Source organism: Brevirhabdus pacifica, assembly GCF_002797755.1.
In the GTDB taxonomy this organism is placed as follows: Bacteria; Pseudomonadota; Alphaproteobacteria; order Rhodobacterales; family Rhodobacteraceae; genus Brevirhabdus; species Brevirhabdus pacifica.
Genome location: NZ_PGFI01000015.1, coordinates 1 through 57671 on the forward strand (window position 1 = coordinate 1; position 57671 = coordinate 57671).

A 57671-nucleotide genomic window follows, 5' to 3' on the forward strand; every position below is an offset into this window, starting at 1 on the left:
AAGGGCGTATTCGCTGCGCTCGAACAGCACGATCCGCGCGGGGCGGCAGTTGAGCAGCTGGCGGCAAAGCTCGGAGCCGATCGAGCCGCCGGCGCCGGTCACCATCACCACCCGCCCGGCATAGGCCTTGGCGACGTCGGGGATGTCCAGATCGACCATGTCGCGGTTCAGAAGCTCGTCGGGCGCGACGGTCTGCAGCGCGCCCGCCAGCTCGCGTCCCGAGATCAGATCGACATAGGAGGGCAGGATCTGCATGTCGCAGCCCAGGGCCGAAAGCTTCTCGAGCAGGGCGTTGAGCCGGCTGCGCGGGGTCGAGGGCATGGCCAGCAGCACCCGCTGGATCCGCCCCGACCGGGCCATCGCCGCCAGCTTCTCGGGGCGCTGCACCATCAGCCCCGAGACGATCAGCCCCCAGAGCGCGGGGTTGTCGTCGACGAAGACCACCGGGCGCACCTCGCGCGATTGGCGCAAGGCCGAGACCAGCTGGATGCCGGCCGAGCCCGCGCCATAGACCGCCACCGGCACCGCCTGCGCGCCCCCCGTCGCCAGATACCCCAGCAGCGCCAGCGCCCCCAGCCGCGCCATCAGCGCGCTGAGAAAGAAGACCGTGCCGAAGATCACCGGCACCGAGCGCGGCGCGCCCAGGCGCAGCAGGTAGCTGACCGCCATCGCCGTCACCGTCAGCAGGAAGGCCGCCGCCGCCAGACGCAGGATGGCGCGCCCCTCGAAGGCATGCAGCTTGATGCGGTGCAGCCGCAGCAGCATGATCATCCCCGCCCCCAGCACCCCCAGCACCGGCCACAGGATCCAGGATCCGTGGATCAGCGGGAAGGGGGCCAGGGTGCCGAAACGCAGGGCGAAGGCCACGTAGAGGCTGAACAGGACCAGGAAAGTGTCCAGCGAAAGAAAGAGCATCCGTTTCTGGAAACGGCTCAGATTGCTCAGGACGGAATACAGCATGAAAAGATCTCGGCTCTGATAAATGCGGCCTTTGGTAAATATCTGAGCATGTTAGCAAACCGAATGCCAGCGGACAATGAGCCCGCTGGGCGGCGCGGCGGGCTCTCGCCGGGATCGTGGTGAAAACGTGGTGACGGGGGAGCCCGGCGTGGAGGGGGAGGCCTCCGGCGGGGATATTTTCGCGACAATGAGGGGTGGGGGAACAGGCCTAGCCCTGTTTTTTCAGCCAGCCCAGGAAGGCCGCGTCGGGGGCGCGCAGGCGGGGGCGGCCGCTGCGGACCCAGACGCCGCGCCAGCGGGCTTCCAGCGCGTGCACGTCCTCGCCGGGGCGCAGGGCGCGGGCGGCCTCATGGGTTTCGGCGCGCAGGCTGGGGGGCAGGATGCGCGGATCCTCGACCACGCCGCCGCGGGGGGCGAAGCGGATCAGGTCGCCCGGCTCTTCGTGCATCTCGTAATCGGGCAGCTGGTCGGCGGCGATCATGTCGCGCAGCATCCGCCGGAAGACCCGCCGCGGCGAGGCGCTGCCGGATTTCTTCAGCAGCGTGTCGACCGAGACGCGCCAGCTTTCCTGCCGGCCGCAATGCTTGCGCGCCAACTCGTAGATCCGCCGCTCCAGCGGTTTGCGCAGGCGGAAGTAATCGCGGTTCAACGTCAGCACCGATTTCGACAGCACCGCCTGAAACAGCCATTCCGACAGGGTGACGCTGACCGAGATCATGCGCCCGCCCCGGCTGTGACGCTCGATCTCCCAGCTTTCGATCAGGCCGAAGCCGCGGGTGATCTCGCGCCCGCCCGTGGTCAGGTTGGTGGTGATGCGGGTGCCGGCCAGCCGCTCGAAGGCGTCGCGCAGCCGGCGGTAGCCATCGCCCGAGGTCTCGCGGTTGGTGGCGACCAGCAGATCATGGGCCGTCAGCACCACCCGGCGCGACAGGGCGCGCCCGGCATTGAGCGCGCCCATCAGCTGGCTGATGCAATAGATCAGGATGTCCTTGTCGTGGATCGTGGCCAGACCCTTGACGCTGGGCACCACCTCGATGCGGGTGTCGTTGTGGACATAGCTCAGCACCCGCCGGTCGGGGCGGGTCGCCAGCGAGAACATGGGATGCTCCATGCTGGCCAGATCGTCCTTGGGGATGGCGTCGAAGATATCGCAGACGAAGAAATCGCCCGTCGGGTGGCGGTCGGGCAGAAGCCCACCAAGACCGGGTCCTGCGCCCGTGAGTGCCGTCATTGCCTGTCCCTCTTGCCCGGGAACGATCTGTCGCCGCCCTCCGGGTGTCCTGCTGCCTCTGGGCCCCCGTCTCGGGGGGGCGCGATCCCTTTTTTCCGAGCCCGAAACCGGGCCTGGGGGATTCGTGGTTTCAATGACGGGCAGGGTAAAGTTATCCACAGAGACCGTCCAGCGCCCTGATCCCGCAGGCCCGGAAAAATCGTGGCTTCGGAATCGCCGACGCGTGGTTTCAGAGTCGCCCTATCGTGGGATCGGAATCGCCCCGATTGGATTTGGCGCCGATTCCGTCTTTTGTTTCAGCAGCTTCCTGAAAGCGCCCTGTCCCCTTAACTATCCTATAACTTGAAAATAACTCGGCAAATGCCAGGGCAATGCGTTGACAGCCCTGCCCCCCATAGGTCTGATCTGCATCAGAACCGTCAGGATTTGCTTAGAAAAACGGGTTCTGTCCTCATAATGCTTCCATGTGCGGTGTTTTCCGGTATATTGCCCTAAACGGCGCACATGACTTGGCATTCCCCAGCAGATGACGCCGTCAAACAGATCCACCAGAGATCTGGCAAAGGCCCCGAGGATGGCAGAGGATGGCACCCCCCATGAGCGTTCACGACACCCCGCCCCCCTATTTCAACATCGACCCCGACCGGGCGCTGGCCGAGCTGGACGGGCCGGTCACCACCGAAGGTTTTGCCGCCATCGCCGGCGCCTGCAGCCGCGGCCGCGAGGATCTGGCCAGCCGGGGTCTGAACGAGGAGGGGCGCAAGCAGCTGCGGCTGTTCTCGACCTGGGAGATCACCAAATACCTGATCCCCGTCGCCACCGCCCATTTCCGCCGGGTGCTCAAGGCCAACCCCAACCTGCCCCAGGGTCGGTCCGAGACCGAGGGCGGCGCCAAGTGGTTCACCCTGGACGAGGTGCTGCGCCTGCGCGCCCATTTCGCCACCGAAGGGTCCAAGGCCAAGGAATACGCCCCCTACCGGCCCAAGGGCCTGCCGGCCAAGATGGTGGCGGTGGCGAACTTCAAGGGCGGGGTCGGCAAGACCTCGACGGCGGCGCATCTGGCCATGTCGGCGGCGCTGGATGGCTACCGGGTGCTGGTGATCGATCTGGACAGCCAAGGCTCCATGACCTCGATCTTCGGCGGGCAGGTGGCCGATGAATGGCAGACGGTCTTTCCGCTGCTGGCCCGCCACTACGCCACCCTGCTGCAACGCGACAACCGCGCCCGCATGGACCGGGGCGAGGCGCCCGTGCCCATCGACGACACATTGGCCGAGGCCCTCAAGGTCCGCGCCCCCGACGTCGTGCAGAAGACCCACTGGCCCAACATCGACCTGATCGGCGCCCAGCTGAACCTCTATTGGGCCGAGTTCCAGATCCCGGTCTGGCGGATGCAGGCGCGGGGCTGGAAGCTGTGGGACGCGCTGACCGACAGTCTGGAACAGGACGGGCTGCTGGATGCCTATGATCTGATCTTCATCGATACGCCCCCCGCGCTGGGGTATCTGACGATCAACGGGCTGGCGGCGGCGGACATCCTGCTGGTGCCGATGGGCGCCTCGTTCCTGGAGTTCGATTCCACGGGGCGGTTCTTTGACATGCTGCATTCGACCTTCCAGTCGATCGAGGCCGGCGAGAACATGGCCGCCCGCGCCTTGGGCCGCGAGGGGCTGGCGTTCGAATGGGATGCGGTGCGCACCGTGATCACACGCTACGACGGGGCCCAGCAGGCCGAGTTGGCCGCCCTGATGCAGGCCTATCTGGGCCGCACCCTGTCGCCCCACCGGCAGGATTTCACCGCCCTGATCGGTCAGGCCGGCGAGCAGGTGTCGGGCATCTACGAGGCCGATTACCGGGATTTCAACCGCGAGACCTATGTGCGCGGCCGCTCGACCTTCGACGAGACCTATGCCGCCTTCAAGCGGCTGCTGCTGGGCATCTGGCGGCGCGAGGAGAAAGAGGCCGCGGCGACCAGGGCCCCTGCCGCGACTGCGGAGGCGGGGGCATGAGAAAAGCGGCCCTTGCAAAGGGGGGTTCGCGGCGCGCGCCCGGTCAGGGATTTCTGAATGCCGCCGGGGGATCCTCCCCCTCGCCCGCAATTGCCTGCCACGAGGTGACCGATGGCCAAGCGTAAACGACTGACCCCCGCCCTTTACACCGATGGCGCGCCCGGCACGCCCGGTGCGCCCGCCGCTCCCGAAGTGAAATCCGCCGGGCCCTTCGGCGAGGGCGCCCCCTCCCCTGCCCCTGCCCCCGCCTCCCCGACCGGCACCCAGCCCCACGCCCGGCCCTTGGCCGGCGCGGGGCTCAGCTCTCCGCCCATTGCCCAGGTCGCCGGCGAGGCCGCCACGGCGGCGGCGCTGATGGAGGTGACCGAGATGCTCGAGTCGGCCCGCGCCGAGGGGCGGATGATCCAGCGGCTCGATCTCGACAGCATCGACCAGGATCATCTGGTCCGGGACCGCATGGAAAGCGACGCCGAGGAGATGGCGGTGCTGGTCGAAAGCCTGCGCGCCCGGGGCCAGCAGACCCCGATCGAGGTGGTCGCCATCGGCGATCGCTTCGGCCTGATCTCGGGTTGGCGGCGACTGACCGCCCTGCGCCGGCTTCATGCCGAGACCGGCGAGGCGCGGTTCGCCACCGCCCTGGCCATCCTGCGCCGGCCCGACAGCGCCTCGGACGCCTATGTCGCCATGGTCGAGGAGAACGAGATCCGCGTCGGCCTGTCCTATTTCGAACGCGCGCGCATCGTCGACCGCTCGGTCGCCCAGGGGGTGTTCGACAGCGACAGCGCGGCGCTCAGGACCCTGTTCGCCAGCGCCTCGCGCGCCAAGCGTTCGAAGATCGGATCCTTCCTCCCGGTGGTGCGCCGGCTGGAGCCGCATCTGCGCTTTCCCGTCAGCCTCAACGAGCGGGTGGGCCTGCGCCTGTCGCGGGCGCTGGAGGATCCGGGCTTCGCCCATGCCCTGCCCAAGGCCCTGGCCCAGGGCGAGCGCCCGGATGCGGAGGCCGAGCGGGCCCTGCTGACCCGCCTTCTGGATGCGCGGGAGACCCCGCGCCCCGGCAAGACGGACGGCAAGACGGACGGCAAAAGCCCCGGGAAAGAGCCTGTTTCTGGGCCGGCGGGGGATGCCCGGGTGGTGTCGCCCCGTCCGGGCCTGACCCTGCGCCTGCGGGGACAGGGGGCCGCGCGGCGCTGCGAATTGAGCGGTCCCGCGCTGGACGATGATCTGCTGCGGGATCTGGAGGCCTGGCTGAAAGGCCGCTGAAGCCCCGCTGAGGGGGGGGTGTTTCGCATGCGAAACATTCCCCGCCTTTCCTTCTTTCCCTCCTGCCCCTGCCCGGCCCCATGGGCCCCGGATGCCCCCCGTGATGTTTCGCATGCGAAACATCCCTCCAGTGGCGGACCTCAGCGGCCAGCCTCAGTAGCCGGCGTGCCCCATGGCCCGCATGCGCCGGCGGTCCACCCCGGTCAGGACCAGCCCCCCGCCCATCGCTGCCAAAGCCCCGTCCCGATCGTGCAGCCGCCAGAGGCGCCTCAGGGCCCGGCGCAGCACCGGTACGGGCGTATGCTCCCAGGCGACGGCGTGGATCACGGCATCGGCCAGGGGCGCCAGAAGCGGCGCGAGGGGCGCGGTCAGCACGGGCGGGGCCACCAGGATCACCAGGTCATTCTCGCGCCGCGCGGCCTCCAATAGGGCCCGCCAGGCGGGCAGACCGGCCGAGGCCTTTCGGCGCCCGGGCCTGCCGCCCAGGATCCGCAGGCCCCCTTCGGCGGGCGTGACAAGGCCGTCCAGCAGCGAGGGGGCGGCACTCGACGGCCCCTCCCCCTGCCCTTCCCGCAGCCCGTTCTGGTGCCCGGAAAGGGCCGCCGTGGCCCGCTCCAGCGCGGTGCAAAGCCGCCCTCCCCGCCCCGCCTCGATCAGCAGTACCCGGGGGGCAGCCCTCAACGCGCCCCTCAGCTCGGGCCTCAACTGGGCCAGCAGCTCGGGCACCAGCGCCCGGGCCAGCGCCCCGTGCCCCTCCCCGGGCAGGGAGGCGGTGAACATCAAGAGCCGCCCTGCCCCTTCCTCCGCGCCCCGGCTCTCCGCCCCGGTCCGGACGCCTTGTGCCGGCAGGGGCAGCAGCCCCGCCGCGATGGCCGAAAGCTCGGCCCCGGCCTCCGGCCCGGCTGTCCGGCGAAAGCGGCGGCGCGCCAGGGTCTGGCCCAGCACCGGCAGGCCCATCGCCTCCAGCTCGTCGAGGCTGCGCAGGCCCTGGCGGCCGGATTCGGCCAGCATGACCCGCGCCGCCATGGCCAAAAGCCCCAGGGTCGCCGCCAGCACCATCGCCAGCAGCGGCCGGGGCTGGGCCGGCAGCAGCGGGGTTTCGGCCGCGGCCAGCAGACGGCTTTCGGCCCGCCCTGCCCCGGCCCGCGCCGCGGTCTCCTTCAGCCGGCCCAGGAAATGGGCGTGGATCAGGCGGCTGGCGGCGACCTCACGCTCCAGCCGGGTCAGATGCGCAAGATCGCCGGCCTGGCCCGCGTGGCGGGCGGCCAGCCGCGCCTCCAGCCCGCGAAGCTGACGCAGGCGGGGGCTTTCAGCCTCGCCGTTAGCCGCGCCCTTACCCGCGCCTTCAGCCCCGCCGTTCAGGGCCTTTCCCTCGGCCTCCTCCTGCTGGGCGATGCGCTGGCGCAGCTCCTTCAGCCGGGCCGAGAGGGTGGCCAGGCTCTCGGCGCTGACCAGGTTCATCCGGCCGGTGAACTCGGCCAGCCGCCCCTCGGCCCGGGCCAGGTCGCGATCCAGCCCCTCGACCCGGTCGGCCAGCCAGGCGGCGGCCTCGGTGGCGCTGTCGCTGCGGCTGCGGGCCTGGTCGGCCAGGTAGACCTCCACCAGCGTGTCGGCGATGCGCCGCGCCAGATCGGGCGCGGCGCTTTCGGCCGTCACCTCAAGGATCAGGCTGTCGGGAATGTTGCGCACCGAAACCGCCGCCATCAGCCGGTCGATCGCGGCGGCCCGCCGGGAGGCCGGGGTGGAGGGGGCAGGGATCAGCACCGCCCGCGCCCGCGCCGCCAAGGCGGGCGGAAGATGCGGGAAAAGCCCCTCGGAAAGGGCCTTGGTAAGGGTCTGGGACAGGGGGGAAGGCGGCAGCAGATCCGGGTTGAACTCGGCCTCCTCCACAAGGTTCAGCCGGTCGGCCACCCGCCCCGCCAGTCGGCGTGAACGCAGGATCTCCACCTCGGTGTTGAGGGCGGTGGAGGAGCCGCCGAAGGCGCTGAGCCCCGGCAGGGCGGCGGTGTCGATGCCCGCCGGCGCCTCTTCGGTCGAGGAGAGCAGCACTGCCGTCGCAAGGTAGCGGGGCACCGCCAGCCCGAAGGCCCATCCCGCCGCCAGCCCCGCCGCCAGAAGCGCCGCCGCCACCAGCCGCCAGCGCCGGGCCCAGAGGGCCGACAGCCCGCCCGCCCCCTCGATCCGGTGATCGGGCAGGGGATCGGCCACCTCCGCGATCGCGGGGCGAGGGGCGGGGGCGGCCCGCCCGAGGGCGGTCCCGGGCGCGGCGCTGGCGCGCCGGCCCAGCAGGTCCAGCAATGGCGCGCGCAAGCCGGTCACCGGCGCATTCATGGCGATCCCTTTCCGGATGGGCCCCGAGGCGGGGCGGGAAATTGGCGAGGAAAATACCAGGCATTGTTCCTATCCCCAGACTAGGGCCCATCCATGGAGGGTTTCTTAAGCCCCGCCTGTTTCCCTGTGCCCCGGGTGAGACAACAAGCGGGAGCGGGTTCATGAGGCATGTTCTGCCTGAAATTCCGGGTGCGGATATTGCCGGCACCAACGGGGCGGTGCGGGATGTCGCCGGACGACAAGGCCGGCGACAGAGGGCGCGGGACAGGCCCGCGACGAAAAACGGCCCTGTGAAGGGGCTATTCGGAAGGATTGCGCGCGACGGCTCCCCAAGGGGGGCGGGCCGCGCGGCCCGGGCCCTGCGCTATCGCGACGGGCTGAAACGGGGGATGGACGTGGCGGGCAGCCTGGCTCTGGCGCCGCTCTGGCTGCCGCTGGTGGCGCTTTGCTGGGCGCTGGTGCGGCTGGACGGGGGGCCGGGCTTTTACGGTCATGCCCGGGTGGGCCGGGACGGGCGGATCTTCCGCTGCTGGAAACTGCGCAGCATGTGCCCCGATGCCACCGCGCGCCTGCGCCGGCACCTGCGGGCCGACCCGGCGGCGGCGCGGGAATGGGCCCAGGGCTACAAGCTCAGCCGCGATCCCCGGGTCACGCCCCTGGGCCGGCTGTTGCGCCGTTACCGGGTGGATGAGCTGCCGCAGTTCTGGAACGTGCTGCGGGGGGAGATGAGCCTTGTCGGCCCGCGCCCCGTCACCGCCGCCGAGCTGGCCGAGTATCGCGGCCGCGACTGGGCCTATACCACCTTCCGCCCGGGGCTGACCGGGATCTGGCAGGTCTCGGGCCAGCCGCGGGCCTACGAGGCGCGGATCCGCATGGATTGCGCCTATCTGATGCGGGCGGGGCCGGGGACGGACCTGGCGATCCTGGGGCGCACCCTGGGCGTCATCCTGCGCGGCAGCGGGGTCTGAGGCGGGCAGGGGCTATATACAGGCCCTTCCAAAGGGGATTTCGCGGCGAAAGCTCATGGCGCGGGATGGCCGGGCCAGAGCGGCGGGCGGGTCGCGGGGCCGGGGGCGCGCATGCCTTGGCCTGCGCCGGGAAGGCCCCTTGGATTTACCCCCCGTCCGATGCTCACATCAACCCCCAGACCGGCCGTCAGCCCCAGCCAGATCCATGTGGTGTAGATGCCGCGATAGCCCACCACCAGCAGGGCCGCCAGCAGGCTGCCCCAGGCCAGCATCCACAGCGCCCCCGCGACCGGGTCCGGCCCCCCTGTCCGCCGATGCCGACGCCAGCCCCGCAAGAGCAGCGCCGCCGCGAGGGTCAGGTGCAGCAGCGCGGGCCAGCCCTCCTCGAAAAGGCGGCCGACAAGCTGGGAATTGACCCCCTCGGGCAGGGTGCCGAAGCGCAGGCCGAGGGCGCGGGCGGCCTCGTGGGCGCGCAGGCGCACGGCGGCGTTCTCGCCGATGCCGACGCCGAAAAGCTCGCCCTGGTGGAGGGGGGAGAGCCCGCCCAGCACCGAGGCCAGGCGCATCGCGGCCGAGCGTTCGGCCGAGGCGCTGGCCAGCCGCTCGGCAAAGAAAAGCTGCACGAAGCCGGCGAGAACCAGGGCCAGGAGGGTTGTGATCACAAGCGCCGGCAGCAGCCGGCTGCGCCCCCCTTGCGGGCCCCGCGGCAAGCCGGCCACGCCCGGCGCTGGGGCCACACCCGGGGCCAGGGACAGGCTGACCAGAAGCGGCATCAGCACCAGCATGCTGGAAGAGCGGGTGAAAAGCAGCGCCACCAGCAGCATTGTCCCCAGCCCCGCCAGCAGCCGGGGCGAGAGGGGCGGGCAGGCGCCCTGTTTCGCGTGGCGCCACAGCACCAGCACCACCCCCAGGGCGATCAGCCCGTGCACGGCGAAGGTCGACACCTCGGGCATCAGGGCAAAGCCGCGCCCGTACTGGGGCGGCAGGCGGAAGGCCGGGTTGTTGCGGAAATCCAGCGTCTCGGCCCCGCGCAGGATCTGGGCCAGGAAAAGCAGGGCCGAGCCTGCGGCCCCCAGCAGGAACCCCGTCAGCAGCCAGCGCCGCGCCCCGGCGGAGGCCGCCACCAGCGCCACCAGCAGCACGAAGGGCAGGGCGAAGCCCAGGCTCCAGCCCAGGACCAGGGGGCTGCCGCCGTTCATGGCCCAGCTGAGGGCGATCGACAGCAGGCCCGGGCCCAGCACCGGCACCAGCCCCGAGGCCATTCCCGGCGGCAGGCGGCCCAGCGAGAGGATCAGCAGCGGCCAGCCCGCCAGCACCAGCCCGTCCATGGGCTGAAGCGGCAGCGCCAGCCCCGGCAGGGTCACCGCCGGCGCCCAGAGGGCCAGCCCCGCCAGCCCCGCCCAGAGGGGCAGGAGGGGGCCGGTGCCGCTCATGCCCCGGGGCCGGGCAGCCGGGCCAGGAAGGGGCCGGTGACGCGGTCAAGCTCTGCCTCGAAATCAAGGGCCTTTTTCAGGGCTTTTCCCTGGCCGAGGCAATGGGCCATGCGTGCCCGTTCGGTCAGGGGAAGGGCGAGAAGGCGGGCCAGGCGGCGGGTGGCCCCGGCCGGGTCGGCGAAGCGCAGGGCAGGGTCGGGCACCAGCTCGGCCACGCCGCCGCCGTCATGGACCACGGGCAGGATGCCGGCGGTGATCATCTCGGCCACGGCGATGCCGAAATGCTCCTGCCGGTAGCAATGCAGCCCCAGGCTGGCCCGGGCCAGCAGGGTGGCGAGGCGGGACGGGGACGCGTCGGGATGAAGCTCCAGCCCCGGATGGGGGGCGAGGCGGGCCAGCAGGCGGCGGGCATAGGCCCCCTCGGCCCGGCCGACGATGGCCAGCCGGGCCGGGTGCCCCTGGCGGCGCAGGGCGGTGAGGATGGCGACGGCCTCCTCCAGGCGCTTGCCGGGGACGATGCGGCCCAGGGCGAGGATGAGATGGGGATCGCGGGCGAGCTGAACGGGGGCGGTCGCGGGCGGGATGGCCCGCACCGGCGGGTAAAGCACCGCCGGGGGACGCCGGGTCAGCCCGTGTTCCACCACCCGCGCGGCGGTCCAGGCGGAATTGGCCAGCACCAGGTCGCCGGGGTGGTCTTGGTGGCCCGGGGAGCCGGAGGCGGGGCCACTGTCGGGCCGGGGCGCGGTGGGCAGCCCCGCGATGCGGCGGCAGAGGCGCGTATAAGGCCCTCTCAAAGGGGATTTGCGACCCAGGACCGCCAGCAGGGCGGGGCGGGTGGAGAAGAGGGCCGGCGCGTGGCGCAGGGTCAGGACCGGGCAGGGCAGGGCCGGCCCCTCGCCATAGCTCAGGATCACCGCGTCATAGCCGGGGGCGAACCGGGGCAGGGCGCGGCAGACCAGGGCGTGGCGCAGCAGGTGCCGGCGGCGCAGCACCGGCAGGCGCCCGAGGGCCAGCAGGGTTCGCAGGGTGAGGGGCAGGGGGGCCGGATCGTCAGCATCGGCGGTGCGGATCCCGTGGATGTCGAGCGTGTCGACAAGGTGGCCCTGGCCGCGCAGCCGGTCGCGGATGGCGCGGGCGTAAAGCTCGGCCCCGCCGCCGGCGTCCAGATCCGAATGGGCCAGCAGCAGGCGCCGGCGGATGCCTCCGGCGGGGATATTTTCGCGACAATGAACAGGCGCGCTCATAACAGGCGTTCCAGGGCGGCGCGGTCGGCCGGGTCGATGGCGGCGGCGTGGCGGGTGAAAACCAGCCGTTTCAGCGCCGGTTTCAGGGCCGGCGGCAGGGCCCGGCGCAGAGGTGTGCGCAGGCCGGTCCGGTGGAGCAGGTGGTTGAGCCCGGCAAAGCGCGGCGCCACACCGGCGTTGCGCGCGCGCACGTCCAGGTCGAACCCGGCGGGGTCGATGTCGAGAAAGGCCGCGATGCGGTCGAGCTGGGGCCGGGGATCGGCGATCAGCTCCTCGAAGCGGAGGGCGAGGTGGCGGCCGGGAAAGGCGGTGGCGACCCGGGCCAGCCCCGCCGCCTGGTCCGAGGGCCGCAGCAGGAAGCGGGCGGCCAGGGGCGTACGGCCCGCCAGTTCGTCGGCCAGCTCCTCGGTCAGGGGGCGGCGGGTGCGGCCGGTGCGCAGGGCGAGGCGGTAGTGGGACAGGGCGCGTTCGACCGGATCGCGGGTCAGGCAGAGGGCGCGGGCCCGGGGGAGGCTGGCGGCGATGCGGTTTGGGGCCTCGGGGCAGGCGAGGTAGCTGGTCGAGGCGTCGAGCCGCCAGCGCATGTGCAGGCCGCGGTAGAGGCGGGCGTAATCCTGGGCCCGGCGGAAGACGGCGAACTGGGCCGGGTGGCGGGGGGGCAGGGCCCCCTCGGGGTCGATGTCGTTCAGCCCCTCGCGGGCGACGAGGCGGGGGCAGAATTCATGGGAGGAGAAGAAATTCGGCTCTTTCACAGGGGGAATTCCGATATCGGGGTGGCTGGCCAGCCAATGGGCCAGCTGGGTCGAGCCCGCCCTGGGGGCGGCCAGCAGGAAGAGGTTGGGCCTCATGCCAAGGCCTCGGCGGCAGAAGGCACGCGGGGAGGCGTCAGCAGGCCGACAGCCAGACCGGCGCCGAAGGCCAGGTGCGACAGGGCCGCCAGCACGGCCGCCCGCCAGGGGCTCTCCATGCCCCGGGTGGCGGCCAGCAGGAGCGCGCCATAAGCCCCCAGGGGCAGCCCCGCCACGGGTCCGGCCCAAAGCAGCACCCCCGGCGTGGCCAGCGCCGTCAGGGCCAGCCCGAGGGGGAGCAGTTGGCGCGGGGCGGGGCGGGCCCGGTGCAGCCGCAGGCAGCGCCCCCGCCAGATCCCGTTGCGCCACATCTGCCGGGCCAGGGCGGCGGGGTCCCGGCGGGGCAGGTAGGCCACGGGCCGGGCGGGATCGAAGAGGATCCGCCCGCCGGCGCGGGCCAGGCGCAGGTCATACTCGGCATCCTCGTTGGCCCGGAACCGGGGGTCGTAGCCGCCAAGCGCGGCAAAGCGCGCAAGGCGGAAGGCGGCGTGGTGGCCGTGATCGACCCTTTGCAGGGGCAGGTCGGGGGCGGGGGACAGGCGATGGCGCGCGCCGCCATGGCCCAGCCAGTGGCGTTGCAGGGCGGCCAGCGCCCGCTGCCAGGGGGGCGCGCCGGGCGGGGCGGTGGCGACAAGCGGCACGACCACGCTGTCGGCCCGCCCCCGGTGCAGGCCCCGGACCAGGCCTTTAACGAAGCCCGCCGGGTAGCGGGCGTGGGCATCGATGCGGATGAGGCAGGCGGCCTCCTGCGCGCTCGCTTTCTCGGTGGCCCGCTTGATGGCCCAGCTGGCGGCGCGGTTCAGGGCGGCGGCCTGATGGCGGGCCGGGTTGTCGCGCAGGTGCAGCCAGGGGTGGGGCGCCGCCAGGCGCCGGGCCAGGGCCCGGCTGCCGTCGCGGCTGCCGCCGTCGAGGATCAGCGCCTCGAAGGCGCAGGCGCGCCGCTCCTCCGCCAAGAAGTCTACGAGTGCGGTCAGGTGCGCGGCTTCGTCCAGCACGGGGATGGCGACAAAAACAGGCCCTTCACAAGGGGATTCATGGTCATCCATCGCCCCATTCCCCGGGGTAGAAGCGCGCCAGCTCCCAGCGGTAGCGGCGGGCGACCAGGTGGCGCAGGGGCGGGTCGTACCACGCCTGCCAGGGGGCCGGGGGGCGGCTGTTGAGCCAGGGCAGGGGATCGGGCGGCGGCGGCAGCCCGAGCTGCTGCCAGAGGGCGGGCAGCTCCTGCGCCAGGTGTTCCAGCCGCAGCACATGGGTGACGAGTGGGGACGCGGCTGCTTCCCCCGTTGCTTCCACAGTTGCTTCCGCCGTGGATTCTGCCGCCTCCCCCTCGATCCAGGCGCGGGCCGACCAGGTGCCGTGGCGGCGCCAGCGCTGATGCGCCCGCCCGCCGCCGCCCCGGCCCCGGGGCGGGCTGGCGCGCAGCCAGGCGGCAAAGCCCGGCACCCCCAGCCCGGCCCGCGCCCGCAGGCGCCAGACCCCGTCCACCGCCCGGATCATCCGGTAGAGCGAGACCAGCCGGGGGTAGGGGTTGCGCAGGCAGGTGACGCGCCGGTAGGCGGCGAAATCCCAGCCCCGGCGCGCGAAGGCCGCCCGCGCCTCGGCGGGGGACATGTGGGGGTGGAAATCCCGCCCCCGCCCGGCCGCGCGCCAGGGGCGCACGCCGACCTCGTTCAGCGGCGCCAGCAGCGCGCGCAGGGATTCCGAGCCCGTCTTGGGGAAGGCGAAGAAGATCAGCCGGTGTCGGTGCGAAACGATCATGCCCCCTTCTGGCCCGGTCCGGCCCAACAGCGGGTTAACCGCGGCTATCCGGCGAAGAGGAAATCCTCGGCGCTCAGGTCGGCGATCTGGATCCCCCCCTCGAGGCGGATGCGGTCGTCGCCGATCTCGATCAGCACGCCGTAATCCTTCTGCACCAGGCTCAGCTGGTCCATGCTGTAGAGAAGGGCGAAATCCGACAGGTCCAGCCGGTCCTCGCCGGGGGTGAAATCGGTGACCGTGTCCATCCGCCCGTCATCGACGAAGACGAAGGTGTCGGCGCCCGCGCCGCCGGTCATGACATCGGCGCCGGTGCCGTCGATCAGCCAGTCGTCGCCCGCCCCGCCCAGCAGCGTGTCGTTGCCGCCGCGCCCGGCCAGCAGGTCGTCGGCATCGGTGCCGCTCAGCGTCTCGGCCCATTTCTCGCCGTTCACCGAGATGCCCAGGTTGCCGGGATCGAGGGTGAACTGGGTGATGCCGGCCTCGTCCGAGCTGGCGACATAGACCTGGATCTCGCCGTCCAGCACCACCACCTCGATGTCCGAGATGTCGCTCAGGGTGGTCTCGGCGCTGTCGGCCAGCACCTCGATCAGCAGCAGCTGCCCGTCGGGGGCCAGCTCGAACAGGGTCAGCCCGTCGTCGCTGCCGCCCGCCAGCACGAAAGCCCGGTCGCCGATGGTGAAGGTCTCGACCGCGGTGACGCCGGCAAAGCGGGTGGAAAGACTGTCGAGCACGTGATCCTCCTCGAAGAGCCCCCCCCAGCGGCCGACCCGCAGCACCGTCAGCGTGTTCGAGCCCGCCGAACCCACCACCAGAAAGGCGGTGCCCCCCACCACGACCGTGTCCAGCGCCGACGGGTCCGCGATGCCCAGCCCCTCGGACGCGCCGCTGGTGTCGCGCTGCTTGATGTTGCCCCATTGGCCGATCCACCAGGCGGTGACGGCATCCTCCTCGGCCGAGGCGGTGAAGAAGAAGGTGCGCCCGTCGATCTCGACCGAGGCCATGGCGGTGATGTCGCCGGTGGCGGCCCGGGCCGAGCCTTCGAAATGGTTCTTGTATTCGACCGAGTAGTCGTCGCGCAGCCGGTAGCTGCGGAAGCCCGCGTCGCCCCACTGGGTGGTGACGAGGAAGGTCTTGCCCGCGATCGAGAACGACAGGCTTTCCGAGATGTTGCCGATCAGGCTGCTGTCGGCCCCCAGCACCCGCACCCCGCCCAGCCCGCCGTCGGCATCGAGGTAGTGAAAGGCCATCCGGTCGTCCAGCCGCCCCGAGGGCAGCAGCGCGACCTGCCCGCCGATCTCCACCAGCTCGATCCCCGCCAGCCCGTCGGTGCCCCGGTTGGCCGCGGCGCCCCGCTGCTCGAGATAGCTGGCAACCTGCCCGACCCCCAGCGAGAAGACGCTGAGCCCGTCATCGGCGCCCGAGGCGCTGTAGAGCCAGGCGCCGGTCTCGTCCTGGCGGATCTCCAGATCGGTGATCCCCTCCATGTGGGGCAGATCCCCCCCGGTTCCGAATGTCGCGATATGTGTCAGCCACCCCATGATGCACCCCTGCTGCGGCGCCCCCACGCCGTCGACCAGCCTGGGGGGCGGGGGCTAACAGGGGCTTGGGGTTTCGTGGCAGGCGCGGGGCGATACCGGGGCGGGGCGGGCGAAAGCAAGGCCAGGGGCGGCAAAAGCGAGGCTTTTACAGGCAATTTACATCAAATTGCGCCTGTCCCCCGTGCCCCGCCCCTTCTTCACGGTCGTGAAAATATCCCCGCCGGAGGCATCCCGCCCCCTCCGGCCTTCCCTGTCCCCGGCCTCTCTGGCCCCGCTTCTCTGGCCCGGCCTCAGCGGCCCACCGCCACATAGGCCTCGAAGCCGGCGCGCTTGGCGTCCTTGGGGGAATAGATGTTGCGCAGGTCGGCCATGCGGGGGCTTTGCATGGTTTCGGCCAGGCGCTTGAGGTCGAGGGCGCGGAACTCGTTCCACTCGGTCAGCAGCACCACCGCCTCGGCGTCCCGGGCCGCGGCATAGGGATCCTCGCACCATTCCACCCCGGGCAGCAGGGCCTCGCCCTCGCGGCGGCCCTGGGGGTCGGTGACCCGCACCTTGGCGCCGCCGCCCACAAGGGCGGGCACGATGGTCAGGGCCGGGGCGTCGCGCATGTCGTCGGTGTTGGGCTTGAAGGTGACGCCCAGCACCGCCACGGTCTTGCCGTTGAAACTGCCGTCGCAAAGATCCAGCAGCTTGTCGATCATGCGGCGCTTGATCTCCTCGTTGACCTTGATGACCGTCTCGACGATCTGCATCGGGCGGGCGTGGTCCTGACCGATCCGCGCCAGCGCCTGGGTGTCCTTGGGAAAGCACGAGCCGCCATAGCCGGGGCCCGCGTGCAGGAACTTGTTGCCGATGCGCCCGTCCAGACCCATCCCCTTGGAGACCTGTTTGACGTCGGCGCCGACCTTTTCGCACAGCGCCGCGATCTCGTTGATGAAGGTGATCTTGGTCGCCAGAAACGCGTTGGCGGCGTATTTGATCATCTCGGCGGATTCCAGATCCGTGGTGACGATGGGAAAGTCGCGCAGGAACAGCGGGCGGTAGATCTCGGCCATGACATCGCCGGCGCGCGCGCTCTGCACCCCCACGATGACCCGGTCGGGGCGCATGAAATCGTCGATCGCCGCCCCTTCGCGCAGGAACTCGGGGTTCGAGGCCACGTCGAATTCGGCCTGCGGGTTGGCCTTGCGGATCACCTTGCGGACCTTGCGGTTGGTGCCGACGGGCACGGTCGACTTGGTCACGACCACCGTGTAGCCGTCCATCGCGGCGGCGATCTCCTCGGCGGCGGCCATCACATAGGTCAGGTCCGCATGGCCGTCGCCGCGCCGGGTGGGGGTGCCGACGGCGATGAAGACCGCGTCGGCCTGCGCCACGGCGCCGGGCAGATCGCCGGTGAACGACAGCCGCCCGGCCTCGACGTTGCGGGCCATCAGCTCGTCCAGCCCCGGCTCGTAGATCGGCACCTCGCCGCGGTTCAGCTTTTCAAGCTTGGCGGGGTCCTTGTCGACGCAGATCACCTCGTGGCCGAAATCCGAGAAACACACACCCGAGACCAGGCCCACGTAGCCCGTTCCAATCATCGCAATCCGCATGCCGTGCCTCTTTTCCTGCCGGGTTTCATCCCCGCAAGGGGATGGGCGCGGCGGGGGGCCAAGTCAAGCCGTGGGGTGGGCCGCAGGGGGCGGATGCCTCCGGCGGGGATATTTTCGCGACAGTGAACGGGGGGGCGGGGGCTCAGACCCGATAGTAGTCGCGATACCAGTCGACGAAATTCTGCACGCCCTCTTGCAGCTCCATGCGCGGGCGGTAGCCGGTCAGCGCCTCCAGAAGCGCGGTATCGGCCCAGGTCGCCTGCATGTCACCGGGTTGCATGGGCAGCATGGTCTTTTCGGCGGCGCGGCCGGTGGCCGACTCGATGGCCTCGATGAAGGCCAGCAGGCGGACCGGCGCGCCGTTGCCGATGTTGACCACCCGGAAGGGGGCCACGGGCGACAGCGGGTCGATCGCGGCGGGGGCGGGCAGGGGGTCGCGGTCATCGGGGCGGGGGGGCAGGGCGTCCGCGAGCAGGCGGATGCCTTCGACCAGATCGTCCACATAGGTGAAGTCGCGCTGCATGTCGCCGTGGTTGAAGACCTCGATCGCGCGTCCCTCAAGCACCGCCTTGGTGAACTTGAACAGCGCCATGTCGGGCCGCCCCCAAGGCCCGTAGACCGTGAAGAAGCGGAACATGGTGCAGGGCAGGTCGTAGAGATGGGCGTAGGAATGGGCCATCGCCTCGGTCGCCTTCTTGGTGGCGGCGTAGAACGAGACCTGGGCGTCGGCCTTGTGCGTCTCGCGGTAGGGCATCTCGGCATTGGCGCCGTAAGCCGAGGAGGTCGAGGCCAGCAGCATGTGCACCGGCGGATGGGCGCGGGCGGCCTCCAGAAGCTCGAAGGTGCCCAGCAGGTTCGCCTCGACATAGGAGCGGGGGTTGTCGATGGAATAGCGCACCCCGGCCTGGGCCGCCAGATGCACCACCAGCGAGGGTTCATGGTCTGAAAACAGGCTCTGCAACAGGCCCGGCGTCTCGATCCGGGCGATATGGGCGGTAAAGCCGGGGGTCTGGTTCAGCATGGCGTGGCGGCGTTCCTTCAGCGCCACGTCGTAATAATCCGACAGCGCATCGACGCCGATCACCTGCCAGCCCTCGGCCAGCAGCCGGGCGCAGACGTGATAGCCGATGAACCCCGCCGAGCCGGTGACCAGCGCCACCTTGGGCCGGTCGGCGAAGGGATCGCCCCGCCCCGCGCCCGTGGCGGCGGCGGAGGGGTGTGCGTCGGGGCGGGAAGCCGTGTCGGAAGACATGTCGGAAGCCATGGGAAATCCACCTGGAGGGGCAAGGAAAGGTCCCCGCGCTGGTAGCAAGATTGCGCCGCGCGGGCCAGCCACCTCTGGATTCGGAGCTTCGACCTGTGTACACAGACAGGATATTCAGAACGACTTTTTACAGACTGTCCTTGCATTTCCTGGGGGGGAAAGATGTCCCGCAAGTATTTCGGCACCGACGGGGTGCGCGGACGGGCGAATGCCTTTCCGATGACGGCGGGCTTTGCCCTGTCGCTGGGCGCGGCGGTGGGCCGCTATTTCGGCACCGACGAGACCGGCCGGCCACGCAGCGTGGTGATCGGCAAGGATACCCGCCTGTCGGGCTACATGCTCGAGACGGCGCTGACCGCGGGCTTCACCTCGACCGGAATGGACGTGATCCTGCTGGGCCCGGTGCCGACACCCGCCGTGGGGCTTCTGACCCATTCCATGCGCGCCGATGTGGGGGTGATGATCTCGGCCAGCCACAACCCGGCCCATGACAACGGCCTCAAGTTCTTCGGCCCCGACGGGTTCAAGCTGTCGGATGCCGCCGAGGCCGCGATCGAGGCCGACCTTGAGGCCCAGCTTCACGGGCCCTTCTGCGAAAGCGGCTCTTCACAAGGGGACGAGGGCGATTTCGACCGGGCCGCCATGCCCCCCGCCGAGGCCATCGGCCGGGCCCGCCGGATCGAGAACGCCGCCGGGCGCTACATCGAGTTTGCCAAGACCAGCTTTCCCCGCGGCCGCCGGCTCGACGGGCTGAAGGTGGTGATCGACTGTGCCAACGGCGCGGCCTATGCCGCCGCCCCCCAGGTGCTGTGGGAGCTGGGCGCCGAGGTGATCCCCGTGGGCGTCGCCCCCGACGGCACCAACATCAACGCGGGCTGCGGCTCGACCGACACGAAGCTGGCGGCGCGCCGGGTGCGCGAGACCGGCGCCGATCTGGGCATCTGTCTGGACGGTGACGCCGACCGTGTAATGATCCTCGACGAGACCGGCGCCGTGGCCGACGGCGACCAGTTGATGGGGCTTCTGGCCGACCGCTGGGCGCAGGCCGGCCAGCTGCGCGGCGGCGCGCTGGTGGCGACGGTGATGTCGAACCTGGGGCTTGAACGCTTCCTGGCCGGGCGCGGGCTGGCGCTGCACCGCACGCCGGTGGGCGACCGCCATGTGGTCGCGGCCATGCGCCGGGGTGGCTTCAACCTGGGCGGCGAACAGTCGGGCCATATCGTGATGACCGATTACGCCACCACCGGCGACGGGCTGATCGCGGGGCTGCAGTTCCTGGCCGCCATGGTCGAGACCGGCCAGCCCGCCAGCGCGCTGGCGCGGGTCTTCACCCCCTGTCCCCAGCGGCTGCACAACGTGCGCTTCCGCTCGGACCGGCTGCCGCTCGAGGAGCCTTCGGTGCGCGAGGTCATCGCCGCAGGCCAGACCCGCCTGGGCGGCAAGGGCCGGCTTCTGATCCGCAAGTCGGGCACCGAGCCCCTGATCCGGGTGATGGGCGAATGCGAGGACGAGCATCTGCTGGAGGCCACCATCGCCGATGTGGTCGCCGCCGTGCAGGCCGCGGGCTGACGCGCTCCGCCCCCCTTCATTGTCGCAAAAATATCCCCGCCGGAGGCGGCGCCCCCGTTCCTCCGGGCGCGCGCCGGAAGGGGTGGTGCGCGGGGCGGGCCGCGAGGTGGCTCAGAACTTCCACCAGGGCCGTTTCTTGGCGAAGCCGAAGCCGATCTTGGCGTTCTCGTGGACCGGGAAGTCCCGGTGCGCCAGGTAGCGGCGGATCACGGATTTATAAAGCTCGTTCTTCACGTCGGCCGTCAGCGACAGGAAGCTCTGCACCACCTGCAGGTCGAGGAAGGGATAGCGCGCCTCCATCCCGAAGGAGCCCGCCACCATCTCCTCCTTGAAGAGATAGGCCGCCTGGGTGCTGCCGTAGAAGGAGGACCAGGGGAAATGGCCCAGCAGGTTCTGCGGGTAGAGCCCGCCGAAATTGCTGTGGGCGAAGAACTTGCGCCCCTGGAAGCCGTAATCCGAGAAGATCTCGTCGGCGCCGCTGCCCGACAGGTAGACCAGCGCGCCATTCTGCTTGGCCTTGTCGCAGACCCCCGCCAGGATCAGGGCGGCCTTGTCGCCATGCACGCTCTTGCCGCGCTCCAGCCGCTCGCCCTCGTCGTTGACGATGACATAGGGCTCGTCCTCCACGTGGTCCTTCAGCCAGGCCTGCCAGCGCGCGACGTCCAGCTCCTCCTGGGGGATGGTGATGGCCCGGTTGCCCGAGGCCTCGACCGCGCGGATGCGGCCGGCGACCACCTGCGGATCCTCGCGCCCCTCGACGGTGATCGACATGAAGGGCGTGCCCTGAGCGATCAGCGAGGCCGCGATGGCGCCGCTGTCATAGCCGCTGGACAGGCCCACGAAGGGCGTGCCGCGCAGGTGCCGCACCCGCTTGGCCACGGCCGCGTCGAAGGCGTCGAACCAGGGTTCGACCTCGGTCTCGTGCTGGGCGATGTTGAACTGGTAGATCTCGCGCGACACGATGCGGCTGCCGTCCAGCGCATAGTCCACCACGTGATTGGGCTTGAGCGGCTGGATGTCGGAAAACCCCAGCGCCGACAGGGCGTCGCGATAGCTGGCAAAGCCGAAATCCTTGCCGTTCGAGCCGAAGAACAGCGGCTTGGTGCCGAAACAGTCCCGCGCGGCCAGCAGCGTGTCGGTGCGGAAGTCGACGATCAGGATCGCGTATTCCCCGTCGAGGTGGCGGAAGATGTCGGCGCCCTTCTCGAGATAGAGGTCATGCAGGTAGCGCGCCTCGCTCTCCTGGTCGTCGGGGCAGTTGTAGATCTCGCCGTTGAACAGGATGACCACGTCCTCGTCCGGCGCGACATAGGGCTGGGCAACGTAATTGCCCCGCATCGACAGCAGGTTGTGGCAGAAGGAATAGCCGCGCAGGCTGTGCTCGCGGGTGACGTCGGGGCCGCGCAGGCGCATGATGCGGTTGAAGTCGATCTTGTCCGTCGGAAGGGTCGAGAAGACGAAACTGCACATGGGGGCCTCTGGTCGGGAGCGGGTCGGGAACGGGACGGGTCGGGAAGGGCGTCCCGGCAGGGATAAGCCACCGGCGGGGCTTGCGCAACGTGGCCCGGCCGCCGGCGCGCGGTTGTCTTGGTCGCGCCGTCGGGGCAGGTTGCGCGGGATTCGCAATCCTCGGGCCGGCGTGACGGGCCCGGCAGCAGGGAAATGGCCGATGACGCTGAAACTGGCGATTGCCGTGAAGACCTATCCCGATCCGACCCAGACCCCCGCGACCGAGCATATCGCCAAGCTTTTCGGCGGCGAAAGCGTCGTGCTGTGCCGCGCACGCCACCCCGAGCTGCCCGGCACGCGCCCCGCCTTCTGCCTGGCCGATCATCGCCCCGGCCCCGCCCTGCGCCTGGCCGACCACCTGGCCGCCCCCTTCGAGCATGGCCGCAACTTCCTGCGCAACCACAACACCCACCCGCCCACCGGCAGCCGGCGCCGGGCGCTGGAAGGCTTCCTGCGCGCCCAGGGGGTCGAGGCGATCCTGGCCGAGTTCGGCACCGAGGCCAGCTTCTGGTTTCCCACCGCGCGCAAGCTGGGCCTGCCCTTCCATGTCTATTTCCGCGGCCATGACGCCACCGCCTATCTGGAAACCCCGCGCCGGGCGCCCCGGCGCATCCGCTCCTACCGGGCGATGGTGGGGGCGGCCGACGGGATCTTCGCCGTCTCGCAGTTCCTGCTGGACCAGCTGGCGGCCCGGGGCATCACCAATCCCAACGCCCATGTGGTGCCCAGCGGGGTCGACATGGCCCGCCTGCGCCCCGCCCCGAAAGAGCCGGGGCTGGTCATCGCCGCCGGCCGCTTCATCGACAAGAAGGCCCCCGAGATCACCGTCCGCGCCTTCGTCGAGGCCGCCCGCGCCCATCCCGGCGCCCGGCTGGAGATGATCGGCGACGGCCCGCTGCTGGCCCCATGTCAGGCCCTGGCGCGGGAGCTGGGCGCCGAGGGCAAGGTCATCTTCCATGGCCACCGGCCCCATGGCTTCGTCGAGGAGCGGCTGCGCGCGGCGCCGCTGTTCCTGCAGCATTCGGTGATCGCGCCCGACGGCAACCAGGAGGGGGCGCCGGTCGCCATCCAGGAGGCGATGGCGGCGGGGGCCTGCGTGATCTCGACCCGGCACGCGGGCATCCCGCACCTGGTCGAGGAGGGGGTCAGCGGCTTTCTGGTGGACGAGCATGACGCGGCCGGTTTCGCCGGGCATGCCCGCGCCATGCTGGACGATCCGGCCCGCGCCGCGCGGATGGGCCAGGCCGGCCACGCCCACGCCGCGCGCGAGTTCGACCGCGCCGCCCTCTACCGCCGGGTCGAGGCGGTGCTGCGCGCCTCGGTCGCCCGCCGGGCCGGTCGGCCGGCGGGCTGAGGCTGAGGGGCGGCGGGCTACTCACAGGGCCGGGGGCACCAAAGCCTTTGCGCCCGGCGGCGGGGGCGTCTACCAAGGCGCGGGACAGGGATCCGGCGGCGGATCCACGAGCGGATGAAGGAAATGGCGATGTCTTTACAGGGCGAGTGGAAGCGGCTGAAGCGCCGGGTTCATCGGCTGGGCGAGCGCCTGCATGCCTGGCGCGACGCCGCCCGCGTTCACGCCCGCAACGCCGCCCATCCCGCACGGGTGCTGTTCGTCGACGGCGGCTCGAACCTGGGACAGGGGTTCGAATGGTTCGCCCGGCGCTACGATGACGGCAAGATCGCCTTCCACCTCTTCGAGCCCAACCCCAACTGCCACCCGGCGCTGGAGCGGCTGCGGGCGCGCTATGGCGAGCGGATGGAGATCCACGCCGCCGCCCTCGGCACCGCCGAGGGGGAGATGAAGTTCTACGGCCTGGCCGAGGGCGGGGAGCTGTCCCAGGGCGGATCCCTTCTGAAGAGCCACAATTCCACCTATTACGAGGCCCGAGAGGATGCCGCGATCGAGGTGCGGGTGATGGATTTCCCGGCCTATCTGGAACGCCAGGCCGAGCGGTTCGACACGATCGTGGTCAAGATGGACATCGAGGGCGCCGAGATCGACCTGCTGGAGGCGCTGCTGGAGGGTGGCGCGCACCGCTTCATCGACACGCTCTATGTCGAGTTCCACGCCCAGTACCAGGCCGAGCCCGAGCGCAGCCGCCTGCGCGCCCGCGAACGCGCCCTGGTGGCGCGGCTGAAGGCCACCGGCATGCGCGTCCGCATCTGGCACTGAGGGCCTCCCGCCCCGGGTATCGTGACCGGGCAGAGACGACCCGGCGGGCGGGGCCTGCGGGCCGATCCGGCCACGGATAGGGGCAAAATTCCCCCCCGGCGCGGTTTTTCTTTCCGAAACGGGACGGTTTCGCGCTATGGCCCCGATTGTCGGTCCGATCTTTCCGCCAAGGGGGGAGGGGCCGGCGGGGACAAGCAAGGGGATGTCACGATGACCACCACCACAGCCTATCGCTACCGCCTGTTCGTGCGGGGCGATTCCAGTGCCTTCTGGGCGCTTTTCATCGACAACCTGGTGAACCTGATGGTTCTGTCGGGGATCTGTCAGTTCGTCTTCCAGATGCCGGCCGAGATCGTCTACGGGCGCATCGTGCCCGGCGCCGCGGTGGCCATTCTGGCCGGGGTCGCGGTCTATGTGCTGCTGGCGCGGCGGGTGGCGCGGAAAACCGGGCGCGACGTGACGGCGCTGCCCTACGGGATCTCGACGCCGGTGATGTTCGTCTATCTCTTCGGGGTGATCGGCCCGATCTACTGGACCACCGGCGACGCGGTCCTGGCCTGGCAGGTCGGCATCGGCGCGGGCTTCGTGGGCGGCATCGTCGCGGCCCTGGGTGCCATCGTGGGCCCCTTCCTGCAGCGGGTGACGCCGCGGGCGGGCATGCTGGGCACGCTGTGCGGCATCGCGCTTGTCTTCATCGGCGCCGTGCCGCTGGCCGAGATCTTCGAGAATCCGCTGATCGGCTTCACCTCGCTGGTGCTGGTGCTCTGGGGGCTGGTGGGCCGCTTCCGGCTGCCCTTCGACATTCCCGCGGGTCTTCTGGCCATCGGCCTTGGCACCGCCGCCGGCCTGCTGCTGGGGCAAAGCCAGCTTGATGTTCAGGGCATCGGTTTCTACCCGCCGCTGCCCTATGTGGGCGACATGATCGCGGGCGTGCAATACGTCATCGCCAACCCCGAGCTGCTGCTGGTTCTGGTGCCGGTGCAGATCTACAATTTCATCGAGACCATGAACAACGTCGAAAGCGCCGAGGCGGCGGGCGACGACTACCCGGTTGCCTTGTGTCAGGTGACCGACGGGGCGGGCACCATGCTGGGCGCGCTTTTCGGCTCGCCCTTTCCGACCACGGTCTACATCGGCCATCCGGCCTACAAGCGCATGAACGCCCACGCGGGCTATGTGCTGTGGACCGGGGTGGTCGTGGCGCTGGCCGCGATCTTCGGGCTGCTGGCCTTCATCAACGCGCTGATCCCGATCGCGGCGGCGGCACCCATTCTGGTCTTCGTGGCGATCAGCCTGATCGCCAACACCGCCCGCAGCGTGCCGCCGGCCCATGTGGCGGCCGTGGCGGTGGCGATCCTGCCCCATGTCTCGGCCTTCCTGATGGTGAAATGGGGCTCTTTGATGGGGGCCCTGGGCAGCACCGGCATCGAAGGGCTGCCCCGGCTGGGCGATCCGGCGCTGACGGCGGCGCTGTTGCAGCAGGGGGCGCATTTCGGGGGCCATCAGGTCCTGTCACAGGGGGCGATCATCACCGGCCTCGTCTGGGGCGCGATCACCGCCAGCCTGATCGACGGGCGCTTCCGCAACGCCGCGGGCTTTGCCTTTGCGGCGGCGGCGATGACCTCGGTCGGGATCATCCACGCGCCGGGGCTGCAGATGCCGCAGCTGAACGGGCTGGTCGGCGGCTACCTGATCGTGGCGGCCTTCGTGGCGATCTACCCGATGCTGGCCCGCAAGCAGGACCTGCCCGAGGATCCCGCAGACCCGGCAGATCCGGCCTCCGCCCGTATTCCGGCCGAGTAAGCCTCAAACCTTCCGGGTCCGCCTTGCCGCGGACCCGGATTTTCGGCTCTTTTACGGGGTTGAAAGGGAAAACATTAAAAAGAGGCGTGTGCATTATCGAAGAAGCGTCGCGTCCTGCTCGGGCCACGCGTCATTCAACTCCCGCTCGGGATCCATTGGCCGGCGAGAGGCCATCAGGGTATTTCCCCAGGATGGGCGCGCAAGGCTAGATAGTCGCCAGCGGCTACTGTAAGACTTCGGAAATTGATCTCTTCTCATCTGGATCAACGGTTCACATGACTTCAACTAGCCCGCTTCCGGACATGGCCCAGGATCGCTGCACGGTCTGCGGACAAGGTCCCCTGGATTCGATCGATGCGACGGAATCCTTGCGCTACTTTGCCTGCAGTCACTGCGGATTGTGCATCAAACAGGTCCGGGACGGGGGGCAGCGAGAGGATTTCGAGCTGGGGCAGGCCTCGTATTATGAAGACGAGGAAGTCGATCCTTTTCAGGAGCCCACCGCGATCCGGAAGGAGCGCGCGGCGCGCCGGGCGCAGGTTCTGTCGTCCTACGTGGTACCCGGCAGGAAGGTGCTGGAAATCGGGCCGGGCGGTGGGCAGCTGGCCGACTGGATCGTGGCGCAGGGGGCCGAATACACAGGCTGCGAACATTCCCAGGTCTTGACACAGAAGCTTCGAGAGCGCGGCCTGAACGTGAGCCAGGGAGAGTTCGAGACGCTCGCATTCCCCGAACAGGTCGATCTGGTGCTCTCTTTTCATATCATCGAGCATGTGCCGGAGCCTTTGGCGCAGATCGAAAAGGCCTTCGAGGTCACCCGACCGGGTGGCCATTTCATTCTGGGCACGCCCAATGCGAAATCCTGGGAGCAGCGGATGCTGCCTCGGCTCTCGGCCAACTTTGACATCGGACATCTGCATGTCTTCTCGCCGGAATCCCTGCGCATTATGGCGCAAGAGGCCGGCTGGACGGTTGAGCGTGTCTGGACCTCGGAGTATACGTCGGACTGGCTGCGCCTCGTGACCAAGACGCTTCGGCGGCTGAAGGGCGAGGACGAGGTCGCATCGGCTGGCAAGTATTCCCGCGCCGCCTCTTCGGGACGAGTGGACGCGATCATTTCGGGTATCTCGACCATCACTGCCCCTTTCCGGAAACTCCAGGCCGGTTTGCGGGGGGGCAACGAAATTATCATGGTGCTTCGCAAGCCCCTTTCCTGACCCCGCCCCGTGAAGCCGCACGACGAGAACCTCTCCTTTTATGTCCGAAAAGCAGAAAATACGAATTCTGGTGTTTGATTGCTGGCTTCCGGGCTTTCTCTATGTCCGACACATCGCCGAACGGGACGATGTCGATCTGATCTTCGTGCATAATTCGGAAAGCCAGACCGGCCAGCCGGCCAAGGAATACAAGGATTTCAAGGCCAATCTCCAGGTACCGGGCTGGGTTAGCGATTTCAGCCAGTTCGGCGGCGATTTCAACCGCATGTTCGATGAGCTGAAGCCTGACATCCTACTTGTCACCTCGATGCATTATGTCGAATGCCGCTCGGCGCTGATGTTCGCCGGGGCGCGTGGTGCGAAAACCGCCTTCATCCCCCACGGCATCTTTCTACTGGATCGCGACAAGACCCCGACGGCCCCATCCTCGGGGAAATCGCGCTTGTTTGCGCTCTTCACCAAGATCCCGAGGGTTTTCTACTATACGCGGCTGTTCTGGCGGGCGCATTTCCAGCGCTATGGCCACAAGAAACTGGGCCCGGCACTGGCCTGTTACAAAAGCCTGATGACCCGCTATTCGCGCTGGCAATGGTCAGCCGATCCGGCGGCACAGACATATTACGCGGGGCTGCTGGATCTGGCCATCATCTACGATCCCTCGGTGCGGGATCATTATCTGGAACACTCCCCCAAGATTTTCTCTCGAACCAGGTTCGTCCTGGCCGGCACCCTGGATACCGGCAAAATTCTGGCCGAAGCGCGCAAGACGCCGACGGCTGAGATCATGGACAAACCGGCGGATGAGGCGGGAGAGAAGGTCGCCTATTACATTTCCAGCCCCTATCCCGAGAATTTCAACGATGCGGGGGCCGAGATCCTTGCCGACCTCATGGGGCGGCTGAAGCTTGTGGCTGAAGCGGGCGGCTGTGATCGCCTGGTCTATCGCCCCCATCCGGGCGAGCCGTCGTGGTTCGTCGACCGTGTATGCGCGAAGGCCGGGATCGAACGCGATGCGATGCCGGGCCTCGGCGGGCTTCTGGCCGCAGACCTGGTCTGCAGCACAAGCTCGTCGCTGCTCTATGTGGCAATCAAGCTGGGCAAACCCATTCTCGTGCTGCGTTCGGGGCGGTTCAAGGCGGACGAGCCCTATTTCGAGCCGCTTATCAGCCATCCCAAGATCGGCTTTGACGGCGATGCCGACCCGCAGGCCGAGGCCGCCCGCCACGGGGATGAGCTGCGCCGGCTTCTGAGAGAGGCCCCGCGTCCCGATCTCGGCTCCCTGCTGGACCCGGCCGATGCGCTGCTGGAGGCGGCTGAAAGAGGCTGAATCAGATGCTCGCGCATCACTGGGGTATTCCTTCAAGCTGAATGCGAAAGACCGGCGATTATCAAAACGAACCATAATCTTCATTATGACATCAAATTCGGCAGGGTGCCTTTCACCTGAATTCCGGATGCGGGGTGTCTTCCATTTACCGCCTTCGAGGATGGCGATAGACAGCATCAGCACTCAGTAATTTCCGAAGAGATATTATGAAAATTGTCATCACGGGCGCTTCGGGATTCATCGGGTGTCAGATCGTGCCCCTGCTGCGGGACGGCGGTGCCGACCTGCTGCTGGCCGGCCGCGATCCCGAGGCCCTTGCCCGGCGGTTTCCCGATCTTCCGGTGATCTCCTACGAGGATCTCGCGCAGCGGGGCGCGGGGTATGACGCGCTGGTGCATCTGGCGGTGCGCAACAACGACCAGCCCGGAACCCTTGATGACTTCCGCGCGGCCAATGTCACGCTGCTGGAACGGATCGCCACGGCGGCCCGGACCGCCGGCATCGGCGTCTTCATCAACATCACGACGTTGCACGCCCAGACCGCCGGCACGGATCCCTATGGGCGCAGCAAGGCCGAGGCCGAGGCTTTTCTGAACGGATTTACCGGGCTGCGGGTGGTGCATCTGCGGCTGCCGGCGGTCTACGGGACCGAATATCGCGGCAAGCTGGCGGTGCTGAACCGGGTGCCCGCCCCCCTGCGCCCCCTGGCCTTCAAGCTGCTGTCGGCCCTCAAGCCGACGGTGCATGTGACGCGGGTGGCTGCGGCGATCCGGCAAGAGGCTGACGCCGCCTCCGCCTCCTCCTCGGACCCCACCCCCCCGGGCCCCACGGAGCGCATCGTCTCGGACGCGCAACGGGGCAACGGGGTCTATGCGGCATTGCGCCGGCTGATCGACATCTCCTTCGCGCTGTTCGTCATCCTGTTTCTCTGGTGGGTCCTGCTTGCGGCTTGGGTCGCGGTGCGGCTGTCGTCGCCGGGCCCTGCGATCTTTGCCCAAGAGCGGGTCGGACGTCAGGGGGTGCCGTTCACCTGCTACAAGTTCCGCACCATGCACATGGGCACGCGTCAGGCCGGCACCCACGAGCTGACCGCGGCCTCGATCACCCGGACCGGGGCCTTCCTGCGCAAGACCAAGATCGACGAGCTGCCCCAGATCTGGAACCTGCTGCGCAACCAGCTCAGCCTGGTGGGCCCCCGCCCCGGCCTGCCGGTGCAGACCAAGCTGACCGAAGAGCGCATGAAGCGCGGGGTCTTCGAGATCCCCCCCGGCATCACCGGCTGGGCCCAGATCCAGAACATCGACATGAGCGATCCCGAACGGCTGGCGCGCACGGATGCGCAATACGTGGCGCTGCGCTCGGTTCTGCTGGACCTGAAGATCATCCTCGCCACCGCCCGCGGCAAGGGCCAAGGCGACAAGGTCAGCCTCTAGCGGCCCTTTTTCGGGGAATTCTGCGGGCCGCCCGTCAGGCCGGCTGTTTTTCGATCAGCAGGGTCTTCCAGTTCATCAGCACCGGCCCGCTGATCTGGATCCGGCTGCCATCCCGGGCCAGCTGCTCGGTATAGGTGGCCATGAAATCGGGATCCGCGGGCTTTTCCAGGTCGATGTCGATCTCGAAATCCTCGACCCGGCTCAGCCGGTAGCCATGCTGCTGGCAGAGACGCGAGATCTCGGGCAGGGCGTAGGTATTATAGAAGGCCCGGCGCCCCGCGCCCCCGTCCCGGCGGTTCTCGCAGACCTCGGTCCGGGCCGAGATGTCGCCCTCGTAGAACAGCGAGGTGAGGGCGATCCAGCGCGGCGCGACCTTCTCGAAGATCTGGGTCAGAGGTCCGGCGCATTCGGGCAGCCACGACAGGGTCTGCAGGCTCATCACCCCGTCGAATTCCGTCAGCGGCGGCAGGTCGAACCAGTCCAGCTGCCGAAACGAGAGGTTGTCGCGGTTCTCGGTCCGCGCAATCTCGCGGCCAAGGGTGATCAGCTCATCGACATATTCGCCACAGACGAATTCAACCTCGGGGTGCCGCTCGGCCAGGAAAGCGGTGGCGCTGCCGCTGCCACCGCCGAGGTCCAGCACCTTGCCGGTGCCCTGGAGCTGGGGACAGACGAAGGCCTCGAAGGCCACGGTGCTGCGCTTGGGGTTCTGGTATTGCGACAGGTGATAGTGCTTCAGTCGATCGTCCAGACCGGTCCATTCGTGGGTGCGTTGCTTGGACAATTTCGCTCCAAACTTCTGAAATATGCAAAATGACTATAATAGGCTGGTCGCTAAAAATCTGACCCCGGTCCCGCTTGGACCCGGGCCCCGATCAGCCTGTGTCCGAAGCTTTCCGTGTTTGAATGGCCTTGTCAATCTTTGGGACGGCTGGAGGGCAGGCTGCCGGAGGGGATCAGCGACAGGACATCGCGTGCCATCTCGGCCATGATCCGGCTGCGGGAATGACGCTCGCGAAACGCCGCCCGCTCGAAGTGGCGCGGCCCTTGCAGCAGGCTGCGGACCCCGGCGGCCAGCGCCTCGGCGTCGCAGGGGGCAAAGAGGACGCTGCCCGGCACCTCCCCCTTCACGAATTCGGCCGCCTGCCCGCTGACACCGGCCAGCACGGGCTTTCCGGTGGCGGCATATTCGAAGATCTTCGACGGCAGCACCTTGAGAAAGGCCGGATGGTCGTTGAGGTGCAGAAAGAGGATGTCGGCCGCGTCGTAATGGTCGTAAAGCGCGTCGCGCGGCACGGGGGGAAGCACCTCGACATTGTCCAGTCCGGCGGCGGCCACGGCCTCTTCCAGCTGACGCCGCCGGCCGCCGTCGCCCACCAGACGAAAGCGGGCCTCACCGCGCAGCATCTTCGCGGCACCGGGGATCACGTGATGCAGCCCCTGCCCCTCGCCCATGTTGCCGCCGTAGAAGACCACCGGCAGACGGTCCGGGGACGCTTGGGGAACGGCGAAGCTGCGGGTCAGGAAATCAGTGTCGATTCCATTGGTAAAGAGCCGAAATTCCTGATCGGGAGCGACCGCGCGGGCATGATCCAGAAAGCCGGGCGATACCAGGTTGACCCGCGCGGCGCGGCGCAGGGTCCAGCGTTCCAGCCGCCGAAAGGCGGGGATCAGATGCCGGGTCCGGGATGTCGCCAGCAGATCCGTCATCGTGTCGGTGAAAAGATCGCGAATATCGAGATAAAGCGGCACCCCCGCCCGGCTGGCCACGCGGGCCCCCAGAGCCGCGGTCATCAGGCGCGACGAGGTGGCATAGACCAGATCCCACCGCCCCGCCCGGCTTAGCGCCAGAGCACGGCGGGCAAAGACGGCGAAGGCCCGCGACTGATCCACCATGCCGCTTTTGTGCGACGGCAGCGGAATGCGCCGGATGGTCAGGCCGGGGTGTTCTTCCAGGGCGGGGGTGCCGGCGCCGGCCAGGGCCGAATAGCGGTTGGGCATCGAGGTGATCAGATCGATATGCAGATCCTCCCGGGCCTCGGCGCGCAGGGCCTCGACGAGGGCCGAGGTGCGAAACGATCCGGCACTCAGGTCGGGCGGGTAGTAGAAGCTCAGGATCAACAGGCGCATCACGGCTCCCAGGTCAGACGGGTTTCGATGTCGAGGGGCAACGCCCCCTCAAGCTGCACGCGCAGCCTTGTGCAGGGCTCATGGCGGCCAAAACCCGGATGCCAGCTGCCCGGCTCGACCAGCAGGGTGCCGGCGCTGGTGGCAACCTGCACGTTTCCGTCCGGCCCGGTCAGCCGGGCGTTGCGCGCGGACAGGCTTTGGGCCTGCCATTCGGGGGTCAGCAGGAAGATGACCTCGGCCCTGTGGTGCGTTGGCAAAGAGCCCTTGCGAGGGCTGTGGACACGGTCCCGCACCAGCAGGCTGTCGTCGCGCAATTCCCACTGCCGGTGATGGCGGGGGGCGCCGGGCAGCCGTGCATAGCCGTCGTGCCCGGCCTCCAGCATCAGCCGGTCGGCATGGCGCTCAAGCCGGGGATCAAGGATACGCGCGCGCCGGGCCACCCGGAAACCGCCCCAGACTTCCGAGGAATCCTCTCCGTCCAGAACCAGGGTGGAATGGGCCTCGGTGCCGCGCTGACGCAGCCGTTCGGCCCCCGAGCCATAGACCGAGGTGCCCGAGTTCACGATCAGCCGCCGTCCCTTCAGCGACAGCTCGAAGCTGAGGCTGTCGGCATGGGCATGGCCGGGCAGGTAATCCGGCCCCACCGGCGCGGTATCGGCCAAAAGCACCGCCGGGCCGCATTCCAGCCTTGCATAGCCGCTGTCGGGCAGGCGCAGCGCCCCGCCCTCTGGTCCGGGCCCCCCTGTCTCGGCCGGGCTCAGCCCCAGGCGGGCGGCATAGGCGCGGGCGGCGGCCGGGGGTGGGGCGATGCCGATGGTGGCATCGTTGAAAAAGGCGATCTCGCCGTCGGGATGGGACAAAAGCGCCATCCAGCGCAGCATGTCCGGCACCCGCGCTTCCCATTGGGCCACGGCCCGCGCCAGGGGGGCGTCGGGGACCGGCGCAAGGCAGCGGGTCAGGTTGATCAGGTCCAGCACATCCTCGAGCATCACGATGTGATACATCGGGCTCAGTTCGAAATGCCCGCCGTCGGGCAGGATCTGCTCGGGGATTTCGCGGTCCAGAATCCTCAGACCAAGCCGCCGCCAGTTCCGCGCCTCGGGCCCCTCGAAATAGAGCCCCGCAAACACCAGCGCCTTGGCGTTGGCCAGCAGGTGATTGCCAAGGATGTGCCGTTCAAGGTTGCGGGTAAGCCAGCGCGCCTGATCGGCCAGGCTGGCGCGGGCGGCGTCCGACAGCCCTTGGCCGGCAAGCGCCCACTTGATCCAGGCCACGATCCGCAGCGAGGTGGGATAGGGCTCCCAGCCGGTGCCTTGGCCGGGCGGGTTGGCGGCGATCCAGTCGGCGATCAGGGCGTGATGGGCCTGAGAACGCTGTGCCGCATCCGCCGCCAGCAGGTCGCCGAAATAATGCTGATTGTAGCGCCAGAGCTTGTCGCGCCCCGCGCCGTCCCAGCCAAGTTCCGACAGATGCCCCGCCTGGCCCAGAAACTCGAACCGGTCGGGGGGCGCGAAACTGGCGCGGGTGGGAATGGGGGCGGTCCAGACAGACGCAGGGGCACGTTCGGACAGCGCCACCCCCCGCCGCGCCTTGGGGTGCCACACCCGCCGCCACAGCTGGAACAGGATCTGCTCGGCCTTCAGATGGCGCAGGGTGTGCCAGTAGCGCGAGACCTTTTTCAGGGTCTTTTCCATCACTTCTGGCAATAGCTGGTCCCGGACCGCAGACCCTCGGCCACCTCGAGGGTGACGCGGGCGACCTCGAACAGCTCGTCTGCCGGGATCGGGGCGGCCCCGCCCTGGCGCACGGCCTCAAGGAAGGCCTCGGCGCAGGCCTTCTGGCCCTTGTCCTGCCGGCGCAGGGTCTCTTTCCTGAAGCCGCGCCAGCCAAAGCCGCGCAGCTTGAGGAAATTGTCCAGCTGCAGCGTGCCGCCCGAGGCGAAGACCTCGATCCGCTCTTTCGGGAAGGCCGCGCCGCCGTTGGCCAGATAATGGATCGTGCCGAAAGAGCCGTCGGCAAAGCCCAGGGTGATGGCGGCCTTGTCCTCGGTCACCGCGACGCCGGGGGCGTCGCCCATGCGCATGGCCTGGGCCGAGACGATGGGGGATCCGGCCAGAAAGCGCATCAGGTCGATGTAATGGCAGGCCTCGCCGATGATGCGCCCGCCGCCCGTCTCGGGGTCCTGGGTCCAGTGATCGGCGGGGATGGCGCCGGCGTTCATGGTCATGATGAAGCTTTTCGGCTCGGCGGTGGCGTCCAGCAGGCGCTTCATGGTGCGGATCTGGGGCGCGAAACGGCGGTTGAAGCCGACCATCAGGTGACGGGCACTTTCGGCATGGGCGGCCTCGACCTCGGCCAGCCCTTCGCGGTCCAGCGCCAGAGGCTTTTCCACAAAGACATGCTTGCCCGCCCGCAAGGCGGCGGCGGTCAGGGCGGCGTGGCTGTCGTGACGGGTGACGATGGCCAAGGCGTTGATCGCAGGCTCGGCGATCACCGCCGCGCTGTCCGAGGAGGCATGGGCAAAGCCCGCCTTCTGCCCGTGCACCACGCTGCTGGTCCCGCCCGACGAGGCGATCGTGTGCAGCCGGGCGCCTGCGGCCTTGAAGGCCGGGATCAGCATCCGGGAGGCATAGTTGCCGGCCCCGATGAACCCCATGACAGCGCCGCCCGGTTCGGCGGAAACCCCTTGCGAAGGGCCGGTTTTACCGGCCTCCAGTGTCACCTGCCGGACATGGCGGGGGGGTACGGCGTGGTCGTATTCCAGCACGATGCCAAGGGCGGTCTTGTCTTCGGACAGCACCTTGTAGGCGTCGGGTGCCTTCTCGAAGGCAAAGCGGTGGGTGACCAGCGGGCTCACATCCAGCGCGCCGCTGTCGAGCATGTCCAGAACGGCCTCGAAGTTGCGCTGCTCGGTCCAGCGCACGAAGCCCAGCGGGTAATCCTGACCGCCGGCCTCGTAGGCCGGGTCGTAGCGGCCGGGCCCGTAGGAGCAGGAGACCTGAAAGCTCAGTTCCTTTTCGTAGAAATCGGCGCGGCTCAGCTCCAGCCCGGTGACGCCCACCAGCACGATGCGCCCGCGCTGACGGCTCATGCGCGCGGCCTGGCTGACCGGGTCGCTGGACTTGGTCGAGGCGGTGATGATCACCCCGTCGACCCCCGCGCCGCGGGAAAAGGCCATCGCGGCGGCGACCGGATCCTCGCCGGCGGCGGGGTTGCAGGTCTGCGCGCCGAAGCCGCGGGCGAGGGCCAGCTTGTCCTCGTCGAAATCGATCGCCATGACCCGGCAGCCCTGGGCGCGCAGCATCTGCACGGTCAGCAGGCCGATCAGCCCGACGCCGGTGACCACGAAGGCCTCGCCCAGGGTGGGGGCGGCCAGGCGGATGCCCTGCAGCCCGATCGCGGCCACCACGGTGAAGGACGCGGCCTCGTCCGAGACCCCGTCGGGGATGGCGGCGCACAGGTTGCGCGGCACCCGCACCACATCCGCATGGGGCCCGTTCGAGACCACCCGGTCACCGGGGCGCCAGTCGGACACCCCTGCCCCGACCTCGGCCACGCGGCCGACGTTGCAATAGCCCAGCGGCAGCGGCTGGGCCAGCTTGGAGCGGACCGCGTCGACGGTGGTCATCAGCCCGTCTGTCTGCACCTTGTCGAGCACCTGACGCACCTTGTCGGGCTGCGAGCGGGCCTTTTGCAGCAGGCTGGCCTTGCCGAAATCCACCAGCATCCGTTCCGTACCGGTCGAGATCAGCGACAGGGTGGTGTCGATCAGCAGATGGCCGCGGCTGGCCTGAGGGGCGGGCGCCTCGACCAGGGTGGTGCCGCCCTTGGCCATGTCCTGGAGAACTTGTTTCATTGGAATTTCGATCCTTGCAAACGGTCGGGAGGCGGAAGGGCAGGTTCGGGGTCAGGGACGCGCATAGCTGATGAGCACCGCGCGGTAGGTGCCCTTGAAGACGAACATCGAGCCCGCCGCCGCGCCCACCACGCCCAGGGCGTCGATCAGCTCGGCCATGTGGGCCGGTGTGCCGGCCCCGCCCAGGATCGTCAGGGGCACGGTGACCCGCTCGCGCAGGGCGCGGGCCAGATCCAGATCGTAGCCCTGCATCATCCCGTCGCGATCGACCGAGTTCAGCACGATCTCTCCGGCGCCCAGATCGACCGCCTGGGCGGCGAAATCCAGCGGCTTGACCTTGTGTTTTCGGGTGGCGTTGTGGCTGACCACGCCGGGCCCGCCCAGCAGGCCCTTTTTCACGTCGATCGTCACCACCACCGACTGGCGCCCCACGGCCTCGGCCATCTCGCGGATCAGCTCGGGGCGTTCGAGGGCGGCGGCGCTGACCGAGACCTTCTCGAAGCCGAGGGCGATGAGGGCGGCGGCCTGGCGGGCGCTGGTGATGCCGCCGCCATAGCACAGGGGCATCCGGCTTTCGACGGCGATGCTCTTGAGATGGGCGAAATCGGGCTCGCGCCCCTGGACGCTGGCGTCGATGTCGAAGATCGCCAGCTCGTCGACCTCCTTCTCGTTGAAGATCTTGACCGCGTTGATCGGGTCGCCGACGTATTTGTCATCCTTGAACTGGCGGGTCTTGACCAGCCCGCGATCGCGGATCAGCAGGCTGGGGATGATCCGGGATTGCAGCATCAGTCGAGCTCCGCGAAATTCTGCAACAGGCGCATGCCGTTGGAATGGCTTTTTTCGGGGTGGAACTGCATGCCGAAGACATTGCCGTTCTCGACGGCGCAGGGGATGGCGCCGCCGTAGTTCACCCGGGCGGTGACCTGGCCGGGGTCGGCCGCGTCGAAATAGTAGCTGTGCAGGAAATAGAAGCCGCGCGCGGCGTCGATCCCGTCGAACAGCGCCCCGTGCCCGGCCGGCTCCAGCGCGTTCCAGCCCATGTGCGGCAGGTGCGGCGGCCGGTTCAGCCCCGAGGTGTCGATGCGGCGCACCTGGCCCTTGATCCAGCCCAGGCCGGGGCGGCTGCCCTCCTCGCTGCCTTCGGCCAGAAGGTGCATGCCGACGCAGATGCCCAGCACCTTCTTGCGCCGCTCCAGCACCTGTTCGTTCAGCAGGTCCACAAGGCCCGAACGTTCCAGCGTCTCCATGGTGGGATCGAAGGCGCCGACGCCGGGCAGGATGTAGCGGTCGGCCTTTTCCAGCTCGGACGGCTCGCCCGACAGCAGGTGCGGTATCTTGCGCTGCTTGAGGATGTTCATGATGGCCGAGACATTGCCCGACCCGTATTCGATGATCCCGATCATGTCCCGTTCCTAGCGCTTGACCGCGCGTTCGACCCCCAGGGCCTTGAGCACCCTGGCACCGGCATTGAACATCCACTCCTGGTTTCGGTAGTCGCGATAGGTCTTCAGGGGCATCTCGTGATAGCGGCGCAGCTCGTCGACGCCGATCCCCAGCTTGGTCGCGATATACTCGAATTCCTCGTCGATGGTCTCGGGGTTGTAGGCGGGCCGGGTCAGCTTTTCCAGCGCCTCCTTGCGGCTCATCTGATCGGTCAGGATCAACGAGGAATATTGCACCCGCCTTGTATCGTAGCCAAAGCGCGTGGGCAGCCAGTAGGCTTCGAAGAAGCGGGTGAAGCGGCTTTCGAAATGCTTTTGCGGATAGGGGCGCCAGCCATATTCCGAGGATAACGTGTCGATCGCGATCTTCTTGGAATAGGGCAGCAGGTTCAGCGGCTTGACCACTTTCACCCCGCGCAGGTAGCGCAGGTAGACCTTGTGAAAGAGGATCGAGCTGAAGGGATAGGTCTTCAGCTCGCGGGTGCCGAACCGGGCCTGGATGTCGCGCAGCTGGACCAGATCGGTGCCGTGATAGAGCCATTCCAGCGGGTTGCGCACGCATTCGGTGGCGTAATTGCCGCCGTTCATGATGTATTTGATGCCGTGCTTGTTGGCGAAATGGTAAAGCGTGGCGATGAAGGCGTGGTCCTGGGGGATATCCAGATGCGGCACACCGGACTTGAAGAAGGCCAGCTGGAAGTCGCGCATCTCCTCCCAGTTGATGACCTCGGTATAAAGATCGAGCCCCAGCTTCTCGACCAGCATCTGGATGTTGTTGACCGCGATGTCGCTGTTCCAGCCGCCGTCCACGTGAAAGACCAGCGGCCGCAGGCCGAACTCGGTCACCAGCAGATGCAGCATGTAGGAGCTGTCGAGCCCGCCGCTCATGCCCAGGATGCAGTCGAACTCCTTGCCCTCGCCCTCCTTGCGGATCTGCGCCACCATCTCGGCCACCTGTCTGCTGCCGACCTCGTCGGGGTGCCAGTTGGGCTTCACATCCGCCTCGAACCCGCGGCAATGGTCGCACACTCCCTGCGCATCGAAGCTGATCGCCGGATCGGAGGTGTCCATCACGCAGTTGGTGCAGATCTGGTAGTCACGCATGTAGAATTCCTTGGTGGGCGGAAGAAAAGGGTGCGGAAAGCTTTGCTAGGAGGCGGACGGATCCCCCGCCCCGGATAAGGCAACGGTCAGGTGATGAAAACACCCCCGCCGCTCCGGAACGCCGTCCTCAGGCATGCGAGGCCCCGAAGGGGACCTGCGGGACCGGCGTGGCGCCGGGGCCGCGCGAAGGAACGGCGGGCGGAGATGACATCATGGTAAACAATCCGAGATAGAAAAATAGGTCGAGAGGGGTGGGGAACAGGCTTGGTTCGCTCACGATGCGCATGAGAATGACAAGGTAAAAGACCGTGTTCAACAGCCGGGCGCCCGCGCCGCGGGTCGACAGGGGGATCGCCACGCAAAGAAACAAAATCAGGACAAGATATGGCAATCCGAAAAAATGATGGGCCCGAATTAGCGAGGAATGGGGGTTCCCGTTATAAGTCGCCTCGATCACCGTAAGCTCGAAATCGGCACCGATCAAAATCGAAAGGAAATCGAGCTTGTCGACATAGGCTTCCCACATCTCGGCGCGGGCATAATCCACCAGGCCGGCGGAGAGCTTCGTGGCATTGGCCAGGTACCAGACCGCTAGGTCGTAGAAACGCAGGAAGAAAAGCGCGCTGACCACCCCGACCGCCGCCACCATGATCAGTCGCCGCTTCATGCTGCGCTGGGTGAACCCGTAGAACGCCACGCTCAGCAGGACCAGCACCAGCGCTGCCAGCAATGACCCGCGCCCGTATCCTTCGATGGCGATATAAAGGGTCACCACGGGGGTCACGAGGGGCACCGAGCGTTTCTGATGATACAGAACCACCCCGTAGACCGCCTGCACCAGCACCAGAAAAAGGGTGATGGCGTTACTGCTGGCATCTTTCACCATGTAGTCCAGCGGCAGGATCGTCTGAGCGGTGGTTGCCAGATACAGCAGGATTATTCCTTGCATCAGCACCAGCATGCCGAACAGCGCCTTGCGCAGGTCTTCGCCATAGCCGCTCAGCACATAGGCGGCAAACATGCCGAACACGCCGGTAGCGTAATGGAAAGGGGCGAAGTTGGATTTGTAGATGGCGAAGGGCAGCATCAGGGTCATCACGGTGAAGACGCTCAGCATCACCATTCGCGCCCCGTCCAGATTGCGGTTCAGGATGCGCCGCCACCCCGCCAGAGCAATCCCTATCGTGACAACCAGACCCAGGACCATGAGCGGCAGGTTGAAGTAGAGATATCCCCCCAGCACCAGCGCGAAATAGGCCAGCAGACCCAGGGTGGTCCAAGATGGGCGCAAGCCCTGTACCCCCATGCGCACCTCCATCCTAACACGTGCCCGGGACGCTGGCGGTGCCGCCCGAACCGGCCCGGCCCATGGGCGGCATCCTGGAGATGACAGTGAAATCCAAGTCTCAGACCTCTTTCGATTTCAGGCGCCACGGCATGGGCATGACCCGCTGTGCCAGCACCCATGTCAGAAGGAAGATGACCAGCCGGGCAACGACAAAGGCGATGACCCCCCCGTGGATACCCAAGATCGGTATCAGTGCCAACAGAAGAGCCACGTTCGTGACGCTTCCGGCCACGGTCACAAGGGACAGAAGCTCGGTGCGCCGGGCATAGGCCAGGTAGTTGGTCGTCATCAGGTAGCATCCGCCCAGGGCCTGGCCCAGCACCAGCCACCCGATCAGCCCCGCCGCGGGCAGATAGGCCGGGTCGAACACCAGTGCGACCACCGGCCGGGCCAGCGCGAAGGCGATGAGGGTCAGCACGGCCATCAGGGCGAAATAGCCATAGGTCAGCTTCACGATCCTGCGCTGTCCCTCCGCCCCCCCGGTCTTCAGCAGCTCGAAAAGCCAGGGCACGTAGGCCTTGTTGAAGGCATCGCAGATCACCCCCAGCACCATCGAGATCTGGAAGGCGAACAGATAGAGGCCCACCGCCTCGGAGCTGACCATGCGGTTCAGCACGAAGACCCCGAACCAGGTGACGAAGAAAGTGCCCATCTCGTGGGGCATCAGCGGCACGCCGAAACGCAGGGCGCCGCGAATGTCCTGCGGGCTCCAGCGGGCCCGCAGCCGACCCCCGAGGCGCAGCACCACGAGCGCCAGCAGCCCGAAGGCCAGCGCGGCCCACATCACCCCCGAGACCCGCCCCCAGGCGCCCCAGCCCAGCCCCACCACGAACAGCAGGCTGAGCCCGATATTCAGGGCGCTGTGCCCGATCTGGAAGGCGCCGTAGGCCAGGGGCTTGCGGCGCACCTGATACTGCCCCAGCAGCAGGTTCAGCGTGAAGACCATCGCCGCCGCCGCCAGCCCGGCCAGCATGAAGCCGGGCGGGATCTGAAGCCAGTCCCCCAGCGGGGCCCCGGCCAGCAGCAGCCCCAGGCCCAGGGTCGTGGTGGTGGCGGCAAGGATCAGCAGCACGTTGAAGATGTAGACCCCGATCTCCTCGCGGCCGACGTCATAGCTCTGGCGCACCACCGCGCCGGCGGTGCTGAGCCCGCAAAGCGCCAGGAACAGGGTATAGAGCCCCTGGAACACCCCCAGCAGGCCGAACTCGGCAGGGGGCATGTAGCTGGTCAGCACCGGCAGCAGCAGAAAGGGCAGCGCGGCGGTCGTCACGCTGGCCACCAGGTAGATCAGCGAGCCTGAAAGAAGGGAAGCGGAGCGCATGCGGCCTTCGCCCGACAGCCGGCTCAATCTTCGATCAGTTCGAAGGCGAGCGGGGTTGCCCGGGGAATGTCCCGCGCCGCGCGGCGGCCGATGACGGCCTCCAGGTGCTTGGGCGCCAGGCCCCAGCCCGGGCGGATGGAGCGGACGTTCTCGTGGCTCAGCAGCGCACCCTTGGGGATGTCGGCCACGGCATAGAGCGAGCGGCGGAAGATGACATTCTGCACCTCGCTGGACTTGTGGCCGTAATCGACCTTGCCAAGCGCCTTCCAGGCGGTGTGGCTGGCCTCGACCAGGGCGGTCAGCTCGTCGGGCTCCAGCGAGAAGCTGTCGTCGGGCCCGCCCCCGTTGCGGTCCAGGGTGACGTGTTTCTCGATGACGCAGGCCCCCAGCCCCACCGCGGCGATGGCGGCGGTATTGTCGATCGTATGATCCGAAAGCCCGGTCAGCACGCCGAAGCGGCTTTGCATGTCGGTCAGGGTGCGCAGGTTGTAATCCGAGGCCGGCGCCGGGTAGCCGCTGACGCAGAGCAGGACCACCAGCTCGGTGCAGCCGGCATCGCGGGCGGCATCGACCGCCTCGGCGATCTCGGTGGCATCGGCCATGCCGCTCGAGATGATCATCGGCTTGCCGGTCTGGGCCACATGGCGGATCAGCGGCAGGTCGATGGCCTCGAAGGAGGCGATCTTGTAGGCCGGCGCGTCCAGCTTCTCGAGCATGTCCACGGCCGTGAAATCGAAGGGCGAGCTGAAGATCGTGATCCCCAGGTCGCGGGCCTTGTCGAACAACGGGCCATGCCAGTCCCAGGGCATCTGCGCCCAGCTGTAAAGATCGTGCAGGCTGCGCCCGTCCCACAGCCCGCCCTTGATCTGGAACTCGGGCCGGTCGCTGCGGATGGTGATCGTGTCGGCGGTATAGCTCTGGATCTTGAGGGCGTCGGCCCCCGCGGCGCGGGCCACTTCCATGATGCGGAAGGCCCGCTCGATGTCGCCGTTGTGGTTGGCCGACATCTCGGCGATCAGGTAGGGCGGGAACTCGGGACCGATGTCCCTGGAAGCGATGCGCATGTCAGTTCTGGTCCTTGGGATGGGGCTGCCGGAACGGGGATGTCCCGGGCAGGGACTGGAAGTTGGTGGCGTCGATCCGGCGGTAGCCGGCAGCCTCGAAAAGCTTTTGCGAGGCCCTGTTTCCGGCGGCGACATGGGCCCGGATCACCGGGGCCGGATGCCTGGCCCGCAGCAGGCGCAGCGCCGCCCCCGCCAGTCCCCGGCCGTGAAGATCCGGCGCGATCAGGATCGAGACCTCCTGGGCGGCGCCGGTTGCATCCCCCGCGCCGACGGGATCCGGGACGGGATCCAGCCGGACCATCCCTGCCGCCATACCATCCTGTTCGATGATGTAGAAGGGCGCGCCCCGTTCAAGCCGCCGGTCGAACCAGGCGCTGTGCTCGTCCCAGGCGGGGGGGCGGGGGTTGCGGGCATGGCGGCGCGTGACCGGATCGCATTGCCAGGCAAAGAGCCGCTCCTTGTCACCGGGTCCGGCCGGGCGCAGGCCGATGTCCGAGGGCGCGCCTCCTTCTGCCCCCGCGCCACCCGGGAAGGCCAAAAGCGCCTCGACCACCCGGACGGCCCCGGCCCCGTCGCAGATCGCCCGCGCGGCCTGCGACATGGCCAGCCGCCGCGGCGCATCCGCCCCAAGCCCGGCCAGTTCGCGGCGCAGGAGCTCTGCGTCCAGGGCCTCGGCCCGGCCCAGATCCACCGCCGCCCCGGCCCCGCCAAGGGCCCGGGCGATGCCGGCCTGGTTGTCCGCCAGGACCAGCATCAGGGTCGGAAGACCCAGGCAGCAGCGTTCCCAGGCGGTGCTGCCGGCGGCGCCGATGGCAAGGTCGCTCCGGCTCATGAGATCGGCCATGTCGCGGACGTCGTGGTGCAGCCGGGCGGAAAAGCCCAAGCCTGCGATCTGCCGTGCGACGCTGTCCCGCCAGGGGGCCGCGGGGCCCAGCACGACATCGACCTCGGGCCCGCCGTCCGCGCCCGGCCAGGCCATCCCGTCCATCGCCGCCAGAAGCTGGCCGGTGACATTCTCCCCATCGCTCCCGCCCAGCGAGATCAGCAGCCGCCGGACCGGACCCGCGGCGTCCCGCCGGGCCAGGGCGGCCGGGCGCGCGGCGGCGAACTCGGGGCGCAGCAGCGCGTAGCGCGGCCCCAGAAGACAGCGCGCGCCTTCGGGCAGAAGAGGGGCATAATCGGCGGCGCGGCGGCCCTGGGTGGGATCGAGCAGCAGGTCGGCGTCATGGGGCCGGTCGGCCAGGTCGTCGATCGCCAGGACCAGGGCGCCCGTGCGGCGCATCACCCCCTGCCAGCGGGCATCGCGCTGGTAGTGGTCACAGACCACCAGATCGGGACAAAGCCCGGCATCGGCGAGATGGTCCAGGATCTCCTCGGCCTCCTCCTGCTGGTCCGCGCAGGCCGAAAGCGCGATCAGCCCGTGCCCCCCGGCGGCCAGCCGCCCGGCCAGGGGCGGCGGCAGATCCCGGCTGCAGAAGACGGCGCGCACCCCCTGCCCGGCCAGCGCGTCGGCCAGGGTCAGGCAGCGCATGACATGGCCCAGCCCCAGCTGGGCCGAGGCATCGGCCCGCAACAGGGCCAGCCCCCCGGCGCCCTGTTCCACGCCTTGCCCCGCGCTCAGCATGGCCGGGCCCCTGGCGCCGCCCGCGACATCAGTTGAACTTGCGGAACACGGGCCTGGCGGCGGGACCCTCCAGCCGCGTCTCGACCGCGCCCTCCGAAAGGTCCCGGGCCAGGCAGGACAGGCTCTCGCTCAGGGCGTTTCGGGTTATTTCCAGCTCCGCCTCGCCATGGGCCTCGGTGATGGTGATCCAGGGGATCAGCACGTCCCGTGCCATCATGTACTGATGAAAGAGCGTGTGCAGCGTGGGCCAGTAGGCGCCGCTTTCGTCGGTGCACAGGATCTGCGGGTTGGCGTCGAACCCGATGATGCGGACATGCTCGCCAAGCCCGGCCTCGGCGATCGCCGCGCGCACCTGCTGCTTGAGCCTGGCCCCGGTCTTCCAGATGTGGCTTTCGACGTCATGTTCATCGTAATGGCGCATGGTCGCCAGGGTGGCCGCCAGCCCCACCGTCTCGGAGCCGTGGGTCTGGGACAGCAGGAACACCCGCTCGCGGTCGTGGTGGATGCCGCCCAGCTCCATGATCTCGCGCCGGCCCGACAGGACCGAACAGGAATAGCCGTTCGAGATCGCCTTGCCATAGGTCGCAAGGTCCGGGCTGATGCCGTAGTGGTAATGGGCCCCGCGCAGGCCGAAGCGCATGCCCGCGATCATCTCGTCGAAGATCAGAACCGTGCCCGTGGCGCGGGTCTTGTCGCGCAGGTATTGCAGGAAATTGCCGGTGTTGTCGCCGCCCCGGGCGATGCCCTCGCGGGTCAGATCGCTGTCGCGCGGGTCTTCATAGGGGGAATCGTTCTTGACCGGCTCCAGGATAACGGCCGCGATCTGGCCTTCGTATTCGTCGAAGACCCGCTCGACGCTGGCGCGGTCGTTGTAGGTGAACTTGAGCGTGTAGCCGCGTTCGCTTTCCACCGTGCCCGAGTTCATCTCGGTCGAGCCGATGAACCAGTCATGGATGGAAAAGAACGGGTGGCTGCCGCAGACCAGCACGTAGCGCCGCCCGGTGTGGGCCCGCGCCAGCTTGACCGCCGCCGTCACCACGTCCGAGCCGTTCTTGCCGAACTTGACCATGTCGGCATCGGGCAGCAGCGCGGTCAGATATTCGGCCAGCTCGTATTCCAGCACCCCGGGGCGGGTGAAATTCGCGCCCCGGCGCAGGGCCGTGATCACCGCGTCGTCCACCACGTCATGGGCATGGCCCAGCGACATCACCCGGTTGCCCATGGCCCAGTCCAGATAGCGCCGCCCGTCGGTATCCCAGCAATAGGCCCCCTTGCCGCGGGCCATGACGCCCGGGGCGTTGGCGGGAAACTGGTCGTCGCCCTTGCTGTAGGTGTGGCTGCCGCCCGGAACCAGCCTGTGCAGGGCCGCCGAGATCTCTTGCGAAGTCATGTTCTTGATGGTCATGGCCAGTCTCTCAGAATCCGGAGTGAAGGTGGCGGTTGTTGATCTCCAGCCGACCGGAATCGAACAGGGCGATCAGGTCCTTCTGGGTGAAGTCGTAGCGGCGACCCTCCTGGGTAAAGATTTCCAGGATTTGCGCGATCAGATCCAGATCTTCCTGGTAATCCACCGACACGAAGATGTCGGGGCGGATCTCGTCGGGGTCGGGGGGCGAGGCATAGGCGGTGGCCAGCCCATCGGATGCCTTGAAATAGGGGATCACATGTTCCCGATAAAGATCGCTCCGGGCCTCGTGGTCGGCCCGTTCAAGCGCCTTGGTGGTGATGAAATCCACCGAGGTTCCATAGATCCATCCTTGGGGATGGGTGGTGAAGATCGCGTCCAGCCCCTCGGCCCTGTGCAGCTTGTGCAGATGGGGCAGGCAGCAGGGATCGACCAGGGGATCGTCCCCTGTCACGCGGGCGATCTCGGTGAAGCCGAACTGCCGGGCGCATTGCAGATAGCGATCGATCAGATCGTTTTCGCTGCCCCTGAAGCACGCGACCCCGGCCGCGCGGGCGATCTCGGCGGTCCGGTCGTCATCCGGGGTCTGCGACGTGGCGACCACCACATTCCGGATACCGGCCCCTGTCAGCCGTTTGATCTGATAGGCCAGCATCGCTTCGCCCTGCAGCAAGGCCGCGATCTTGCCCGGACGCCGCGAGGAGCCCATCCGGGCCTGTATGATGACGCCGTAGCTCATGTATCCCGATGTCCCAAACTGACGATTTCAACCGCTCTGAAAAGCCTGTCGCGGGCCGAAACACGGCCCTTCACACTATCCGCCAGAAAGACCTCCAGCGCGGCGCGGAAGGCGGTGAAGCTGTCGCGGAAACTGGTCTGGCAGAAGCCTGCCGTGCCAAAATATCCGACTTCGATCGGGGCCGCGACCTCTCCCAATGCCTCGATCGTGCAGGAGGGGCCGTTCTCGAAGCGGAAGCTGACGGTCAGGGCGCCGTCGTCGTGGCCGTCGCGGCCCGGGCGGAAGAGGCAGACATCGCGCGGTGGGCCCGCGGCCGCATCGCCCAGGGCGGCGAGGATCGGGTCGACCACATGGATGGCGTATTTGGCCCAGGATTTCGGCACCCTGGCCGAGACATGGCGAATGTCCCCCAATGATGCCTTTTGCCCGTCCGAGAGCCGCATTTCAGGCGCATGAAGCAGCGCCGAGCAGGAAAAGATCTGTCCCGCGCGCTGTTCCAGCGCGAACAGCGCCTCCGCCCCCGCGCGGCTCAGTGCCAGGGGCTTGTCGATATAGATCGGCAGCCCGGCGGCAAGGAAGGGGCGCGCCAGGGCAAGGTGGTTTTCCGCGTCGTCCCGCGCCAGCAGGATCGCGTCCACATGGCCGATCATCGCCTCGGGGGTCGGGGCCACATAGGGGATGCGGGCGGCGGCGGCCACCTTTTGCGACAGGGCCTCGTCCTGGGTCCAGACATGGGTGACGCGGGCGCCGGCGATGGCGTCGGCGGGAAAGCTCTGGCGGGACAGGTAATCGGGGATCGCGGGGAAACCGCAATCGGCCATCGCCTCGGGCTCGTAGCCATTGAAGATGGCCGACCAGGAATAGGGATGGCCGTTGCCGGGGCTCAGCCCCAGGATCCCCAGGCGCAGATCGCTCATGCCGCCCTCCAGTGGCGGGGGTCCACAAGCTGCGGATCCTCCAGCGACAGGGCCGAGAAATCGGGCAGGGGCACGGGGCTGTCATGGGCCGCGATCAACTCGTCCAGCTGATCGGCGTCCTGCACGCCCACCACGATCCGCTCCACCTGGGGCAGGCTGCGCAGAAACCCCAGGGCGGCGGCAGCGGGGGTCAGCCCGGCCTCGGCCACCAGATGGCGCCAGCGGGTCAGATGGGGGCGCAGATCGTCGAACCGGCCCGGCAGGGCCGCGGGATCGGCCAGCAGCACCCCCTGCAGGAAGGCCGAGCGCACATGCAGCTCGATCCCCCGCGCGGCCAGCTCGTCCAGCACGCCCGAGCGGATCAGCCGCTGGTCCAGCACGTTCATCGGCAGTTGAACGATCTGGGGGGCATGGCGGGCCAGCACCGCGCGGATCTGCTCCGCGTCATAGACCGAGACCCCGATCCGCGCGACCAGGCCGGCCTCGCGCAGGGCCTCGGCCCGGGTAAAAAGCGTCTCTCCACCAGGGGAAAGCAACACGTCGGCATTGTGGAACAGCAGCCCCTCCAGCCGGTCGCGGCCCAGCTGCGCCAACGAGTGGCGCAGGCGGGTCTCCAGCCCGTCGGGATCCTCCAGCAGGGCATTGCCCGCCGGGGTCTTGGTCACCACCCGGAAGTCCTGCGCCGCGGGCTGGGCGCCGATCACCGCCTCGCTGCTGCCATAGGCGGGGGCGGTGTCGATCAGGTCGATCCCGGCCGCCGAAGCGCGGTCCAGGATCGCCGCGACCACGGCCGGGTCGGGCTGTCCGGCGGTGTTGGTGGCGCCGTAGGCCATGCCGAACTGGGCCCCGCCCAGGGCCAGCTTCATCCCGGCGGGCGCCGCCCCCGGATGCCCGCCCCCCTTCACGCCAGCACCTTGCGCAGGGCCGCACAGACCCGGTCCTGGTCGGCGTCGGTCATGGTGGCGAAAAGCGGGATCGACAGGGCGCGCGCGTAATAGGCCTCGGCGACGGGGAAATCCCCCGGCTCGTGGCCCCGCGCCCGATAGAAGGGCTGAAGATGCACGGGGATGTAATGCAGGTTGACCCCGATGCCCTCGGCCCGCAGCGCATCGAAGATCCGGGCCTGGTCGGCACCCGGCCGGTCCAGGTCCAGCTGCACCAGGTAAAGATGCCAGGCCGAGCTGCGCCCGGGCGCCTGGTGGGGCCGGCGCAGGGGCAGCCCCTCGAGGGCAACGTCATAGGCGGCGGCGCGGGCGGCGCGGGCGGCGACATAGTCCTCAAGCCGGTCCATCTGGCTGATGCCCAGGGCGGCCTGCAGCTCGGTCATGCGGTAATTGTAGCCAAGGGCGACCTGCTGATAATACCAGCCGCCATCGGGGGCATGGGTCATCAGATCGGGATCGCGGGTCACCCCGTGGCTGGCGGCCAGGCGCATGGCCCGGTCCAGATCCGCGTCATTGGTGGTGGCGGCGCCCCCCTCGGCGGTGGTGACGATCTTGACCGGATGAAAGCTGAAGACGGTGATGTCGCTGTAGCGGCAATCGCCCACCGGCCTCTTATCCGGACCCGCGCCCAGGGTGGCGCCGATGGCGTGGGAGGCATCCTCGATCACCCGCACCCCGTAGCGCCGCGCCAGCGCATGGATCGCCGGCATGTCGCAGGGCTGGCCGGCCAGATGCACCGGCACCAGCACCTTGGGCAGACGGCCCGCGGCCTGGGCCGCGATCAGCTTGGCCTCCAGCGCCTGGGGGGACATGTTGTAGGTCTGCGGGTCGATATCGACGAAATCCACGTCAGCACCGCAATAGATCCCGCAATTGGCCGAGGCGACGAAGGTGACGGGGGTGGTCCACAGCAGGTCCCCCGGCCCCAGGCCAAGGGCCATGCAGGCGATGTGCAACGCCGAGGTGGCGCTGTTGACTGCCACCGCGTGGGCGGCATCCGCCCGGGTGGCCAGGACCTTCTCGAAGGCGGGGACCCGGGGGCCCTGGGTCAGGAAATCCGAGGTCAACGCCTCGACCACGGCATCCACGTCCGCCTGCCGGATATCCTGGCGACCATAGGGGATCACGGCTCAGACCTTCCCGATCTTGTCGGCGTTGGTGGTGATCCAGGCCTCGAGCTCGGCATCGCTCATCCACTCGCTGTTGGTGTCGCTGGCATAGAGGAACCCCTCGTCCACCGGGCGGCCGTCCTTGATCCGGTTCTCGCTGCGATACCAGTCGTTGATCGAGGGCAGGATCTTGAAATGCTCGTCGTATTCGAAGGTGAAGCTGGCGTCCTCGATGCCGATCATCTGCTCGTGCAGCTTCTCGCCGGGGCGGATGCCGACGGTTTCCTGCCGGGCCTCGGGGGCCAGCACACGGGCGATGTCGGTGACCTTCATCGAGGGGATCTTCTTGACGTAGATCTCGCCGCCTTCCATGTCCTCGAAGGCGTGCCAGACCAGCTCGACCCCCTGTTCAAGCGAGATCATGAACCGCGTCATGCGCGGATCGGTGATCGGCAGCACGCCGCTTTCGCGGATCGACTGGAAGAAGGGGATGACCGAGCCGCGCGAGCCCATGACATTGCCATAGCGCACCACCGAGAAGCGGGTGGCGTGTTCGCCCACATAGGCGTTGCCGGCCACGAACAGCTTGTCCGAGGCCAGTTTCGACGCGCCATAAAGGTTGATCGGGCTCGAGGCCTTGTCGGTCGACAGCGCCACCACGCCCTTGACCCGCTTGTCGATGCAGGCGTCGATCAGGTTCATCGCCCCCATGACGTTGGTCTTGATGCACTCGAAGGGGTTGTATTCGGCCGTGGGCACGATCTTGGTCGCCGCCGCATGGACCACGTAATCCACCCCGTCGAGGGCGCGGTAAAGCCGGTCGCGGTCCCGCACATCGCCCACGAAGAAGCGGATGCGGTCATCCCCCTGGTAGCCCTTGGCCATCTCCCATTGCTTCATCTCGTCCCGCGACAGGATGATGATCTTCTTGGGATTGTATTTCGCCAGGGTCATCGGCACGAAGGTGTTGCCAAAGGAGCCGGTGCCCCCGGTGACCAGGATCGTACTGTTTTCCAACATCTTTATGCCTACTCTCGAAAGCTCTTGTTATGCTAGGCGCCAGACGCCCTGAGCGTCCACCAAATAGCCCTGCGGCGGCGCCGCCTCCTTGAATTCCCGGTGCCCGACCAGCATGACATGCAGATCGGCCGTGCTCCGGGCGGTGTCCAGATCGACCAGGTCGATACCGCCGCCGGGCGCGCCCTCCAGGCTGGCCGGCAGCGCGCGGATGTTGGGCTCCACCGCCATCAGCGGCCCGGCGTGGCGGGCGCCCAGGGTCTTCACGATCCCCAGGGCCGGGCTTTCGCGCAGATCGTCGATGTCGGGCTTGAAGGCCAGCCCGTAGCAGGCGATGCGGATGCGGTCGGCTGCGCAGCCCCGATCGGCGGCGATGCGGGCCACGCCTTGCAGCACCTTCTCGACCACCCATTCGGGCTTGTCGTCGTTGACCAGCCGCGCGGTGCGGATCAGCCGGGCGGCCTCGGGGGTGCGCGAGACGATGAACCACGGGTCCACCGCGATGCAATGGCCCCCCACCCCGGGGCCGGGCTGCAGGATGTTGACCCGCGGGTGGCGGTTGGCCAGGCCGATCAGCTCCCACACGTCGATGTCGAGCTGGTCGCAGATCACCGACAGCTCGTTGGCAAAGGCGATGTTCACGTCGCGAAAGCTGTTCTCGGTAAGCTTGGCCATCTCGGCGGTGCGGGCATTGGTGATCACGCAATCCCCCTGCACGAAGGTCTTGTAGAGCGCCATCGCCTCTTGCGAGCAGCGCGGCGTCATCCCCCCGATCACCCGGTCGTTGGAGAAAAGCTCCTGCATCACCTTGCCGGGCAGCACCCGTTCGGGGCAATGGGCGACCCGGATGTCCGAGGCCTCACCGGCGTTCTGGGGAAAGCTGAGATCGGGGCGCGCCTCGGCCAGCCAGGCCGCCAGCTTCTCGGTGGCCCCCACCGGCGAGGTCGATTCCAGCACCACCAGATTGCCCGCCTCCAGGACCGGCGCGATGGCCTGGGCCGCGGCCTCGATATAGCTGAGGTCGGGCTCGTGATCGGCGCCCCTGAAGGGGGTCGGCACCGCCACCAGAAACGCCTGCGCGGGCTCGGGCGTGGTGGTGGCCCGCAGATAGCCTTCGGTCACGGCGGCATGGACCGCGATGTCCAGATCAGGCTCTACAATGTGGATTTCGCCGCGATTGATGGTCTCGACCGCGGCGGCGTTCACATCGACCCCCACCACCTCGATCCGGCGCGAGGCGAAGACGGCGGCGGTGGGCAGGCCGATATAGCCCAGACCGATCACGGATATCTTGGAAAAGGGCGTCATCTGTCCGCTGTTCCCTTCTGGGCCAGAAATTCGAGGATGCGGGCACAGGCGCGCCCGTCCCCGTAAGGGTTGTGGGCCCGGCTCATGGCCTCGTAGGCCGCGGGCTCGTCCATCAGCCGGCCGACCTCGGTGGTGATGCGGTCGACATCGGTGCCCACCAGCCGCACGGTGCCGGCGGCGACGGCCTCGGGGCGCTCGGTGGTCTCGCGCATGACCAGCACCGGCTTGCCCAGCGAGGGGGCCTCTTCCTGAATCCCGCCCGAGTCGGTCACGATCAGATGCGCGGCCCCCATCAGATGGACGAAGGGCAGATACTCCAGCGGCTCGATCAGATGCACGTTCGGCAGATCGCGCAGCAGCCGGTTCACCGGCTCGCGGACATTGGGGTTGAGATGCACAGGATAGACGATCTGCGCCTGCGGATGGCTTTGCGCGATCCGCGCCAGCGCCTGACAGATCCGCTCGAACCCGCCACCGAAGCTTTCGCGGCGGTGGCCGGTGACCAGGATCAACGGACGGGCAGGATCCAGAAACGGGAATTGCGCCGCAAGCCGGGCCTTCAGCGCGGGATCGGCGTCGATCCGGTCGCGCACGCCCAGCAGCGCGTCGATCACCGTGTTGCCGGTCACCAGAATGCGGTCAGGATCGACATTCTCGGCCAGCAGATTGTCGCGCGCCCCCTCGGTGGGGGCGAAATGACAGGCCGCCAGCGCCCCGGTCAGCCGGCGGTTGCCCTCTTCGGGCCAGGGCGAATAAAGATTGCCGGTACGCAGCCCGGCCTCGACGTGGCCCACGGGCACCTGGGCGTAATAGGCCGCAAGGCTGCTGGCCATCGTGGTGGCCGTGTCGCCATGCACCAGCACCATGTCGGGCCGCCACTCTTCCAGCACCTCGGCCATGCCGGTCAGGATCCGCGAGGTGATCTGATGCAGGCTCTGGCCCGGGCTCATGATGTCCAGATCATGCTCGGGGCACAGCTCGAACAGCTCCAGCACCTGATCCAGCATCTCGCGGTGCTGGGCGGTGACGCAAAGCCGCGCCTCGAAGCGCGGATCCGAGGCCAGTGCCGAGACCAGCGGCGCCATCTTGATGGCCTCGGGCCGGGTGCCGAAAACGGTGAGTATCCTGGTCATTTAAGCGGACGTTATCCCAAGCTATCGAAATTGAAGGCCCCGGGGGGACGTTTGGAAATCAGGAAAAGAACTCTGCATGAAACCATGAAGGCCGGGGCGCTGCCCCGCCCCCCAGCCGAAAGGAAAATGCCTTCGCGCGCCCCTGCCACGGCTCAATTGTCGTAATACCCGCTGTAGGAGCCATAACCGTCCCCGTAGCCATAGCTCTTCATGCCCCGGTGGTTGATCTGGCTCAGCACCAGGCCCGAGACCCTGAGGTTGACGTTCTCGAAGGATTTCAGCCCGTCCAGCACCTGGCGGTGGGAGGTGCTGTCCCATTTCACCGTGTAGATGATGGCATCCACCGACTGGCCGATCACCCGGGCGTCGGGCACGGCCAGAACGGGCGGCGTGTCGATGATGATGTAGTCGTATTTCTGGCGCAGCTCGGCCAGGAAGCGGGTAAACCGCTCCGAGGAGAAGACGTCGGCGGCGTTGATGGCGGATTTCTCGCCCACCAGGATGTCGGCCTTCATCCGCTCCTCGTGGAAGACGACATCCTCCAGCGCGACCTCGCCCGACAGCACCGCCAGCAGGCCCTGGCGGCCCTCGATGTCGAAATACTCGGCAAAGACCCGACGTCGGATGTCGCCCTCGATCAGCAGCACCTTCTTGCCCAGCCCCGACAGGTTCTGGGAAAGCGCCAGCGACTGGGTGGTCTTGCCCTCGCCGGGGATCGACGAGGTCGACATGATGATCTGCGGCGGGCTGTCGATATCCGACAGCAAGAGCGAGGTGCGCAGGTTGCGGATCGCCTCGGCCGCCGCCGAGGTGGGTTTCTCGGTCAGGTATTTCAGCACGTTCTTGCGCCGCCGCGCCGGGATGGCGGGGATCTGGCCGATCACCGGATAGCCGGTGCGCATCTCCATCTCCTCGGCCACGCGGAAGGTGTTCTGGGCGAATTCCCGCGCCAGGATCAGTGTTGCACCCAGAAAGGCCCCCAGCACCAGCGACAGGGCCAGGATCATCGACTTGCGCGGCGCGGCGGGGCTCAGCGGCACGACGGCCCGGGACAGCAGCCGGCTGTCGGCCTGCTGGATGCCCTGCTGAACGCTGGTCTCCTTCAGGCGGTTCAGGAAATACTCGTAGATCAGCCGGCTGGCCTCGGCCTCGCGCTCCAGCTGCTGCAACCTGACCAGATCGCCGGACTGGCGCTCGATCTGGGCCTCCTGCTGGGCAATGGTGCTTTCCAGCGCCCGGATCTGGGCGGCGTTGCGGTCGGCCTCCAGCCGGGCGCGGGCGACGATCTGTTCGTAGCGGTCGTCGAAACTGGCGCGGCCCGTGGCGGGGTTGTTACGCATCAGCGTCGCGATCCGGTCCAGGGTCCGGTCGTTGGCCAGGGCGGCCATGCGCTCGGTATCGGCGGCCGCGGCGGCCTCCTCGAGGGCGGTGACCCGGGCCTCGGCCTGGGCCTGGGCGGTGCGGGCCTCGCCCAGCCGGTCGCGCAGCTCCTTGATCTGGCGGTTCAGCCCGATCAGCGCCTCGGGGCTGACCAGATCGGTGCCGGCGTTGAAGGCCTTGGCGGCGGATTCCGCGGCCTCCAGCTCGACCTGCAGCTGGCTGACCCGTTCGGTCAGGAACTCGGTCGCCTTCTCGGTGGCGGCGAATTTCACGTCCAGCTGGTCGCGGATGTAAAGCTCGGCCAGCGTGTTGGCGATCAGGGCCGATTTCTCGGGATCCTCGGTGACGGCGGTGATCTCGAAGACGTAGCTCTGGCGCACGTTCGAGACGAAGATGCGGCCAAGGACCATGTTTATGACACTGTCGCGCACGGTCTGTGCGCTGGGGGGCGGAAGCTCCGGGGCCGGGCCCAGGATCAGTTCGCGGACCAGGCCAATCACCACGCCCAGCGAGATCGCGGGCTTGGGGCGGATCCAGAAGTTGAACTCAGGGTCCTCGGCCAGGTTCAGGCGGTCGGCCAGCCGACCGATCAGCTCGCGTGAACGGATGACCTCCACCTCGGTGTTGATCGTGATCTGGTCCCCCGAGAGGCCGGTCATCACGCTTTCGATGTCGACCACCTGTTCCTGCCGGCTTTCCAGCGCGACCGTGGCGGTGGCGGTATAGGTGGGAACCGCCATGACGAAGGCGTAATATCCGCCGATCAGCAGGGTGACGAGGCTGGCCAGGATGATCCAGAATTTTCCTCGCCACAAAGTGCGGAAGATCTGACCAAGATTGATCTCGCCATTCTCTTCGCGCGCCAGGGCAGGCCGGGACGCGAGACGCGGGGAAACATCGGCTTTCATAAAAAATCCATAGCTCGCTGTGGGATCGTGTTCCCATACCCCGCTCTCGAACGCAACATTGCAATTGCCCGGCAGGTCACCCGCCGGTTTCCGCCAGAGGGCGAAATGGCGTTTTCCGCCGGGGCGAATTTGGGCTATTCCTGACCCGCGCCGCCCTCTCGCACCCCATTCTCGCGCCCCGTTCCCGCGCCCGCCCTGCTGCCCTGTTCTCGCAACCGGAGATCCCCGTGCTGACCCGCCTCAGATCCCTGCTTTCCCCCGGCTCCGCCCGCCCCCGCTCCACCCGCTCCGGCACGGCCCCCGCCTTCGACGCGCCGATCGCCCCCGACCGGCCCTTCTACGCGGTGGGCGACATCCACGGCCGCGCCGACCTGCTCGAGGCCGCGCTGGAGCGGGTCGAAAGCGACCAGGCCGGCCGCGACGAGATGGGCACGGCCCCGGCGCTGGTCCTGCTGGGCGATTACGTCGACCGGGGCGAACAATCGGCCCAGGTGCTCGAGCGGCTCTTCACCCTGGAACGGGATTACCCCGACCAGGTCGTCTGCCTGATGGGCAACCACGAGAAGATGATGCTGGAATTCCTCGACGACCCGGCCGGGCGCGGCACCCGCTGGCTGCGCAACGGCGGGTTGCAGACCCTGGCCAGCTACCGCATCGGCGGCCTGACCGAACGGGCCGCCGCCGAGGAGCTGATGGAGGCCTGCGAGGCTCTGGAAGAGGCTCTTCCGAAGGGAATGGAGGCCTGGCTGCGCGCCCTGCCCCTGCGCTGGCAAAGCGGCAATATCTGCTGTGTGCATGCCGCCATGGACCCGGACCTCGCCCCGGCCGAGCAGAGCGCCCGCAGTCTGCTCTGGGGTCACCGGGATTTCTTCACCCGGGCGCGGACGGATGGCATCTGGGTGCTGCACGGCCACACGATCGTGCCCGCGCCCGAACGGGCCGGCGGGCGCATCGCCATCGACACCGGCGCCTATGCCACCGGCCGGCTGACCACCGCCGCGCTCTCGCCCGGAACCTGCCGCTTCCTCTAACACGGTCCGGGACCGGCCGGCCGTCCGCCCGCCAGGCCCCGGCTTCATTGTCGTGAAAATATCCCCGCCGGAGGCCGCGCCGCACCCCGCGAGGGGGGCGGCGCTTATCGCAATCCGTTCGCGGCTGCCGAGGCCGCCGCTTTTTAGTTCGCGGCCGCCGAGGCCGCGGTTGTCAGCAGCGACGGCACGATCTGCTGCACGACCCGGTTCCAGCGGGTGATCGGCTGTTCGGCGATGAAGACCACGTCGTTGGGCCGCAGCTCCAGCCGCGTCGCCAGGGTGAAATTGGCCGCGTTGCGCGCATCCAGGTGCCAGGCCGTCACGGCGCCGAAATCGGCCGGGTCCGGCGATCCGCGCAGCACGTAGATCTGGCTGGGGTTGGCGGTCTCGGTGGCGAACCCGCCCTCGGCATAAAGCGCGTCGGCCAGGTTGGCCTTGCGGCCCAGCGGCAGGGGAAAGCGGCTCTGTTTCACGACTTCGCCGGTCAGGTAGACATAATCGCGGTCGACCGCGTCGAACTCGGCGCGGGCGCGGTAATTGTCGCGGCTCTCGCCCAGGGCGGCGCGGCGCAGCCCGACGGCGGCCTGCAGCTCGTTGAGGGCCTGGACCCGGGCGGCCTGGCGGAATTCCGACAGGCGGATCTGCTCGGCGAAATAGGCCTGGGCCTTGGTCAGTTCGAAATCCGTGTCCACGAACAGGCTGTCGCCGTCGACCAGCCGGACCTTCTGCAGCTCCTGGCGCTGGTAGAGCTGCTTGACCGGGATCTGGTAGAGCACCCCGTCGCGGTAAAGCCGGATCACCGCGAAATCATCGTCCACCAGCTGTACGCCGCCGGCGGCGGCCAGCGCCTCGGGCAGGTAGAGCGGGGTCAGACGGATCGGCACCACGGCGGCGTTGCGCACCGCGCCGCCGATCGAGACGCGCTTGGAGTTGAACTCGGCGATCTCGAGGCTGAACGACGGGTCGATCTGCGCTTCGACCAGGCGCTGGAAGACCTCGGCCTCGGCCTCTTCCAGGGTCATGCCGGCCAGACGGATGCGGCCCACCTCGGGGATGGCGATGGCGCCGTCGTCCTGCACCGTATAGCCCTGGCGGCGGTTCTGGGCGGCCAGCAGGCCGGTCAGCTCCTCGATGGTCGATCCGGCCTGGGGCGTGGCCAGCAGCACCACGTCGCCGATGCCGATCTCATAGGGGGTGACGGCGGGCGGCGGCGGCAGCTGGGTGACCAGCCGCGTCGGGCGCAGCTCGGGCCCGGTGGAGGCCGGCGGCAGCGCGCCGATGCCGCGTCCGCCCCCTGCCCCGCCGGCATTCTGGAAGAAGATCGCGGGCAGGCTCTTGGGATTGTAGTTGGAGCGGTTGGCCACCAGCACCGACTGGGGGGTGACCGACACCACGCGCACCTTGGCGTCGGCATCGCTGACACCGGCCTTCACGCTGGGAGAGATATAGGCGACGCCACATCCCGCCAGCGCCGTCAGCCCGGCAAGGGAAAGGCCGAAAATGAATTTCTTGAACATGCTGCCTCGTGCCCCGTATCCGAAAAATCGTTTCTTCTTCTTTGTCGGTTATCCGGTTCCGACTTGCGCCGTGCAAACAAAAAGGGCGGCCCGTCCATGCGAACCGCCCCTTTTTTTACCGATAGTGGCCGATCAGTATGCGACCGACCGCCGTCCGTCGATCCGTGTGCCGATCAGCGGGTGGTGCCCGAGCTGTTGTTCTCGGTGACGATGGCAACAACCGTCAGCAGGGTGATCGCGCCCACGATGAGGCCGGTCGCGCCAACGCCGGCGCCGCCCAGCAGGACCGGCGGCAGCGACTGGGTCGACTTGGTGGCGTCGAGCGGCTTGACCTCGGCGGCATAGGCGCCGGAAACCGGCAGGGCGACGAGCGCGGCGGCGAGGCCGGCAGCGACGATCTTTTTCATTACATTAACTCCAATTAGATGCATGCCCGCCAAACATAGATCACTTGCGGCGGTCTGGCAAATGAATCGGTGCAACAAACCCCTGTCATGGCAGGAATTTACCGGTCTTCCGCCGCTCCGCCCCGCGCCCCTCACCCCGCCCCGGCCCGCGCGTTCGCCTTCCGGTTGCCAAAGCCGTCCCCGGGGTCGCGGCCCGGGCGGCGGAGGGCGGCCAGAGCCGGGACTCGCGGGCGTGTTTCAGGCCGACAGAGGACAGGACCCGGAAACAGGCTCTCGACCAGGCTTCTGGTCAGGCTCAGGGGCGCAGCTGCTCGATGCGCAGGTATCCCGCCTCGGGGCCCACCCATTGGCGCGACTTGCGCACCGTGCCGTCGCCGCCGATCCAGTAGTCGTTGCGGAACTCCAGGTCCGGGCCGCGGCAGGTCTCGACCAGGTGGCGGGTGGCATAGCTGCGCGCAAAGAGGCTCAGCGTCTCGGCGCCGGCGACGCCATAG

46 protein-coding genes (1 of these 46 running past the window's edge) are annotated in these 57671 nt (G+C 68.4%); 11 read left to right on the plus strand and 35 right to left on the minus strand.

Annotated features, from left to right (window positions below; all coding sequences use genetic code 11):
- Both CLV77_RS15250 and CLV77_RS15255 read right to left on the minus strand, forming a co-directional pair.
- A partial coding sequence (locus CLV77_RS15250; protein WP_170043970.1) for a nucleoside-diphosphate sugar epimerase/dehydratase occupies window positions 1-960 on the minus strand: 960 nt, incomplete at its 3' end.
- Window positions 961-1168: 208 nt separating this feature from the next.
- Window positions 1169-2191 (minus strand): replication initiator protein A, encoded by a 1023-nt coding sequence (locus CLV77_RS15255; RefSeq protein WP_076981326.1) that lies wholly within the window; start codon window positions 2189-2191, stop codon window positions 1169-1171.
- 596 nt (window positions 2192-2787) lie between these two features.
- Between CLV77_RS15255 and CLV77_RS15260 the strand changes: the two genes are divergently transcribed.
- Together CLV77_RS15260 and CLV77_RS15265 are read left to right on the plus strand one after the other, a co-directional pair.
- Complete coding sequence (locus tag CLV77_RS15260; protein ID WP_162781877.1) at window positions 2788-4200, plus strand: AAA family ATPase; 1413 nt, start codon at window positions 2788-2790, stop codon at window positions 4198-4200.
- A gap of 111 nt (window positions 4201-4311) precedes the next feature.
- The gene (locus CLV77_RS15265; protein WP_083707958.1) at window positions 4312-5460 is read left to right on the plus strand and encodes a ParB N-terminal domain-containing protein; all 1149 of its coding nucleotides are present in this window, start codon (window positions 4312-4314) and stop codon (window positions 5458-5460) included.
- A gap of 153 nt (window positions 5461-5613) precedes the next feature.
- On the opposite strand, the gene CLV77_RS15270 is transcribed toward CLV77_RS15265, so the two are convergent.
- Window positions 5614-7791 carry a GumC family protein gene (locus tag CLV77_RS15270; RefSeq protein WP_076981328.1) on the minus strand — a complete coding sequence of 726 codons (2178 nt, stop codon included), beginning with the start codon at window positions 7789-7791 and terminating at the stop codon, window positions 5614-5616.
- 290 nt (window positions 7792-8081) lie between these two features.
- On the opposite strand from CLV77_RS15270, the gene CLV77_RS15275 reads away from it, so the two are divergent.
- On the plus strand, window positions 8082-8759 hold the full coding sequence (locus CLV77_RS15275) for a sugar transferase (protein ID WP_236861036.1): 678 nt from the start codon (window positions 8082-8084) through the stop codon (window positions 8757-8759).
- 53 nt (window positions 8760-8812) lie between these two features.
- Here the strand turns inward: CLV77_RS15275 and CLV77_RS15280 are convergent, their stop codons facing one another.
- From CLV77_RS15280 to CLV77_RS15310, 8 genes are all read right to left on the minus strand, one after another.
- The gene (locus CLV77_RS15280) at window positions 8813-10192 is read right to left on the minus strand and encodes a hypothetical protein (protein WP_076981329.1); all 1380 of its coding nucleotides are present in this window, start codon (window positions 10190-10192) and stop codon (window positions 8813-8815) included.
- Complete coding sequence (locus tag CLV77_RS15285) at window positions 10189-11436, minus strand: glycosyltransferase family 4 protein (protein WP_076981330.1); 1248 nt, start codon at window positions 11434-11436, stop codon at window positions 10189-10191. Before CLV77_RS15285 ends, CLV77_RS15280 begins: the two co-directional genes overlap by 4 nt.
- Window positions 11433-12284, minus strand: coding sequence for a sulfotransferase family protein (locus CLV77_RS15290; protein WP_076981331.1), 852 nt, complete (start codon window positions 12282-12284; stop codon window positions 11433-11435). Before CLV77_RS15290 ends, CLV77_RS15285 begins: the two co-directional genes overlap by 4 nt.
- Complete coding sequence (locus CLV77_RS15295; RefSeq protein WP_076981332.1) at window positions 12281-13330, minus strand: glycosyltransferase; 1050 nt, start codon at window positions 13328-13330, stop codon at window positions 12281-12283. The genes CLV77_RS15290 and CLV77_RS15295 overlap by 4 nt, the downstream gene beginning before the upstream one ends.
- Window positions 13323-14042 carry a sulfotransferase family 2 domain-containing protein gene (locus CLV77_RS16450; RefSeq protein ID WP_076981333.1) on the minus strand — a complete coding sequence of 240 codons (720 nt, stop codon included), beginning with the start codon at window positions 14040-14042 and terminating at the stop codon, window positions 13323-13325. The genes CLV77_RS15295 and CLV77_RS16450 overlap by 8 nt, the downstream gene beginning before the upstream one ends.
- Before the next feature lie 44 nt (window positions 14043-14086).
- Complete coding sequence (locus CLV77_RS16615; RefSeq protein ID WP_076981334.1) at window positions 14087-15580, minus strand: calcium-binding protein; 1494 nt, start codon at window positions 15578-15580, stop codon at window positions 14087-14089.
- A 290-nt stretch (window positions 15581-15870) separates the two neighbouring features.
- A complete protein-coding gene (locus tag CLV77_RS15305; RefSeq protein WP_076981335.1) occupies window positions 15871-17175 on the minus strand; it encodes a UDP-glucose dehydrogenase family protein in 1305 nt (434 codons plus the stop codon).
- A 142-nt stretch (window positions 17176-17317) separates the two neighbouring features.
- Window positions 17318-18427 carry an NAD-dependent epimerase/dehydratase family protein gene (locus CLV77_RS15310; protein ID WP_083707966.1) on the minus strand — a complete coding sequence of 370 codons (1110 nt, stop codon included), beginning with the start codon at window positions 18425-18427 and terminating at the stop codon, window positions 17318-17320.
- Window positions 18428-18601: 174 nt separating this feature from the next.
- On the opposite strand from CLV77_RS15310, the gene glmM reads away from it, so the two are divergent.
- The gene (glmM, locus tag CLV77_RS15315) at window positions 18602-20008 is read left to right on the plus strand and encodes a phosphoglucosamine mutase (RefSeq protein WP_076981336.1); all 1407 of its coding nucleotides are present in this window, start codon (window positions 18602-18604) and stop codon (window positions 20006-20008) included.
- A gap of 111 nt (window positions 20009-20119) precedes the next feature.
- On the opposite strand, the gene CLV77_RS15320 is transcribed toward glmM, so the two are convergent.
- A complete protein-coding gene (locus CLV77_RS15320) occupies window positions 20120-21478 on the minus strand; it encodes an asparagine synthase-related protein (protein WP_076981337.1) in 1359 nt (452 codons plus the stop codon).
- Window positions 21479-21677: 199 nt separating this feature from the next.
- Between CLV77_RS15320 and CLV77_RS16455 the strand changes: the two genes are divergently transcribed.
- The 6 genes from CLV77_RS16455 (at window position 21678) to CLV77_RS15355 (ending at window position 29470) form a co-directional block, all read left to right on the plus strand.
- Window positions 21678-22871 (plus strand): glycosyltransferase, encoded by a 1194-nt coding sequence (locus tag CLV77_RS16455; RefSeq protein WP_083707961.1) that lies wholly within the window; start codon window positions 21678-21680, stop codon window positions 22869-22871.
- A 129-nt stretch (window positions 22872-23000) separates the two neighbouring features.
- Window positions 23001-23690, plus strand: coding sequence for an FkbM family methyltransferase (locus CLV77_RS15335; RefSeq protein ID WP_076981338.1), 690 nt, complete (start codon window positions 23001-23003; stop codon window positions 23688-23690).
- A gap of 210 nt (window positions 23691-23900) precedes the next feature.
- On the plus strand, window positions 23901-25493 hold the full coding sequence (locus tag CLV77_RS15340; protein ID WP_076981339.1) for a xanthine/uracil/vitamin C permease: 1593 nt from the start codon (window positions 23901-23903) through the stop codon (window positions 25491-25493).
- Window positions 25494-25795: 302 nt separating this feature from the next.
- A complete protein-coding gene (locus CLV77_RS15345) occupies window positions 25796-26710 on the plus strand; it encodes a class I SAM-dependent methyltransferase (RefSeq protein ID WP_076981340.1) in 915 nt (304 codons plus the stop codon).
- A 40-nt stretch (window positions 26711-26750) separates the two neighbouring features.
- Entirely contained in the window at window positions 26751-28037 is a 1287-nt protein-coding gene (locus tag CLV77_RS15350) for a hypothetical protein (protein ID WP_100053144.1), read from the plus strand.
- Between the two features lie 206 nt (window positions 28038-28243).
- The gene (locus CLV77_RS15355; RefSeq protein ID WP_076981342.1) at window positions 28244-29470 is read left to right on the plus strand and encodes a hybrid nucleoside-diphosphate sugar epimerase/sugar transferase; all 1227 of its coding nucleotides are present in this window, start codon (window positions 28244-28246) and stop codon (window positions 29468-29470) included.
- A 34-nt stretch (window positions 29471-29504) separates the two neighbouring features.
- Here the strand turns inward: CLV77_RS15355 and CLV77_RS15360 are convergent, their stop codons facing one another.
- The 20 genes from CLV77_RS15360 to CLV77_RS15455 form a co-directional block, all read right to left on the minus strand.
- A complete protein-coding gene (locus tag CLV77_RS15360) occupies window positions 29505-30254 on the minus strand; it encodes a class I SAM-dependent methyltransferase (protein ID WP_076981343.1) in 750 nt (249 codons plus the stop codon).
- 131 nt (window positions 30255-30385) lie between these two features.
- On the minus strand, window positions 30386-31600 hold the full coding sequence (locus CLV77_RS15365) for a glycosyltransferase family 4 protein (RefSeq protein WP_076981344.1): 1215 nt from the start codon (window positions 31598-31600) through the stop codon (window positions 30386-30388).
- Window positions 31600-33294: a heparinase II/III family protein gene (locus CLV77_RS15370; RefSeq protein ID WP_076981345.1), complete on the minus strand. Its 1695-nt coding sequence runs from the start codon at window positions 33292-33294 to the stop codon at window positions 31600-31602. The genes CLV77_RS15365 and CLV77_RS15370 overlap by 1 nt, the downstream gene beginning before the upstream one ends.
- A complete protein-coding gene (locus tag CLV77_RS15375) occupies window positions 33294-35456 on the minus strand; it encodes a bi-domain-containing oxidoreductase (protein ID WP_085047317.1) in 2163 nt (720 codons plus the stop codon). Before CLV77_RS15375 ends, CLV77_RS15370 begins: the two co-directional genes overlap by 1 nt.
- 51 nt (window positions 35457-35507) lie before the next feature.
- Window positions 35508-36245 (minus strand): AglZ/HisF2 family acetamidino modification protein, encoded by a 738-nt coding sequence (locus CLV77_RS15380; RefSeq protein WP_076981347.1) that lies wholly within the window; start codon window positions 36243-36245, stop codon window positions 35508-35510.
- Window positions 36245-36862 (minus strand): imidazole glycerol phosphate synthase subunit HisH, encoded by a 618-nt coding sequence (gene hisH, locus CLV77_RS15385; RefSeq protein ID WP_076981348.1) that lies wholly within the window; start codon window positions 36860-36862, stop codon window positions 36245-36247. Before hisH ends, CLV77_RS15380 begins: the two co-directional genes overlap by 1 nt.
- 9 nt (window positions 36863-36871) lie before the next feature.
- A complete protein-coding gene (locus CLV77_RS15390) occupies window positions 36872-38005 on the minus strand; it encodes an N-acetyl sugar amidotransferase (protein WP_085047316.1) in 1134 nt (377 codons plus the stop codon).
- Between the two features lie 127 nt (window positions 38006-38132).
- A complete protein-coding gene (locus CLV77_RS15395; protein ID WP_143815136.1) occupies window positions 38133-39296 on the minus strand; it encodes a hypothetical protein in 1164 nt (387 codons plus the stop codon).
- Window positions 39297-39411: 115 nt separating this feature from the next.
- The gene (locus CLV77_RS15400) at window positions 39412-40674 is read right to left on the minus strand and encodes a lipopolysaccharide biosynthesis protein (RefSeq protein WP_143815135.1); all 1263 of its coding nucleotides are present in this window, start codon (window positions 40672-40674) and stop codon (window positions 39412-39414) included.
- A gap of 23 nt (window positions 40675-40697) precedes the next feature.
- A complete protein-coding gene (gene pseI, locus CLV77_RS15405; protein WP_076981310.1) occupies window positions 40698-41738 on the minus strand; it encodes a pseudaminic acid synthase in 1041 nt (346 codons plus the stop codon).
- Window position 41739: 1 nt separating this feature from the next.
- On the minus strand, window positions 41740-43362 hold the full coding sequence (gene pseG / locus CLV77_RS16885) for a UDP-2,4-diacetamido-2,4,6-trideoxy-beta-L-altropyranose hydrolase (RefSeq protein WP_076981311.1): 1623 nt from the start codon (window positions 43360-43362) through the stop codon (window positions 41740-41742).
- 28 nt (window positions 43363-43390) lie between these two features.
- Window positions 43391-44767, minus strand: a complete 1377-nt coding sequence (locus tag CLV77_RS15415) for a glutamate-1-semialdehyde 2,1-aminomutase (RefSeq protein WP_076981312.1) — start codon at window positions 44765-44767, stop codon at window positions 43391-43393.
- 10 nt (window positions 44768-44777) lie between these two features.
- Window positions 44778-45506 carry a cytidylyltransferase domain-containing protein gene (locus tag CLV77_RS15420; RefSeq protein WP_076981313.1) on the minus strand — a complete coding sequence of 243 codons (729 nt, stop codon included), beginning with the start codon at window positions 45504-45506 and terminating at the stop codon, window positions 44778-44780.
- Entirely contained in the window at window positions 45503-46423 is a 921-nt protein-coding gene (locus CLV77_RS15425; protein ID WP_076981314.1) for a Gfo/Idh/MocA family oxidoreductase, read from the minus strand. The genes CLV77_RS15420 and CLV77_RS15425 overlap by 4 nt, the downstream gene beginning before the upstream one ends.
- Window positions 46420-47328 (minus strand): aldo/keto reductase, encoded by a 909-nt coding sequence (locus CLV77_RS15430; protein ID WP_170043971.1) that lies wholly within the window; start codon window positions 47326-47328, stop codon window positions 46420-46422. Before CLV77_RS15430 ends, CLV77_RS15425 begins: the two co-directional genes overlap by 4 nt.
- Window positions 47325-48494 (minus strand): UDP-4-amino-4,6-dideoxy-N-acetyl-beta-L-altrosamine transaminase, encoded by a 1170-nt coding sequence (gene pseC, locus CLV77_RS15435; protein ID WP_076981316.1) that lies wholly within the window; start codon window positions 48492-48494, stop codon window positions 47325-47327. Before pseC ends, CLV77_RS15430 begins: the two co-directional genes overlap by 4 nt.
- Before the next feature lie 3 nt (window positions 48495-48497).
- Window positions 48498-49496: a UDP-N-acetylglucosamine 4,6-dehydratase (inverting) gene (gene pseB, locus CLV77_RS15440; protein WP_076981317.1), complete on the minus strand. Its 999-nt coding sequence runs from the start codon at window positions 49494-49496 to the stop codon at window positions 48498-48500.
- Between the two features lie 27 nt (window positions 49497-49523).
- A complete protein-coding gene (gene wecC, locus CLV77_RS15445; RefSeq protein ID WP_076981318.1) occupies window positions 49524-50801 on the minus strand; it encodes a UDP-N-acetyl-D-mannosamine dehydrogenase in 1278 nt (425 codons plus the stop codon).
- Complete coding sequence (gene wecB / locus CLV77_RS15450) at window positions 50798-51934, minus strand: non-hydrolyzing UDP-N-acetylglucosamine 2-epimerase (protein ID WP_076981319.1); 1137 nt, start codon at window positions 51932-51934, stop codon at window positions 50798-50800. The genes wecC and wecB overlap by 4 nt, the downstream gene beginning before the upstream one ends.
- A gap of 152 nt (window positions 51935-52086) precedes the next feature.
- Window positions 52087-54222 carry a GumC family protein gene (locus CLV77_RS15455; protein ID WP_076981320.1) on the minus strand — a complete coding sequence of 712 codons (2136 nt, stop codon included), beginning with the start codon at window positions 54220-54222 and terminating at the stop codon, window positions 52087-52089.
- Between the two features lie 227 nt (window positions 54223-54449).
- Between CLV77_RS15455 and CLV77_RS15460 the strand changes: the two genes are divergently transcribed.
- Complete coding sequence (locus CLV77_RS15460; protein WP_233128118.1) at window positions 54450-55253, plus strand: metallophosphoesterase family protein; 804 nt, start codon at window positions 54450-54452, stop codon at window positions 55251-55253.
- A gap of 143 nt (window positions 55254-55396) precedes the next feature.
- Here the strand turns inward: CLV77_RS15460 and CLV77_RS15465 are convergent, their stop codons facing one another.
- From CLV77_RS15465 to CLV77_RS15475, 3 genes are all read right to left on the minus strand, one after another.
- Window positions 55397-56770 carry a polysaccharide biosynthesis/export family protein gene (locus CLV77_RS15465; RefSeq protein WP_197685793.1) on the minus strand — a complete coding sequence of 458 codons (1374 nt, stop codon included), beginning with the start codon at window positions 56768-56770 and terminating at the stop codon, window positions 55397-55399.
- Between the two features lie 173 nt (window positions 56771-56943).
- Complete coding sequence (locus tag CLV77_RS15470; RefSeq protein WP_076981321.1) at window positions 56944-57177, minus strand: hypothetical protein; 234 nt, start codon at window positions 57175-57177, stop codon at window positions 56944-56946.
- 295 nt (window positions 57178-57472) lie between these two features.
- A protein-coding gene (locus CLV77_RS15475; RefSeq protein ID WP_157802077.1) for a YjbF family lipoprotein crosses the window boundary here: on the minus strand, window positions 57473-57671 show its 3' portion. It continues 479 nt past the right edge of the window; only the last 199 of its 678 coding nucleotides appear in the window; the start codon falls outside the window, past its right edge — the gene reads right to left on this strand; its stop codon occupies window positions 57473-57475.

What these genes read in the sequence shown, in the direction of transcription:
- CLV77_RS15255 (WP_076981326.1), bottom strand. Translation starts at nt 2,191, where the DNA reads ATGACGGCACTCACGGGCGCAGGACCCGGTCTTGGTGGGCTTCTGCCC.
- CLV77_RS15260 (WP_162781877.1), top strand. Translation starts at nt 2,788, where the DNA reads ATGAGCGTTCACGACACCCCGCCCCCCTATTTCAACATCGACCCCGAC.
- CLV77_RS15265 (WP_083707958.1), top strand. Translation starts at nt 4,312, where the DNA reads ATGGCCAAGCGTAAACGACTGACCCCCGCCCTTTACACCGATGGCGCG.
- CLV77_RS15270 (WP_076981328.1), bottom strand. Translation starts at nt 7,791, where the DNA reads ATGAATGCGCCGGTGACCGGCTTGCGCGCGCCATTGCTGGACCTGCTG.
- CLV77_RS15280 (WP_076981329.1), bottom strand. Translation starts at nt 10,192, where the DNA reads ATGAGCGGCACCGGCCCCCTCCTGCCCCTCTGGGCGGGGCTGGCGGGG.
- CLV77_RS15285 (WP_076981330.1), bottom strand. Translation starts at nt 11,436, where the DNA reads ATGAGCGCGCCTGTTCATTGTCGCGAAAATATCCCCGCCGGAGGCATC.
- CLV77_RS15290 (WP_076981331.1), bottom strand. Translation starts at nt 12,284, where the DNA reads ATGAGGCCCAACCTCTTCCTGCTGGCCGCCCCCAGGGCGGGCTCGACC.
- CLV77_RS15295 (WP_076981332.1), bottom strand. Translation starts at nt 13,330, where the DNA reads ATGGATGACCATGAATCCCCTTGTGAAGGGCCTGTTTTTGTCGCCATC.
- CLV77_RS16450 (WP_076981333.1), bottom strand. Translation starts at nt 14,042, where the DNA reads ATGATCGTTTCGCACCGACACCGGCTGATCTTCTTCGCCTTCCCCAAG.
- CLV77_RS16615 (WP_076981334.1), bottom strand. Translation starts at nt 15,580, where the DNA reads ATGGGGTGGCTGACACATATCGCGACATTCGGAACCGGGGGGGATCTG.
- CLV77_RS15305 (WP_076981335.1), bottom strand. Translation starts at nt 17,175, where the DNA reads ATGCGGATTGCGATGATTGGAACGGGCTACGTGGGCCTGGTCTCGGGT.
- CLV77_RS15310 (WP_083707966.1), bottom strand. Translation starts at nt 18,427, where the DNA reads ATGTCTTCCGACACGGCTTCCCGCCCCGACGCACACCCCTCCGCCGCC.
- glmM (WP_076981336.1), top strand. Translation starts at nt 18,602, where the DNA reads ATGTCCCGCAAGTATTTCGGCACCGACGGGGTGCGCGGACGGGCGAAT.
- CLV77_RS15320 (WP_076981337.1), bottom strand. Translation starts at nt 21,478, where the DNA reads ATGTGCAGTTTCGTCTTCTCGACCCTTCCGACGGACAAGATCGACTTC.
- CLV77_RS16455 (WP_083707961.1), top strand. Translation starts at nt 21,678, where the DNA reads ATGACGCTGAAACTGGCGATTGCCGTGAAGACCTATCCCGATCCGACC.
- CLV77_RS15335 (WP_076981338.1), top strand. Translation starts at nt 23,001, where the DNA reads ATGTCTTTACAGGGCGAGTGGAAGCGGCTGAAGCGCCGGGTTCATCGG.
- CLV77_RS15340 (WP_076981339.1), top strand. Translation starts at nt 23,901, where the DNA reads ATGACCACCACCACAGCCTATCGCTACCGCCTGTTCGTGCGGGGCGAT.
- CLV77_RS15345 (WP_076981340.1), top strand. Translation starts at nt 25,796, where the DNA reads ATGGCCCAGGATCGCTGCACGGTCTGCGGACAAGGTCCCCTGGATTCG.
- CLV77_RS15350 (WP_100053144.1), top strand. Translation starts at nt 26,751, where the DNA reads ATGTCCGAAAAGCAGAAAATACGAATTCTGGTGTTTGATTGCTGGCTT.
- CLV77_RS15355 (WP_076981342.1), top strand. Translation starts at nt 28,244, where the DNA reads ATGAAAATTGTCATCACGGGCGCTTCGGGATTCATCGGGTGTCAGATC.
- CLV77_RS15365 (WP_076981344.1), bottom strand. Translation starts at nt 31,600, where the DNA reads ATGCGCCTGTTGATCCTGAGCTTCTACTACCCGCCCGACCTGAGTGCC.
- CLV77_RS15370 (WP_076981345.1), bottom strand. Translation starts at nt 33,294, where the DNA reads ATGGAAAAGACCCTGAAAAAGGTCTCGCGCTACTGGCACACCCTGCGC.
- CLV77_RS15375 (WP_085047317.1), bottom strand. Translation starts at nt 35,456, where the DNA reads ATGAAACAAGTTCTCCAGGACATGGCCAAGGGCGGCACCACCCTGGTC.
- CLV77_RS15380 (WP_076981347.1), bottom strand. Translation starts at nt 36,245, where the DNA reads ATGCTGCAATCCCGGATCATCCCCAGCCTGCTGATCCGCGATCGCGGG.
- hisH (WP_076981348.1), bottom strand. Translation starts at nt 36,862, where the DNA reads ATGATCGGGATCATCGAATACGGGTCGGGCAATGTCTCGGCCATCATG.
- CLV77_RS15390 (WP_085047316.1), bottom strand. Translation starts at nt 38,005, where the DNA reads ATGCGTGACTACCAGATCTGCACCAACTGCGTGATGGACACCTCCGAT.
- CLV77_RS15400 (WP_143815135.1), bottom strand. Translation starts at nt 40,674, where the DNA reads ATGCGCTCCGCTTCCCTTCTTTCAGGCTCGCTGATCTACCTGGTGGCC.
- pseI (WP_076981310.1), bottom strand. Translation starts at nt 41,738, where the DNA reads ATGCGCATCGCTTCCAGGGACATCGGTCCCGAGTTCCCGCCCTACCTG.
- pseG (WP_076981311.1), bottom strand. Translation starts at nt 43,362, where the DNA reads ATGCTGAGCGCGGGGCAAGGCGTGGAACAGGGCGCCGGGGGGCTGGCC.
- CLV77_RS15415 (WP_076981312.1), bottom strand. Translation starts at nt 44,767, where the DNA reads ATGACCATCAAGAACATGACTTCGCAAGAGATCTCGGCGGCCCTGCAC.
- CLV77_RS15420 (WP_076981313.1), bottom strand. Translation starts at nt 45,506, where the DNA reads ATGAGCTACGGCGTCATCATACAGGCCCGGATGGGCTCCTCGCGGCGT.
- CLV77_RS15425 (WP_076981314.1), bottom strand. Translation starts at nt 46,423, where the DNA reads ATGAGCGATCTGCGCCTGGGGATCCTGGGGCTGAGCCCCGGCAACGGC.
- pseB (WP_076981317.1), bottom strand. Translation starts at nt 49,496, where the DNA reads ATGTTGGAAAACAGTACGATCCTGGTCACCGGGGGCACCGGCTCCTTT.
- wecC (WP_076981318.1), bottom strand. Translation starts at nt 50,801, where the DNA reads ATGACGCCCTTTTCCAAGATATCCGTGATCGGTCTGGGCTATATCGGC.
- wecB (WP_076981319.1), bottom strand. Translation starts at nt 51,934, where the DNA reads ATGACCAGGATACTCACCGTTTTCGGCACCCGGCCCGAGGCCATCAAG.
- CLV77_RS15455 (WP_076981320.1), bottom strand. Translation starts at nt 54,222, where the DNA reads ATGAAAGCCGATGTTTCCCCGCGTCTCGCGTCCCGGCCTGCCCTGGCG.
- CLV77_RS15465 (WP_197685793.1), bottom strand. Translation starts at nt 56,770, where the DNA reads ATGTTCAAGAAATTCATTTTCGGCCTTTCCCTTGCCGGGCTGACGGCG.
- CLV77_RS15470 (WP_076981321.1), bottom strand. Translation starts at nt 57,177, where the DNA reads ATGAAAAAGATCGTCGCTGCCGGCCTCGCCGCCGCGCTCGTCGCCCTG.